This window comes from Vibrio sp. ZF 223 (assembly GCF_003050585.1).
Lineage (GTDB): Bacteria > Pseudomonadota > Gammaproteobacteria > Enterobacterales > Vibrionaceae > Vibrio > Vibrio crassostreae.
Genome location: NZ_PIGB01000010.1, coordinates 57,672 through 115,342 on the forward strand (window position 1 = coordinate 57,672; position 57,671 = coordinate 115,342).

49 protein-coding genes (2 of these 49 cut by a window edge) are annotated in these 57,671 nt (G+C 44.3%); 29 read left to right on the forward strand and 20 right to left on the reverse strand.

Features of this window, described 5'->3' with window-relative positions; all coding sequences use genetic code 11:
• Both CWO13_RS17880 and serC read left to right on the forward strand, forming a co-directional pair.
• On the forward strand, positions 1–439 hold the 3' portion of the coding sequence (locus CWO13_RS17880) for a DUF945 family protein (protein WP_048658405.1). The gene continues 824 nt to the left of window position 1, outside the view; 439 of the gene's 1,263 nt are visible here — the last part of the coding sequence; the start codon falls outside the window, past its left edge; its stop codon occupies positions 437–439.
• A 163-nt stretch (positions 440–602) separates the two neighbouring features.
• Positions 603–1,697: a 3-phosphoserine/phosphohydroxythreonine transaminase gene (gene serC, locus CWO13_RS17885; protein WP_108083312.1), complete on the forward strand. Its 1,095-nt coding sequence runs from the start codon at positions 603–605 to the stop codon at positions 1,695–1,697.
• An 86-nt stretch (positions 1,698–1,783) separates the two neighbouring features.
• Here the strand turns inward: serC and CWO13_RS17890 are convergent, their stop codons facing one another.
• Positions 1,784–2,596 carry an AraC family transcriptional regulator gene (locus CWO13_RS17890; protein WP_108083313.1) on the reverse strand — a complete coding sequence of 271 codons (813 nt, stop codon included), beginning with the start codon at positions 2,594–2,596 and terminating at the stop codon, positions 1,784–1,786.
• Between the two features lie 136 nt (positions 2,597–2,732).
• Between CWO13_RS17890 and CWO13_RS17895 the strand changes: the two genes are divergently transcribed.
• Positions 2,733–3,425: an MOSC domain-containing protein gene (locus CWO13_RS17895; RefSeq protein WP_108083314.1), complete on the forward strand. Its 693-nt coding sequence runs from the start codon at positions 2,733–2,735 to the stop codon at positions 3,423–3,425.
• Positions 3,426–3,504: 79 nt separating this feature from the next.
• On the opposite strand, the gene CWO13_RS17900 is transcribed toward CWO13_RS17895, so the two are convergent.
• Together CWO13_RS17900 and CWO13_RS17905 are read right to left on the reverse strand one after the other, a co-directional pair.
• Positions 3,505–4,221, reverse strand: a complete 717-nt coding sequence (locus tag CWO13_RS17900) for a 3'-5' exonuclease (RefSeq protein WP_048658409.1) — start codon at positions 4,219–4,221, stop codon at positions 3,505–3,507.
• Between the two features lie 5 nt (positions 4,222–4,226).
• The gene (locus CWO13_RS17905) at positions 4,227–6,116 is read right to left on the reverse strand and encodes a DUF294 nucleotidyltransferase-like domain-containing protein (RefSeq protein WP_048658410.1); all 1,890 of its coding nucleotides are present in this window, start codon (positions 6,114–6,116) and stop codon (positions 4,227–4,229) included.
• Between the two features lie 150 nt (positions 6,117–6,266).
• Here CWO13_RS17905 and CWO13_RS17910 point away from each other — a divergent pair, with 150 nt between their 5' ends.
• On the forward strand, positions 6,267–6,908 hold the full coding sequence (locus tag CWO13_RS17910; RefSeq protein WP_048664801.1) for an outer membrane beta-barrel protein: 642 nt from the start codon (positions 6,267–6,269) through the stop codon (positions 6,906–6,908).
• A gap of 102 nt (positions 6,909–7,010) precedes the next feature.
• On the opposite strand, the gene CWO13_RS17915 is transcribed toward CWO13_RS17910, so the two are convergent.
• The 3 genes from CWO13_RS17915 to CWO13_RS17925 form a co-directional block, all read right to left on the reverse strand.
• Positions 7,011–8,201, reverse strand: a complete 1,191-nt coding sequence (locus CWO13_RS17915; RefSeq protein ID WP_108083315.1) for an amino acid aminotransferase — start codon at positions 8,199–8,201, stop codon at positions 7,011–7,013.
• Between the two features lie 202 nt (positions 8,202–8,403).
• The gene (locus CWO13_RS17920; RefSeq protein WP_108083316.1) at positions 8,404–9,906 is read right to left on the reverse strand and encodes an HD-GYP domain-containing protein; all 1,503 of its coding nucleotides are present in this window, start codon (positions 9,904–9,906) and stop codon (positions 8,404–8,406) included.
• A 275-nt stretch (positions 9,907–10,181) separates the two neighbouring features.
• Positions 10,182–10,481, reverse strand: a complete 300-nt coding sequence (locus tag CWO13_RS17925; protein WP_017060414.1) for a hypothetical protein — start codon at positions 10,479–10,481, stop codon at positions 10,182–10,184.
• Between the two features lie 218 nt (positions 10,482–10,699).
• Between CWO13_RS17925 and CWO13_RS17930 the strand changes: the two genes are divergently transcribed.
• On the forward strand, positions 10,700–12,103 hold the full coding sequence (locus CWO13_RS17930; RefSeq protein WP_107899253.1) for an aminotransferase-like domain-containing protein: 1,404 nt from the start codon (positions 10,700–10,702) through the stop codon (positions 12,101–12,103).
• Positions 12,104–12,230: 127 nt separating this feature from the next.
• Complete coding sequence (locus CWO13_RS17935) at positions 12,231–12,437, forward strand: hypothetical protein (RefSeq protein WP_004734707.1); 207 nt, start codon at positions 12,231–12,233, stop codon at positions 12,435–12,437.
• A 138-nt stretch (positions 12,438–12,575) separates the two neighbouring features.
• Here CWO13_RS17935 and asnS read toward each other — a convergent pair whose 3' ends face one another.
• Positions 12,576–13,976: an asparagine--tRNA ligase gene (asnS, locus tag CWO13_RS17940; protein WP_017060416.1), complete on the reverse strand. Its 1,401-nt coding sequence runs from the start codon at positions 13,974–13,976 to the stop codon at positions 12,576–12,578.
• A 558-nt stretch (positions 13,977–14,534) separates the two neighbouring features.
• On the opposite strand from asnS, the gene CWO13_RS17945 reads away from it, so the two are divergent.
• Positions 14,535–16,025, forward strand: coding sequence for a SulP family inorganic anion transporter (locus CWO13_RS17945; protein WP_108020842.1), 1,491 nt, complete (start codon positions 14,535–14,537; stop codon positions 16,023–16,025).
• An 88-nt stretch (positions 16,026–16,113) separates the two neighbouring features.
• Here CWO13_RS17945 and CWO13_RS17950 read toward each other — a convergent pair whose 3' ends face one another.
• Positions 16,114–17,736: a methyl-accepting chemotaxis protein gene (locus tag CWO13_RS17950; protein ID WP_048668647.1), complete on the reverse strand. Its 1,623-nt coding sequence runs from the start codon at positions 17,734–17,736 to the stop codon at positions 16,114–16,116.
• A gap of 446 nt (positions 17,737–18,182) precedes the next feature.
• Between CWO13_RS17950 and CWO13_RS23355 the strand changes: the two genes are divergently transcribed.
• Both CWO13_RS23355 and CWO13_RS17955 read left to right on the forward strand, forming a co-directional pair.
• Positions 18,183–18,380 (forward strand): hypothetical protein, encoded by a 198-nt coding sequence (locus tag CWO13_RS23355; protein WP_123923953.1) that lies wholly within the window; start codon positions 18,183–18,185, stop codon positions 18,378–18,380.
• A gap of 81 nt (positions 18,381–18,461) precedes the next feature.
• Entirely contained in the window at positions 18,462–19,604 is a 1,143-nt protein-coding gene (locus CWO13_RS17955; protein WP_108083317.1) for an amino acid permease, read from the forward strand.
• A 105-nt stretch (positions 19,605–19,709) separates the two neighbouring features.
• Here the strand turns inward: CWO13_RS17955 and CWO13_RS17960 are convergent, their stop codons facing one another.
• The 3 genes from CWO13_RS17960 to CWO13_RS17970 form a co-directional block, all read right to left on the reverse strand.
• Complete coding sequence (locus tag CWO13_RS17960; RefSeq protein ID WP_048609201.1) at positions 19,710–21,071, reverse strand: L-serine ammonia-lyase; 1,362 nt, start codon at positions 21,069–21,071, stop codon at positions 19,710–19,712.
• 120 nt (positions 21,072–21,191) lie between these two features.
• Positions 21,192–22,445, reverse strand: a complete 1,254-nt coding sequence (locus CWO13_RS17965) for an aromatic amino acid transport family protein (RefSeq protein ID WP_048658418.1) — start codon at positions 22,443–22,445, stop codon at positions 21,192–21,194.
• Between the two features lie 309 nt (positions 22,446–22,754).
• A complete protein-coding gene (locus CWO13_RS17970; RefSeq protein ID WP_081228700.1) occupies positions 22,755–23,354 on the reverse strand; it encodes a CoA pyrophosphatase in 600 nt (199 codons plus the stop codon).
• A 304-nt stretch (positions 23,355–23,658) separates the two neighbouring features.
• Between CWO13_RS17970 and CWO13_RS17975 the strand changes: the two genes are divergently transcribed.
• Both CWO13_RS17975 and CWO13_RS17980 read left to right on the forward strand, forming a co-directional pair.
• A complete protein-coding gene (locus CWO13_RS17975; protein ID WP_102432744.1) occupies positions 23,659–24,201 on the forward strand; it encodes a heme NO-binding domain-containing protein in 543 nt (180 codons plus the stop codon).
• A gap of 1 nt (position 24,202) precedes the next feature.
• Positions 24,203–25,921 carry an ATP-binding protein gene (locus tag CWO13_RS17980; protein ID WP_102432743.1) on the forward strand — a complete coding sequence of 573 codons (1,719 nt, stop codon included), beginning with the start codon at positions 24,203–24,205 and terminating at the stop codon, positions 25,919–25,921.
• 162 nt (positions 25,922–26,083) lie between these two features.
• On the opposite strand, the gene pabB is transcribed toward CWO13_RS17980, so the two are convergent.
• Positions 26,084–27,463 (reverse strand): aminodeoxychorismate synthase component I, encoded by a 1,380-nt coding sequence (gene pabB / locus CWO13_RS17985; RefSeq protein ID WP_108083318.1) that lies wholly within the window; start codon positions 27,461–27,463, stop codon positions 26,084–26,086.
• A gap of 254 nt (positions 27,464–27,717) precedes the next feature.
• Between pabB and CWO13_RS17990 the strand changes: the two genes are divergently transcribed.
• From CWO13_RS17990 to CWO13_RS18025, 8 genes are all read left to right on the forward strand, one after another.
• Complete coding sequence (locus CWO13_RS17990; RefSeq protein WP_108083319.1) at positions 27,718–29,235, forward strand: fumarate hydratase; 1,518 nt, start codon at positions 27,718–27,720, stop codon at positions 29,233–29,235.
• Positions 29,236–29,399: 164 nt separating this feature from the next.
• Positions 29,400–29,585 carry a hypothetical protein gene (locus CWO13_RS17995; RefSeq protein WP_004734731.1) on the forward strand — a complete coding sequence of 62 codons (186 nt, stop codon included), beginning with the start codon at positions 29,400–29,402 and terminating at the stop codon, positions 29,583–29,585.
• 211 nt (positions 29,586–29,796) lie between these two features.
• Positions 29,797–31,170: a YcjX family protein gene (locus CWO13_RS18000; protein WP_102432741.1), complete on the forward strand. Its 1,374-nt coding sequence runs from the start codon at positions 29,797–29,799 to the stop codon at positions 31,168–31,170.
• 14 nt (positions 31,171–31,184) lie between these two features.
• A complete protein-coding gene (locus CWO13_RS18005; RefSeq protein WP_108083320.1) occupies positions 31,185–32,237 on the forward strand; it encodes a YcjF family protein in 1,053 nt (350 codons plus the stop codon).
• A gap of 123 nt (positions 32,238–32,360) precedes the next feature.
• The gene (tyrR, locus tag CWO13_RS18010) at positions 32,361–33,905 is read left to right on the forward strand and encodes a transcriptional regulator TyrR (protein WP_102478495.1); all 1,545 of its coding nucleotides are present in this window, start codon (positions 32,361–32,363) and stop codon (positions 33,903–33,905) included.
• 18 nt (positions 33,906–33,923) lie between these two features.
• A complete protein-coding gene (gene rimJ / locus CWO13_RS18015) occupies positions 33,924–34,511 on the forward strand; it encodes a ribosomal protein S5-alanine N-acetyltransferase (protein ID WP_048658426.1) in 588 nt (195 codons plus the stop codon).
• A 138-nt stretch (positions 34,512–34,649) separates the two neighbouring features.
• A complete protein-coding gene (locus CWO13_RS18020; protein ID WP_102432738.1) occupies positions 34,650–35,123 on the forward strand; it encodes a DUF2947 domain-containing protein in 474 nt (157 codons plus the stop codon).
• 237 nt (positions 35,124–35,360) lie between these two features.
• Positions 35,361–35,576 carry a hypothetical protein gene (locus CWO13_RS18025; RefSeq protein WP_017108192.1) on the forward strand — a complete coding sequence of 72 codons (216 nt, stop codon included), beginning with the start codon at positions 35,361–35,363 and terminating at the stop codon, positions 35,574–35,576.
• Between the two features lie 172 nt (positions 35,577–35,748).
• On the opposite strand, the gene CWO13_RS18030 is transcribed toward CWO13_RS18025, so the two are convergent.
• From CWO13_RS18030 to CWO13_RS18040, 3 genes are all read right to left on the reverse strand, one after another.
• Entirely contained in the window at positions 35,749–38,601 is a 2,853-nt protein-coding gene (locus CWO13_RS18030; protein ID WP_108083321.1) for an Hsp70 family protein, read from the reverse strand.
• Positions 38,602–38,754: 153 nt separating this feature from the next.
• Entirely contained in the window at positions 38,755–40,716 is a 1,962-nt protein-coding gene (locus CWO13_RS18035) for an Hsp70 family protein (RefSeq protein WP_102432736.1), read from the reverse strand.
• On the reverse strand, positions 40,716–41,348 hold the full coding sequence (locus CWO13_RS18040; protein WP_048658430.1) for a DUF2760 domain-containing protein: 633 nt from the start codon (positions 41,346–41,348) through the stop codon (positions 40,716–40,718). Before CWO13_RS18040 ends, CWO13_RS18035 begins: the two co-directional genes overlap by 1 nt.
• Before the next feature lie 348 nt (positions 41,349–41,696).
• Between CWO13_RS18040 and CWO13_RS18045 the strand changes: the two genes are divergently transcribed.
• Positions 41,697–43,235 (forward strand): sensor domain-containing diguanylate cyclase, encoded by a 1,539-nt coding sequence (locus CWO13_RS18045; RefSeq protein ID WP_108083322.1) that lies wholly within the window; start codon positions 41,697–41,699, stop codon positions 43,233–43,235.
• Between the two features lie 87 nt (positions 43,236–43,322).
• Positions 43,323–43,853 (forward strand): 3'-5' exonuclease, encoded by a 531-nt coding sequence (locus tag CWO13_RS18050; RefSeq protein WP_102432734.1) that lies wholly within the window; start codon positions 43,323–43,325, stop codon positions 43,851–43,853.
• A 145-nt stretch (positions 43,854–43,998) separates the two neighbouring features.
• On the opposite strand, the gene CWO13_RS18055 is transcribed toward CWO13_RS18050, so the two are convergent.
• Together CWO13_RS18055 and CWO13_RS18060 are read right to left on the reverse strand one after the other, a co-directional pair.
• Entirely contained in the window at positions 43,999–45,690 is a 1,692-nt protein-coding gene (locus tag CWO13_RS18055; protein ID WP_108083323.1) for an LruC domain-containing protein, read from the reverse strand.
• 10 nt (positions 45,691–45,700) lie between these two features.
• Entirely contained in the window at positions 45,701–46,234 is a 534-nt protein-coding gene (locus CWO13_RS18060; RefSeq protein WP_108083324.1) for a hypothetical protein, read from the reverse strand.
• A 471-nt stretch (positions 46,235–46,705) separates the two neighbouring features.
• On the opposite strand from CWO13_RS18060, the gene CWO13_RS18065 reads away from it, so the two are divergent.
• The 4 genes from CWO13_RS18065 (at position 46,706) to CWO13_RS18080 (ending at position 49,319) form a co-directional block, all read left to right on the forward strand.
• Positions 46,706–47,062, forward strand: coding sequence for an antibiotic biosynthesis monooxygenase family protein (locus CWO13_RS18065; protein ID WP_057623348.1), 357 nt, complete (start codon positions 46,706–46,708; stop codon positions 47,060–47,062).
• 15 nt (positions 47,063–47,077) lie between these two features.
• A complete protein-coding gene (locus CWO13_RS18070; protein ID WP_108083325.1) occupies positions 47,078–47,773 on the forward strand; it encodes a hypothetical protein in 696 nt (231 codons plus the stop codon).
• Positions 47,774–48,204: 431 nt separating this feature from the next.
• On the forward strand, positions 48,205–48,876 hold the full coding sequence (locus tag CWO13_RS18075; RefSeq protein ID WP_375111994.1) for a winged helix-turn-helix domain-containing protein: 672 nt from the start codon (positions 48,205–48,207) through the stop codon (positions 48,874–48,876).
• A gap of 5 nt (positions 48,877–48,881) precedes the next feature.
• Complete coding sequence (locus CWO13_RS18080) at positions 48,882–49,319, forward strand: hypothetical protein (RefSeq protein ID WP_108083326.1); 438 nt, start codon at positions 48,882–48,884, stop codon at positions 49,317–49,319.
• A 33-nt stretch (positions 49,320–49,352) separates the two neighbouring features.
• On the opposite strand, the gene CWO13_RS18085 is transcribed toward CWO13_RS18080, so the two are convergent.
• The 3 genes from CWO13_RS18085 to CWO13_RS18095 form a co-directional block, all read right to left on the reverse strand.
• On the reverse strand, positions 49,353–49,802 hold the full coding sequence (locus tag CWO13_RS18085; RefSeq protein WP_048609171.1) for a TerB family tellurite resistance protein: 450 nt from the start codon (positions 49,800–49,802) through the stop codon (positions 49,353–49,355).
• Between the two features lie 151 nt (positions 49,803–49,953).
• The gene (locus tag CWO13_RS18090; protein ID WP_108083327.1) at positions 49,954–51,981 is read right to left on the reverse strand and encodes a hypothetical protein; all 2,028 of its coding nucleotides are present in this window, start codon (positions 51,979–51,981) and stop codon (positions 49,954–49,956) included.
• Positions 51,982–52,005: 24 nt separating this feature from the next.
• Positions 52,006–52,461, reverse strand: a complete 456-nt coding sequence (locus CWO13_RS18095; protein WP_102432727.1) for a hypothetical protein — start codon at positions 52,459–52,461, stop codon at positions 52,006–52,008.
• Positions 52,462–52,542: 81 nt separating this feature from the next.
• Between CWO13_RS18095 and CWO13_RS18100 the strand changes: the two genes are divergently transcribed.
• The 4 genes from CWO13_RS18100 to hrpA form a co-directional block, all read left to right on the forward strand.
• Entirely contained in the window at positions 52,543–53,856 is a 1,314-nt protein-coding gene (locus CWO13_RS18100) for a MipA/OmpV family protein (RefSeq protein ID WP_048664816.1), read from the forward strand.
• Positions 53,857–54,254: 398 nt separating this feature from the next.
• On the forward strand, positions 54,255–55,301 hold the full coding sequence (locus CWO13_RS18105) for an alcohol dehydrogenase catalytic domain-containing protein (protein WP_008222112.1): 1,047 nt from the start codon (positions 54,255–54,257) through the stop codon (positions 55,299–55,301).
• A gap of 22 nt (positions 55,302–55,323) precedes the next feature.
• Positions 55,324–56,535, forward strand: coding sequence for an L-lactate MFS transporter (locus CWO13_RS18110; protein WP_102432457.1), 1,212 nt, complete (start codon positions 55,324–55,326; stop codon positions 56,533–56,535).
• A gap of 285 nt (positions 56,536–56,820) precedes the next feature.
• Positions 56,821–57,671, forward strand: the beginning of a protein-coding gene (gene hrpA / locus CWO13_RS18115; protein WP_102432456.1) for an ATP-dependent RNA helicase HrpA. 3,193 nt of this gene lie beyond the right edge of the window; only the first 851 of its 4,044 coding nucleotides appear in the window; the start codon lies at positions 56,821–56,823; its stop codon lies off the right edge, out of view.

Here is a 57,671-nt window from a genome sequence, read left to right on the forward strand (position 1 = left end):
CGAGAAAGTCTTTGAGATTTACCAAACTAATCCAGTGTTGACGCAAGAAGACGTCGCAGAGATCATTCCATTTATCGATATCCTGTTTGCTAAAGGCTTTGATCTTTCAATGAACAACATGTCGCTAGAACTGGGTAAGGGCCAATTCGAATCTAAGTGGTTGGTGAGCGTACCGGAAGGGACAGAAAATATCAGCAGCAACCCTTCGATGATCATGCCTGCATTAACGGGCAACGTTCACTCTAGCTTTTCAAATGAGCTTGTTGAAGAGTACCCATTCATCCGTGAAGGAATCGATGAATTGCTTGTGATGGAAATGATCAAGGAAACAGAAAGTGGTTATGAAATCAGCGCTGACTTAGAAAATGGAAACCTAGTGTTCGAAAATGGACAAGAAATTCCATTAATCGCTCTACTTATGCCGGTTTTTGTTCAATAAACAGAGCAAGCTTGAATACTGATAGGGTGATTTAGCAGGTTAAGCTTAAACATTTTATACGGTACAAAACAAAAGAGGTCTTAAGACCTCTTTTGTTGTTTTTATGTTGGGTAAAACATGGTATTACTTGCATAGTTATTATTTAGCAGGAGCAATCATCCCCATGGAACTTACATTAGATAACGTATTCAACTTCAGTGCAGGCCCAGCTGCGCTGCCTAAACCAGTAATGAAACAAGCTCAAGCGGACTTCATTGATTGGAATGGTTTAGGGACTTCCGTGATGGAAATCAGCCATCGCAGTAAGGAATTTATTCAAGTTGCTGACGAGTCCGAACAGGACTTACGTGATCTTCTGAACATCCCAGACAACTACAAAGTTCTTTTTTGTCAGGGGGGCGCTCGTGCTCAATTCGCAGCTGTTCCTCTAAACCTTTTAGGTGACGCAGCAAAAGCGACTTACATCGATGCGGGTTACTGGGCAGAAAGCGCAGTGACTGAAGCGAGCAAATATTGCGAAATTGATGTATTCAACGCGAAGACGTCAGTTGATGGCAAAGCGGCTGTTGTTCCGGCTAAAGATTGGAAAATTGACCCAGAAGCAGCGTATGTACATTTCTGTCCAAACGAAACCATCGATGGCATTGAAATCAGCGAGCTTCCTCAAACAGATAAGCCAATCGTAGCGGATATGTCATCTAACATTCTGTCTCGTAAGATTGATGTGTCTCAGTACGGTGTTATCTATGCGGGTGCGCAAAAGAATATCGGCCCGGCTGGTATCTGTATTGCCATCGTGCGCGATGACCTACTTGAACTCGCAAACGATGTGTTGCCGAGTATTCTCAACTACAAAGTACTTGCTGAAAAAGACTCAATGTTCAACACACCGCCAACGTACGCTTGGTACCTATCAGGCCTTGTGTTCAAGTGGCTGAAAGCTCAAGGTGGCGTTGAAGCGATGGAATTGGTGAATAAAGAGAAAGCAGCGTTGCTTTACGGCGCCATCGATAGTTCAGCTTTCTACAAAAACGATGTTCACACTGCAAACCGTTCTAGAATGAACGTGCCGTTCCAACTGGTGAAACCTGAGTTAGATGGTAAGTTTTTAGAGTTGGCTGATGCTGCAGGTCTGAAATCACTAAAAGGCCATAGAGCAGTAGGTGGAATGAGAGCTTCACTTTACAACGCAATGTCTTTGGAAGGCGTTCAAGCACTGGTTAGCTTCATGAAAGACTTCGAAGAGAAATACGCTTAATAAGCGAGTTCGATGTTTACCAATGAAAAGAGGAGCTTAGGCTCCTCTTTTTGTTTCCCATAGAAGGTGAAAATATAGAGACCTAATTACCTTCTTCGGCCATTAAAACGAAACTGTTGTGGCGTTACATCAAAAGACGCCTTGAAGGCTTTAATGTAAGACGAGTCGTTTTGATAACCGACTTGGTCAGCAATACTTTGGATTGAGAACTCTTCATCCAACAAAGACAACGAGTAAATCAGGCGGATTTGTTGTCGCCATAACTGAAATGACGTGTTGAACTCTTTTGAGAATAAGCGCGATAAGGTTCGCTCTGATGCACCGACTTTCTCTCCCCATTCCTTCAACGAAAAGTCCAACGTTGGTGCCTCTGTCAGCGCTTCAAATATAAGCTTCAAACGTCGGTCTTCGGGTAGCAACAATTGATAGGTCTGAACGTTGTCTTTCATGATCTGATCGTGCAATACCGAGAGCAATCGCGATACCTCTTCATCACTCACTAATCCTTCGCATTGTCTGCGAATTTCCTGCAATAACTCATTCAAAAACGGCGTCAGGGTAATGGTTCGCACATGAGGCTCATACTTAATACCAAAGGCTGGATTAAGGTAAATACCGACAAACGTCGTATGGCTCAATGCGATAGATTCATGTTGAATCCCTGCAGGCACAAACAAAGCAGAAGTATGGGGCACAAGATGCTGGTAGTGCTCGGTTTTCGTTTGCAATAGGCCTTTGAGTGGGAAGATCACTTGATGCCACGTATGTTTGTGCATTGTATCGACGTAGCCCTTGGGCATATCGATGGTCTTCACTAACGCTGGTGAATTAGGATTAGCGACCATCATCTCATTGGAGGTCATGACATCGGAGTGAGAATCTATTTGGCGGGTTGGCATTGTTAATTGTCCTTACATCTCTACTCTGACATTGGCTTGTTAGGCTATCATGCTTGGCATAGTGAATGAAGTCGAGTGCGATGTCGTTTTATCTCACGCAGCTCAGTAAGAAAGTGTCCAATAAGAAGGAAGGGATATGAAGAAGTTAGGCGTAGTAAACAGTGTCTTGGCAGGTAAGACAGTAACTTTTGCACATGGAGCAAAAAGTGCCATTGATAAGCAGGTTTTCTCAGAGCGTCAGCACGCCACAGAGCTAGGTTTCACAAATGATGAACAAGGCGACCCTCGCTTTCATGGTGGCATTCAAAAAGCGCTTCATATCTATCCAAGTGAGCACTACCCAATTTGGAAACAAGAACTGGGCGACAAAGCGATCTTCCAATCTGCAGGCGCCTTTGGTGAGAACATTAGCTCAATGGGCATAACCGAAGAATCGATTTGCTTGAAAGATAAGATTCGTATCGGCTCAACATTGTTGGAAGTCTCACAGGGACGCATGCCTTGTTGGAAGCTTAACGTACGATTCGACCAAAATGACATGGCGAGAAGGTTGCAAGACACGCTTCGAACGGGTTGGTACTTCCGTGTATTAGAGGAAGGTGACATTGGTGAAGGCGACGATATTACTCTGTGTGAAAGACCATACCCAAACTGGTCGCTCGCGCGCATTATGAGTGCCGTTTTTACGGGAAGCCTGGATCGAGAAGAACTGAGCCAGATGGCTGAACTGCCACTCGTAGAATCTTGGGGCAAGTTGGTTGAACGACGCCTAGAAACGGGTGAAGTTGAAGATTGGGAAATGCGATTGGTTGGGCCAACAGCAGCATAAACTTAGATGATAAAAAATAACAAAGCCCACTAATGGAAGTTAGTGGGCTTTGTGTTTATGTTTAGCTTACGAAACTCAATTAGAGCCAGAAATTCTTCAAAGGCATCTCTGCGTCAAAGTGATGAGCAATCTGCGCTTGGAGAAGCTCAGCGGTCGCGATCGCGTCAGTTAATGCATGATGCGGCGTGTAGTCGGGTAGGTGGTATCGACGACGGCTCTGCCCAAGCCTCACTGATGCTGGTTTTTTGCCTTTTAGCTTATTCCATAGGCCACCGGCCAGTTTGTTCTGGATCTGGGATTCAATCTCGAGCGTATCGAGAACTGGGAACTCAATGCCTTCTCCGAGTCGCACCTTCAATGCATTGTCCAAGAAGTCACGCTCGATTCGACGATAGTGAACCACCGGGATATGTCCCGCCATTGATTCTAAGATCTCGCCCAATACTTCGCTAAGGTCTGGCGCATCAATGATGTCATTGTGAGTGATACCATGAATAACGACAGATTCTTCTTCTAACTTTTGTTTTGGTCTCAGCGTCCAGTGTTTGGCTTGTCGCAAGTAGATGCGATTGAGCGTAAATGGCACTAAACCAATAGTAATAATGCCGTCTTTGTTTGGGTTTAATCCCGTTGTCTCAAAGTCGACAGCCAAGAACATCACTTCTGAAAGTGGCGTATCAGGCGCTGGAAGAGGCTGGCTATAAAAGTGCTTTAAGCGCTCGTCTTTCGCTCGTTCTAGCTTCTGAGCAAACTTAAATGGCCAATCGACCGCAGGTGATCTGAATAGTTTGTTCATAGGCCCTACTTAAACTTGTTGCTGGCTTGATAACGGAACTTAAGGAAGTTTTGCGCATTACTTAATATTTGGAATGCATCCTTTAGGTTACGTCGCTCGAAGTCAGACAGGTTCTCAGGCTCGATGTTGTTATCAGGCTCGATGTTGTTGTCGACATCGTGTGCTTGGTGGCGAATACGAACTAGAGAGATAAACTCCATCGCATCTTTCAAATCTTGAGCTCGGCCTTTTGGCAGAATACCTGCGTCGATAATGTCATCCAAACGTTCGAATGAGTTCTTAGAGCGAGAGCCAACCGCCAACGAGTGAACACGAATCAAATCGGCGAGAGGCGCAGTACCACGACGCTTAAGGTTGATTGAGTTGTTGTGACGGCCATCTTTCTCCATCACGAAATCTTTGAAGAAACCGAGCGGCGGTGTGCGGTTGAGTGCGTTACGTGCAAGACACGCCAAGAAGCGGTTGTTCTTGCGTGCGCGTCGAACAATAAAGCTGTTCAATTGCTCAGCCCATTTCAGACGACCATAAACGCCATCTAAGTCGAAGAAGATTGAAGCATTCAACAGTGCTTTCGGGTTTGGATCATCAATCCAATCGGCAAAGCACTCTTCCCACTGGCGACGAGTCATACGCCACGTTGGGTTAGTCGCCATGATGTCGCCAGTACAGTACACATAGCCACATTGGTCTAAGCCATCACAAATGAAGGTCGATAGCTCTTCAAAGTATTTACCGTGTTTTTTCTCGTCGTAAGTATCATCAAGAATAATGGCGTTATCTTGGTCAGTAACGAGCAGCTGCTCATCACGCCCCATCGAGCCAAGTGCGAGGAAACAGTAAGGAATAGGCGCCTTACCCAATTTCTCTTCACCCAGTTCGATAATACGTTGCTTAAAGCTACGGCCAATTACCGACATTGCAGTACCCACCATGTGGGCGTTGGCGTCTTCGTTAACTAAGCGTACAAAGCTGTCTTTTACTTGCTCAGAAAGCACCTTTAGATCTTCAATGCTTTGTTGCTGGAAGATACTACTTACAAGCAACAGCGAGTTTTGAGATTCGTAACGGACAATATCAGTCGCTTCGATAATACCGATAGGCTTCTTATCTTTAAGCACAGGTAAGTGGTGCACGTTGTAGCGAAGCATGGTCATCATGGCTTCATATACATAGGCGTTGTGATCGAGTGAGATAACCTCGGGTGTCATCACGCTGGACACTTCATCCGATGGATCGAGACCTTCGGCGAGAACACGCGTACATAAATCTCGGTCGGTGATGATGCCGATCACGGGTGTTGAGTCATCTTCATCATCTTCAACGATATCTGGATCGATAATCAGTAGGGACGAGACGTTGTCTTCTGCCATCATGGTCGCGGCTTGTTGAATGGTGCGCGTTTTTTCGATCATTGGCGCTTCGCTGGTGAGCAGCGTTTTTACCTTTGATGTGGTCAGGTCGTTAGCGTCGTTGCTGTCTGAATTGGCTTGGCGCAGTCGCGCATTATCTTCTACTTCGACAAAGTCGGCGAATGAATCGTAGTTGTCGTAAAGCTCTTGGAAGATAGGTTCAGGAATGCAGTAGAGCAGGGTGTCTTCAGTCGCTTTGACTGGGAAACGCACCTTGTTGTTGGTCAGTAGGCCCATTTGACCAAAGAGATGGCCTTCATCAAGGCGGTTATATAGCTCACCTTTACGACGATAGACTTCGACTTCGCCGCTTCGAACCATATAAAGATCATGAATTTGGTCACCAAAGTGAATGATAGGGGTATCTTGGCGGTAATAAGAAATTTCCACGCTACTGGTCACTTTCGCCAACATCTCTTCAGGGAGTTCTGTGAAAGGGGGGTATTGTGCCAGAAAGTTTTGAATCTCTAATAACTCAGCATCCATAATGATCATCCATTGGTTTGTATGATTTCATGGTACAACATTTGATAATATTTTGCCGTCACAAATCAATCTGTGAGCTAAAACCTTTTTAAAGTCTTATGGATAGACTAACCTTTCAATTAATGGAGTGACAGTTTAAGGATGATAGGAATGTCGAAGTGGAAGCTTAGTTTTGTCTCTGCGGTTTTAGCGTTTTCTCCAAGTTTGTGGGCGGACACTAACGCGGTGGATATTCTTGATTATGACCACGTTTATGCCACGGCGCATTCGGGCAGTTTAAATGAAGATGCAGGCAGTAATAACAATGCCTCGTCGTATGGATTAGGCGTCAGTTACGCGATGACGGATGATTGGTTGTTGCTGGGCGACTACAGTGCACGCTTCATTCACCCTGACGACACCACGACTCGAATTGATACACTTATGCCGGGTGTTGGTTACCGTTACAGCATCAAGAAAGATTTAGATATAGTGGCTTACTACCTGCTTGGTATCACTAAAGGTAAGGTTGAAGATAATGACACCAACCGAACTGAATCTTCAGATACTGAGTTCATCCAAGGGGTAAAAGCTGAGCTTAACTATGGTTTTGCGAAACGTTGGATTGCCAACGGTAGTGTGCAAGTGAATCGAAGTGATCTGTTTGATGAAGAGATTTATCACTTAGGTTTACGTTATCTCGTGACCAACAAGTTTGCGATTGGTGGCTCGTACCAACATCGAGATGGAGAAGGTAAGATTCGTAGCGAACGAACCAATGAGCTGGGCGTGGAGTTTTTCTTAGAGTATTAACTTACAAAGTATCTAAAACTGAAAGTCGAGACACAAAAAAGCCAGCTTAATCGCTGGCTTTTGCATACTTATCGGTCTGTAAGTGCAGGTTTCACTTTACGATTAAAGAACCGCAGCGATGCCTTTACATAGAGGGCCCATGTTTGACTTAGTCATACCAGCAACGCTGATACGTCCAGAACCAACAATGTAGATTGCGAATTCGTCTTTTAGGCGAGTTACTTGCTCTTTGCTTAGACCAGAGAAAGAGAACATGCCGTTTTGACGTTCGATGAATGTGAAGTCTGCATCAACACCTTCTGATTTCAGTGTTGTTACGAATAGCTCACGCATCTCTTGGATACGGTCACGCATTTCTGCTACTTCTGCTTCCCATTCAGCACGTAGATCAGCATTACCAAGGATGTGAGTAACGACAGCACTGCCGTGCGCTGGTGGGTTAGAGTAGATAGAGCGGATAATGCTTTTAACTTGAGAGAATGCTGTTGTTGCTACGTCTGCAGATTCCGCAACCAGTGTGAATGCACCAACACGCTCGTTGTACAAGCCGAAGTTCTTAGAGAATGAGCTAGCAACAAGGATTTCTTTGTTGTATTTAGCAAAAACACGTAGGCCAGCAGCATCTTCTTCAACGCCTTTCGCAAAACCTTGGTAAGCAAAGTCGAATAGAGGAAGTAGTTTCTTTTCAGCAACCAGCTTAGCCAGTACTTCCCACTCTTCAGCTGTTGGGTCGATACCTGTTGGGTTATGACAGCAGCCGTGAAGAAGAACGATATCGCCTTCAGAAGCTTTCTCTAGGTCAGCAACCATGCCAGCGAAGTCTTTGTCTTTAGTTTCAGCGTTGTAGTAGCTGTATTGAGCCGTTTCGATACCCGCAGCAGCGAAAACACCGTTGTGGTTAGCCCAAGTTGGGTTACTGATCCAGATTTTTACATCACCTAGTTGGCGCTTAATGAATTCACCCGCTACGCGAAGTGCACCTGTACCACCTGGCGCTTGTGCTGTTTTAGCTCGTTGAGACGTTACGATCTCTGCATCTGAACCGAAAAGCAGTTTCTGAACCGCTAGACCGTATTCAGCGGTACCTTCAATCGTTAGGTAAGATTTGGTTTTTTCGTTTTCAAGAAGTGCAGCTTCTGCTTTCTTTACTGTTTTAAGTACAGGCGTTTGACCATCTTCATTTTTGTAGATGCCAACACCAAGGTTGATTTTCTCTGCACGAGAGTCTTTTTTAAACTCTTCAGTAAGGCCGAGGATAGGATCGGCGGGAGCAGCTAACACTTTTTCAAACATAATCTTCATCCATGTCAATTGAGAGGGGATAGTATCTATGGGTAGTTATACCTGTATGGAATTTTTAAGACAATACGAAGTGAACAGAAAGGCTAAAAAAAATCCATTTCAATCAGATTTATTGACTAAAGAGGGTATTTGATAACAAAACACCCTACGGATTAACCTATAGGGTGCAAGAAGTTAGTGGTTTTTGAATAGATTATGCGGGCTGAGCAACAAGGCTTTCGCGTTCGAGTTCACTAGCGATATTTTTGCCATCTTTGTAGGTTGCAGCGATCGAAACAAACGCTTGTTCAACCGCTAGAAATGCGTCAACAACTTGCGGATCAAAATGCGTCCCATTGCCTTCTAAAATGATCTGTTTAGCTTGCTCATGAGTAAAGGCTGGTTTATAGACTCGCTTCGAAATGAGAGCATCATAAACATCGGCCAATGCCATTAAACGGCCAGATAACGGGATATCTTCACCAGACAACTGATTGGGATAACCACTGCCATTCCATTTCTCGTGGTGAGTCAGAGATATCTCCTTTGCGACTCTTAAGAAAGAGCTACTTCCCAACTGCTTTTCTGCAATAGATAACGCTTCGGCGCCAATAGCAGGGTGACCTTTCATTATCTCAAACTCTTCGTCCGTCAATTTACCCGGTTTCAATAACACGCTATCAGGCACACCCACTTTGCCTACGTCGTGCAAAGGCGCAGATTTGTAGAGTAACTCGATGTAGTTTGGTGTTAACAAGCTTGAGTGGATTTCTGATTCGCTGAGTTCTTGTGCGAGCACCTTAACGTATTCTTGAGTTCTAAGGATGTGTGCGCCCGTTTCATTGTCTCTCGATTCGGCCAGCGCAGATAGGCTAACAATCGCAACGTCACGTGTGGTTTTAACTTCGTTTTGCGCGGTTTCGAGGCTATCAAGCATAGTGTTGGTCATTGAGGCCATTGAACCAAGCTCGTTGTAGCCGAAAATAGGTAAGCGAACGCCTTGCTCGCCATTGGTCACCTTGTTCAAGGCACACTCTTGGCTTAGGAGAATGCGCTTAATTAGTTTGCTCCAAAGCGTCATGATGGCTATCGCATATCCACCCAGCACCACCGCCAAATAAATAAACTCTTTGATCACGCTGATCTTCCCTGTGCCATCCAATAAGCGATCTGGGTTATGTTCTAGCCAAAAGATGTCCTTGACGGCAATCATAGTTAGCATGGTGGTTAGTGTTACCAGAAGCACGATAACTAAACCAATCATTTGCTTGACCAGCGAACTCCTTTCACCAACCAGTTGGAAGTCAAATTGTCCAGTCGTCTCCATTTTATTCATTTGGCTGAGCTTAGCGTTCAATTGGAGAATGCTTCCGGTAAAGAAGCCGAATAGACTCATGCCAAACAACACCTTCAAATTGCTATCTATAGTGAATTCGTAGCTTAAGTTGTAGTAGAGCGCGAACGGGATACTTGCGGCAAAAAATAGAAGGGTATCAAGCTGCGCGAATCGACCTTGTTTAACTAATGTATGTTGCGCTAATAAATAACGACGCGCGATCCATAATAAGGCAAACACAATACTGACTTGTGTGAAAATCTCTAACGTCGTTAAGCTCTCGAGCATAGGGCATACCCGGCTGCCGTAGGTGCCAAACAGTACGCCAGCAATGACGTATAACTTAGTCGTTAGCGATTGATTGTAATTTGAAGTATCCATCGAAAAGCCTTTGTTCTCATTCTTATTAGATTCACGACTTTAGAATTACGAATGATTAGTATAACTGACGTGAATAAGACCGGAAATTCTATCGATAGCTTTCGTGGATTGATACAAGAAACTGGTTTGTGTTAGAGATTTGTTAGCTAGGTGAGGGTTATTACCGCATTTTTATGAAGATACTTGAATAGCCTCGGTCGAGGTTCGAGGCTATTCAGTCGGTATATTTGACTCAAGTCGCGAGTGATTGAGTTCGCGACCTACTTTAAATCAAATTACTTTTTCAGATTGATTTCAGCTTCAATAGAGCCTGTTTCAATCTCAGGGTGAGACGCTAGTTTGTCTGCAGCCCATTGGTTGATGTGTTTCAGAATAGCAGACACTGCGTGTTTTTCTGTTGGTGCTTGGTCTTGTTCTACATCGATCTTTTGCTTTGGATGTGAGCCTGTCGCATCTTCAGCAATATGGAGCCAATCTGGGTGCCAGTAATATGGCTGGCCGCTCGGTGTTGTCCAACTGTGAACACCGTTTGACTCTCCTTTATAACTTAATTGGTCTGCTTCTATTTTTTTCATTGTTATCTCGCATGTTTTTGGGTTACATCAAATTATTGAGGTAGAAAGTCAACTTAGCTCCTACCTTGGGTACAAACTTAGCAAAGCTTACAAAGTTATCTGTGAACTAATTCACACTATTGTGGAAATTAGGTGCGATCATATGGATAGCAGCAATAGTTGTTGGCGTAAGTGATAAAATCACCGGCTCACAGAATTTCTCTAGGTAGTACAATTAGATGGCGCGTTATGAAGAGCTTGCAAAGGATATTCGGACTCAGATAGCCAATAATACGTGGCGCTCCGGAGAGAAGATCCCTTCGGTACGCATGAGTTGTCGCAATTACAACGTCAGCAATAGTACTGTCTTACAAGCCTACCAGTTGCTAGAAAGCGAAGGGTGGATCATCGCTAAACCTCAGTCGGGCTACTTTGTCGCGCCGAGACTGGACGGCGTTGATTACGTAGAGCCATTCGTTCGTGAAAAGAAAGCCATTAATGACCGCTTATTTGATTTTTTGAAGTCGAGTTCAGCCGAGGGTGTGATTCCTTTCGGTTCTGCATTTCCAGATCCCGATCTTTTCCCATTACCTACCTTGACTCGAAATCTAGCCAGTGCCGGCAGGAAGATGACGGGTGCCAGTGTGATTAACAATCTGCCTCCTGGAAGTGAGTCTTTAAGAAGGCAAATCGCACAGCGTTATCTGCAGCAAGGCATTACAGTTAATCATCAAGACATCGTGATTACGTCAGGTGCAATGGAAGCGCTTAACTTGAGCCTGCAAACGGTCACTAAGTCGGGTGATAACGTAGTGATAGAATCTCCCGCATTCTATGGTGCTCTACAGGCTGTCGAAAGGCTAGGGCTTAACCCTATCGAAGTGGATGTTTGCCCAATTAATGGGTTGAATATAGAGCAGTTTGAAAACGCACTACAAAACCAAGATGTCAAAGCGTGTTGGCTGATGACGACTTTTCAGAACCCGACGGGAACCAGTTTGTCGGAACAGGCGAAGCGCCGTGTGGTAGATATTGCAGAACAACATGAAACCTACATTATTGAAGATGACGTGTATGGCGACCTTTATTACGAAGGGCATAAACCGAAACCACTAAAGGCTTTCGATAAGACCGATTCTGTTTTGTTGTGTGGGTCGTATTCAAAAAGCTTATGTCCGGGCTATCGAATAGGTTGGGTTGTGAACAAGCGTTTTAACGATGCGATTCAAAAGTTGCAGCTTCTTTCTACGTTATCGAGTAGTGCTCCCGTTCAACTTGGCGTCACCCATTTTTTAACGCATGAAAGCTACGACAATCACCTTCGTAAACTACGTAAAAACCTGCTAGTCAGGAAAGAGCGATTTATAGACGTCATTAAGCAGTACTTCCCGCATTCAATCGAGATTGAAGAACCAGCTGGTGGCTACTTTATATGGATTCGTTTCTCTGAAAAATTCGACAGCCAACAATTTCATCAACTGGCTATTGAGCAAGGTATTAGCGTCGCATCTGGCGATCTGTTCAGTGAGCAGGGCAGAGTGGATAACGCGATACGATTGAACTTCTCTTATGAATTGACAGAAGAGAAAGGACAAGCGCTTATCTTGCTTGGTAAACTTGCACATCAACTCACGAACTCGTAAAACCTTAAGTCCCTCATAAAAAAGACAATCATTCCAACTGTACGGGTTGTTTGTGGCGTAACTGTACGCCTAATTGACCAGAGAGTTATGGTTCAATAACGGTAGAGCAAATATTGGAGATACCGTTATGTTGAAAATGACTATGGGAAATGAAGTTAAGTTGATTATCGTCGCGATTGTGTGTGCGCTTCTGCTTATTCTCGGCCACGTACTGCTAGCAAAAGCGTTCGCTGATATGGCATGGGCGGAATACACCACTGCGGCTATCCCGTTCGTTATGATGGCAATCTGCGGTCTCGCAATAAAATACGCTATAGACCAAGATGTTGATTAGTTTTTGAATAACTAGTCTCTGATGGTGATAAGCAGAAGCAGAAGCAGCCGTCGTTTTGTTTTATTCAGAACATAAAAAACCTCCGCGATTGCGGAGGTTTTATTTGTTCTTAACTTATAAATCGAATAGGTTTTCGAATTAGAAGTTTGCAGAGCGTGGCGTACGTGGGAATGGAATCACGTCACGAACGTTGCCCATACCTGTTACGTAAGATACTAGACGCTCGAAACCAAGACCAAAGCCAGCGTGCGGCACTGTGCCGTATTTACGTAGGTCGCGGTACCAGCTCATGTGCTCAGGGTCGATACCCATAGCAATCATACGCTCGTCTAGAATGTCTAGACGCTCTTCACGTTGTGCACCACCGATGATTTCACCGATGCCTGGTGCAAGTACGTCCATTGCTGCAACTGTTTTGCCGTCGTCGTTTAAGCGCATGTAGAAAGCTTTGATGTCTTTCGGGTAGTTCTTAACGATAACAGGCGCTTTGAAGTGCTCTTCAGCTAGGTAACGCTCATGCTCAGAAGACATGTCGATGCCCCACTCAACGTCGAATTCAAATTTCTTACCAGAATCTAGTAGGATTTGGATTGCGTCAGTGTAGTCAACTTGTGCGAAGTCAGCGTCAACGAATTGCTCTAGACGAGTAATTGCTTGCTTGTCGATGCGAGAAGCAAAGAACTCAAGGTCGTCGCGGCGCTCTTCAAGAACAGCAGCGAAAACGTACTTAAGCATGTCTTCAGCCAGTTTCGCTACGTCGTTAAGGTCTGCAAACGCAACTTCAGGCTCAACCATCCAGAACTCAGCTAGGTGGCGGCTTGTGTTTGAGTTTTCAGCACGGAACGTAGGACCGAACGTGTAAACCTTGCTTAGTGCACAAGCATAAGCTTCAGCATTAAGTTGGCCAGATACTGTTAGGAACGTCTCTTTACCGAAGAAATCTTCGTTGAAGTCTACGTCGCCTTTTTCAGTACGTGGTAGGTTTTCCATGTCTAGCGTAGAAACGCGGAACATTTCACCAGCGCCTTCTGCATCAGATGCAGTGATAAGCGGAGCAGAAGTCCAGAAGAAGCCTTGCTCGTGGTAGAAACGGTGAATCGCTTGAGATAGACAGTTACGTACACGTGCTACTGCGCCAATCACGTTTGTACGTGGACGTAGGTGAGCAACTTCACGAAGGTATTCGATAGAGTGACGTGTCTTAGCCATTGGGTAAGTGTCAGCATCTTCAACCCAACCCACAACTTTAACGTCAGTTGCTGCTAGTTCGAAGTCTTGACCTTTCGCAGGAGACTCAACAATCTTACCTGTTACTTCAACAGAGCAGCCAGTTGTTAGCTTTAATACTTCGTTTTCGTAATTATTAAGATTATTAGGAACCACGGCCTGAATCGGGTCGAAACAAGAGCCGTCATAAATGGCAAGGAAAGAGATTCCAGCTTTGGAATCACGACGTGAACGGATCCAGCCGCGAACAGTTACTTCACTGTCTACCGCTAGCTTGCCGCCAAGTACGTCTGTTACAGGCGCGTAAGTCATGTTGATTTCATTCTCCATTGAGGGACAAATTCAACTCAAAGTCTCTGGCATTGCTGCAAATAAACATACATTTGCACAATAATTAGCCGAAACATTAAGTTGTATAAACTTTTTAAATCGATTGAACATATTACCTGTCATACCGACAGCTTCAACCTTTATTCTTGCTTGGTGAAAGAAATATTGTGTCTACTGACCATAAATACGTTTGAGGGTGTGTTTTTTGTTCGATCTTAGCGTGCGCCTTACGTTCCGCCTAATGTGAATCGTCGAATGAACAAGGCGTAATCGAAACCTTTGTTTTCAATAATTGGAGTGTGATTGTGTTGAAACTCGCTCTATATTGGCGCGGATTCAGTCATATCGGACTTGATCACCTTCTTAATTTCCCACTAAAGCAACAAGAGGAGTTTAATATCTACGTGTTAATTACGCCGCCTTAACCCCTGCATTCTCTCTACACCCGCACTTTTCGAGCGCTCGCTCATTCAAGAAAAACAGTCGATCAGATTATGTCTCAACAAGGCAGGACTGGCTGTACAAGTAAAAGAGAATTACATGCTTAATTATTTAAAAAAACACTGGTTATCAAACGTTAAAGGAGATTCATTATCTGGGGTTGTGGTTGCACTCGCATTGATCCCTGAAGCCATCGCATTTTCAATTATTGCAGGCGTTGACCCTAAAGTAGGGCTATATGCTTCGTTCTGTATTTGTTTCGTAACCGCTTTGGTTGGCAGCCGCCCAGGAATGATTTCCGGAGCAACAGGCGCAATGGCGCTGTTAATGGTCACCTTAGTGAGAGAGCACGGATTGGAGTACTTGCTTGCTGCTTCATTTCTTGCAGGCGTTATTCAAATCGCGGCGGGATATCTCAAGCTCGGTAACCTGATGAACTTTGTTTCCAAATCGGTGATTACTGGATTTGTTAACGCGCTCGCCATCCTAATCTTCATGGCCCAGCTCCCTGAATTGGTCAACGTCCCTTCGAGCGTTTATGTATTAGTCGCTTTGGGTTTGGCGATCATTTATCTGCTTCCTTATTTCCCCAAGTTTGGTCGTGCAATACCTTCTCCATTAGTCGCGATTGTTGCCCTGACAGTCATTAGTTTGTTGTTCGGATTAGATGTGAGAACGATTGGCGATATGGGTAAGCTTCCTGATTCACTGCCTGTGTTTTTAATTCCCAATATTCCATTCACGTTCGATACGCTTGCAACCATCCTTCCATATTCGATTGCTCTATCTTTGGTTGGCTTATTGGAATCCTTGATGACAGCGACCATCGTCGATGACCTGACAGATACTGAAAGTAATAAAAACAATGAGTGTAAAGGGCAGGGGGTTGCCAATATAGTGGCCTCCCTTTTTGGTGGTATGGCGGGTTGTGCGATGATTGGCCAGTCAATCATTAACATCAAATCAGGCGGCTTAACCCGATTGTCCAGCATGATCGCCGGGGTTGTTTTGTTATTAATGGTGGTGTTTGTTTCTGATTGGTTGAAGCTGATACCGATGGCAGCTTTAGTGTCTGTGATGATCATGGTTTCTATCGGCACATTCTCGTGGCGTTCTATTGTTGAGCTTAAAGACCACACACTTCCAACTAATGTAACCATGTTAGTGACCGTGGCGGTGGTGGTGTTTACTCATAACTTAGCGATTGGGGTGGCGGTTGGCGTGGTGTTATCGGCTCTGTTTTATGCACATGCTAGCAAGTCGATGGTCTTTATATCTGATGAAGTGGTGACCAACGAAATGCACACCATCCACCGAGTAAAAGGGCATGTATTTTTTGCTTCTTCAGATGCGTTTGTCGATCTATTTGATTATGACAACGCGACCTCTTTAGTGACGATCGATATATCGGATGCTTCGTTCCTAGATAACACTTCGGTTGAGGCGCTTGATAAGGTTGTGTTCAAGTTCCGTAAAAAGGGGGCTTATGTGGAGGTTTCTGGAATGGATACCGTGAGTGCGAATCTGATATTCAAACACGCGATGTACCACAAGCATAAAGACTTAACCGCGGTTTCCATTACGCACTAATCGTTGTCTAAGGTTATTTGAAAGCCTGAACTAGACATTGTTAGGAAGATAAAGCGCTCATTGTGAGCGCTTTTTTGTTGTAGACGACCTATGGGTTCTTCTTTGTACTCGACAAAGTAAACTGATTAATCAGTGACTCAAGGTGATCAGACAGCTCTTCTAAGTCATTGCTGATGTCGCGGGTTTCAGCCGCAGATTGCGATGTGTTGTCGGCGTGAGAAGTGATGGTTTCAACCTTTTGTTGAACATCTTGAGTCGCTTGTGTGGTGGATTGCGTTTGCTGCTGAATGTTCTGTGCGTGGGCTAGCACCTGTTTCATCTCTTCAACCACCCCATTCATTTCTATTGAAAGTGCGTCGATGTCGGTGGAGCTTTGATGGGCTTGTTCGCAAACGCGATCGGTCGAAGTCAGAGACTCTTCACTGCCTTGCTGGAATTGATGAATGATTGACTCAATGCTGCCTGTTGCTTCGGCGGTTCTTGATGCTAGGTGACGAACTTCATCAGCAACTACTGCAAATCCTCGACCTTGTTCTCCGGCGCGAGCCGCTTCAATCGCTGCATTTAATGCAAGAAGGTTGGTTTGGTCGGCAATGCCACGAATAACACTCAATATTGAAGAGACCTCACCGGTTTGCTCATTGAGTGTCAGTATCTTGTGCTTCACTTCTTCTATACTGCTGACTAGGTTCTTTATCTCACTGCTTGCGTCGTGTGCTTGGTTGGCACTCTTACACGCTACATCGGCGGTGTGATTGATGAGTTCTGAAGCGGTTAAAGTGGCTTGTTCTACATTGACTTGTTGCGCCTGTATCCCTTCGACATTGTGTTGCACTTCTGCGGTTTCGCTTTGCTGGTCGCTGGCGGCTTGCTCGGTAATTTGCGCGACGCTAGTCAGTTGGTTGGCAGACGCATTCAGTTTATGCGAAGTATTCTGTACCTTTTCTAAGCTGTCAGATACGGTGCCCATGAACGAGTTGATGGAGTTAGCCAGCGTGCCAATCTCATCCTTACTTTGTTCAGGCAGGCGAGTGGACAGGTTTTTATCGCTGCTGACTTGGGTCATGAAGCGAGAAGTCTGTTGAAGAGGGCGCACGATAATCTTGCGAATTAATCCCATCGTAAGAACAAATCCGGCAAACGAGATCACCGTCATAATGCCAATAGCGGTCATGGTTTGAGTGTTGATCAGCGAGTTGACATGACTAAGGTTGTATTCAAGGCGAATTGCCCCCAATACTTCGCCTTCTGGTGCCATATGACAGGCGACGCAATTGGTACCCCGGTAATCTTCACTCGACTTCATGGGTAGAGCAATAACCAAGCCTTTACCCCAATCGGCAGAAAAGGGTTCGATAACCGTTTCACCTGCTAGCGCTCGCTTGTCGATATCATCAACAGGTATTTGATTGTCATTACCGGGACCGTATAACTTGCTTACAGCGTCAGCGCGCAAAACACGAACGTCTTCAATGCCTTCTTGTGCTAACGCTTTTTGACGCAGGGTCTCTTTTTGCGCCATTGTGCCAGTCAGCATCATCATATTAAGGCTATCGAAATAGTTACTTGCCTTATCATGAAGCTGTTCACTCAATACAGAGTTAACAAGTTGTTTTTGCTGCGAATATTGAAAGTAGGTCGATATTGCTAGCAAAAAAGTGAACACAATAGCGAGGGCCACTAGAATTTTGAAGGTTATAGTTGAGCGCATAAGGTATTAATTTTTTATTTTTTAATGACGCGCATACTGTACGTGTAAGAGTCACTACCACCTATGGGGTATGGCGAATTGTGTGACCATACTCCGGTTGTGGTTATGTTTCTGTGATGTAGCAAGTTTGTGTTATGTCTTATGTCAAAATATAACGTTGAGTTGTGAATTTGATTCTAGTTAGAGGAGAGAGTCTCGGGTTCCATGGGCTAGATGTATTTATCAGCTTGTCTTTTATCAATGAAAATTATTGTATTAGAAGGTTTGGTGGTCAATTTATATCCAGATAGCTATTTTGTTCAATTTAATAGCAAAAAGTGTGGTTATAGCGTTGTGTTTCGAGTCTCATTCGATAAGATGAGAAGATCTCTAATGCTAGAGGTAGGGCAGCAACGGATACGCTGCTTCAAATACTATGGAATGTGACTCAATTATTGGACACATACATGAAATTCAAGATTACATCGCCGATTATTGAACCTACGGAAGGTTCACCACATCAGTTAACGCTTACTCACGCTTCTCGTTTTACCTCTCTTAAGACAAGCTCCCCTTTGAACGCCCTGTTCGACAACGTCTCTGCACGCTTCTTTACCGCTTATCGCTCCTATTGTTATTCGTTTTATAACTTTATTTCTATCTGAATTCCTTTGTCATCCACTTGATGCACGAAGATTCACACCTATAAAAACTAAACAAATAAGTTAAAAATAATGAATATTAAAATGATGGGTAGCTCCCTAATTATCGCTGGTACCGCTCTCGGTGCTGGTATGCTCGCGATCCCAATGGTATTAGCTCAATTTGGATTGCTTTATGGCACACTGCTGATGGTACTGATCTGCTTCGGTACTACTTACGCAGCATTATTACTTCTAGAAGCGACCATCAAAGCGGGTGGCGGTCTAGGATTAAACTCTATTGCCCGAAAAACCTTGGGTAAACAAGGTCAGTTGCTTACCAACGGTTTGCTATACGCGTTATTGATTTGTCTATTAATGGCTTACATTCTGGGCGCAGGTGACTTGCTGAGTAAGTTACTGTCTAACTTTGGCGTCGAAATTACCGCTACTAGCAGCCAAATCGTGTTTACCTTGCTTGCTGGCGCTGTAGTCGCAAGTGGTACTGGTGTGATTGATAAACTCAACCGCGCATTGTTCTTCGTGATGCTTGCAAGTTTATTTGCAACCATGGCGTTCTTGGCACCGAGCATGACTCAAGAAAACTTGATGCAGGTAACCAGCCATGACCACGTTGATTTAATCAAAACCAGTGCAATCCTGTTTACAAGCTTTGGCTTTATGGTTGTGATTCCAACGTTAGTTTCTTACAACCACGAAGCGACAGACAAACAGCTGCGTAACATGGTGATCGTCGGTTCTCTGATCCCATTAGTGTGTTACTTGTGCTGGTTGTTTGCGGTAGTGGGTAACTTGAGTGAAGAGCAATTCAGAAGCTTTAAGAACGTATCCGATTTGATGGCGGCGTTTGAGGCTCAATCTCCTTGGGTGGGTAATGTTCTGTCTACCTTCACTGGGTTGGCGTTGTTGACCTCTTTCTTTGGCGTGGCGATGGCGTTGTTCAACCAGAACAAAGACATGTTCAACCAAAATACGGCAGTAACGTACTGTATTAGCTTTATCTTACCGTTGGCAGGTTCACTGCTTGCTGCAGACAAGTTCCTACAAGTGTTGAACTACGCAGGTATCATCTTAGTGTTCTTAGCTGTGTTCGTTCCTCTGGTGATGGTTCACAAGCAACGCTTCATGAAAGTAGCAGAAGATAGATACAGCGCGGAAGGTGGCAAGCCAATGATGCTTTTTTCATTGTTGTTTGGTTGCTTCCTGCTTATCTCGCAAGTGATTTAATAAAACAATTTGGTTGGGTGAATAAATCAGTCAACCAATTTCAGTTACAAAAAAAGGAACGCATCGGCGTTCCTTTTTTATTATCGGTTTATTAATTCAGAGTGATTAACAAACAACCTTAACAGCCAAACCACCTTGAGAAGTCTCACGGTATTTAGCGTTCATGTCTTTGCCTGTTTCTAGCATTGTTTCGATAACTTTATCTAGAGAAACAGTAGGAGCAGAAGAACGACGAAGTGCCATACGAGTCGAGTTGATTGCTTTAACTGCAGCAATACCGTTACGCTCGATACATGGTACTTGTACTTGGCCGGCTACTGGGTCACACGTTAGACCTAGGTTGTGCTCCATGCCGATTTCTGCAGCCATACATACTTGCTCAGGGCTACCACCCATAAGCTCAGCAAGACCAGCAGCAGCCATAGAACATGCCACACCAACTTCACCCTGACAGCCAACTTCGGCACCAGAGATAGAAGCGTTACGCTTGTAAAGACCACCGATCGCGCCAGAAGCTGCAAAGTAACGGATGTAGTCTTTCTCTGTCACTGTTTGGATGAACTTATCGTAGTAAGCCAATACCGCAGGGATGATGCCACATGCGCCGTTTGTTGGTGCAGTTACTACACGACCGCCCGCTGCGTTTTCTTCGTTTACTGCGAAAGCAAACATGTTCACCCAGTCAACAACCGTCATTGGATCGTTAGTTGTTTTTTCTGAAGTGATCAGCTGTTGGCGAAGTGCTGCTGCACGACGAGGTACACGCAGTGGACCTGGCAGGATACCTTCAGTATTCATACCGCGATCCATACACTCACGCATCGTTTTCCAGATGTTAGCGAAGTAAGTGCGAGACTCTTCGTCTGAGTGGAATGCTGCTTGGTTTTTCATAACCAGTGTACTGATAGAAAGACCGCTTTCTTTACACTGATTAACCAGCTCTTCAGCTGTAGTGAATTCGTAAGGTGCTTTGATTGGGTTTTCTTCTTCTTTGCCGAAGTTTTCTTCGTCAACGATGAAACCGCCACCAATTGAGTAGTACGTTTTTGAGTATGCAACTTCGTCACCAACCCATGCATGGATGCTCATGCCGTTCTCGTGTAGAGAAAGGTTGCTAGTGTGGAAGTTCATACCGCCATCGCGTGGGAACGATACTGTATGACAGTGCATGCCAACAGGAAGGCGCTCAGTTTCTTCTACGCGAGCAATGAAGCCTGCAATAGAATCGATATCAACACGCTCAGGAGTATTGCCAGCAAGACCCATGATGATTGCGATATCTGTGTGGTGACCTTTCCCTGTCAGTGATAGTGATCCATATACGTCCACGGTGATTTTAGTGATGTCGCGCAATTTTCCCATTGAACGTAGGTCATCAATAAACTCTTTACCCGCTTTCATTGGTCCAACTGTGTGTGAGCTCGATGGACCAACACCGATTTTATAGATATCAAATACACTAATCATAGCGATTACCTCAAAAAGAGAGCCTCCCAAGGGGAGTAGGGAGGCTCATTTATTATCATTATATTTTTTGTTTAATCTCGCGATATAAGATGGATGCCATCTTATAAAAAGGGCTTGAGATTAAAGAGCGCCGTAGATTACAGAACTAATAGCCGCTAGACCACATAAAGCTGTAAAGATTTGTACAGGTGCTGAAGTTTTGTACTTAGCCATTGCTGGTACTTTGTTCATTGCGAATACAGGCATTAGGAACAGGATAGCTGCAATCATTGGAGCACCCATTGTTTCAATCATACCTAGGATGCTTGGGTTAACTACCGCAACAATCCAAGTTGTAACAACGATGAACGCTAGAGAAGCTTTCTCAATCTTAGAGATTGAAGAACCAGAGCGAGACTTGATTAGACCAACAAGACCTTCGTGAGCACCTAGGAAGTGACCGAAGTAGCTTGAAGTAATCGCTGCGAACGCTACTAGAGGACCCATGTAAGAGATAAGTGGAGACTCATGTACGTTAGCTAGGTAAGAAAGAACAGAGATGTTCTGTGCTTGTGCTGTTGCTAGTTGCTCTGGAGATAGAGAAAGTACTACAGAGAATACGAAGAACATTACAAAGCCCATCAGCATCATTGCTGCGCCGCCAGTGATTTGGTCAGTTTTCTTAACTGCGTCTTCACCGTATACACGACGTTGCTCTTTAGAGAACTGTGAAATGATTGGGCTGTGGTTGAAAGAGAACACGATGATTGGAATAGCAAGCCAGATAATAGAAGGCATTGTTGACCATTCTGGGCTTACGTCCATCATTGAAGTGTTCCAATCAGGAACTAGGTAGAAAGATAGTGCTAGTAGGATGAATACTAGTGGGTAAACCATCGCTGACGTTGCTTTAAGCATCAGCTCTTTACCGAATACAACACCTGCTGTCATAGCAAGGATAAGTGCACCAGAAAGAAGAGGACGTGGAATAGATTCCATACCCATTTGGTTTACTAGGAAAGAATCAACCGTGTTTGTGATACCAACACCGTAGATAAGAACGATTGGGTAGATAGCGAAGAAGTAAGCAAAAGTAATAATGTTTGCGCCAGTCTTACCGAAGTGCTCTTCAACTGTGTCTGTAATATCTGCTTCAGGGTTTTTAGCTGACAGTACGAAGCGAGCTAGAGATTTGTGTGCGAACCAAGTCATCGGTGCCGCGATTAGAGCTAGGATAACTAATGGCCAAAAACCACCCGCACCAGCTTTGATTGGAAGAAATAGTACGCCAGCACCAACTGCTGTACCGAATAGTGATAAACACCAGGTAAAATCTTTATAGTTAAACTTGCTTGAATCTTTAACGGCATTTGCCGAAGAAGTTGTTGTGTTCATGTTAAATTACTCATTTTTTGGGAACAGGAAATAAGTCGGGGCTAATTCTGCAGAATTTTCTTCTACAAAAAATAGATCTAAATCATGTAATGAAACGGCGTGTCACATGATATGCGAAAAACGGATTTTTGATCACGAAATTGGCGTGCTACAGGTGATTTATGCTCATGCTAGGTATTAGTTTTTATTATGCGAAAGGCGGGGTTGTTCAGATTTATACCAGGGAAACGTTTGCGTAAAATTGCATTAATAATTCTGTTCCATACAAAGCTTGCGATTTGTTAACAGAGATTAAACAAAACGTAGTTGCTATGTGATTTGTTGCACTACATGCTGCTGCAGAGATTGGATAATTTGCGCCGTAACGCCCCAAATTAGGTGCTCTTGGAAGGGCATCGCAAAAACACGATGCTTGATTTGTTTGAAGTTAACAGTGTGGCTGTGTAACTTGGCTTGGTCTAAAACATAGGTGGCAGGCACCTCAAAAATAGAGGCAACTTCATTCTCATCGATGATGGCTTCATAGTCAGGATCGACCAGAGCAACAATCGGTGTCACAGAAAATTTACTAATAGTACTCAAAGCGGGTAATTGCCCAACAATTTTAACTTGATCCGATCGAATTCCTACCTCTTCATGGAGCTCTCTAAGTGCAGTAAATTGCATAGAAGGGTCAGAGAGTTCATGTTTACCGCCAGGAAAACTGACTTGGCCAGGATGATGCTTTAAATGAGCGGCTCTTTTAGTAAAAATGACATGTAAACCATCTTCTCTTTCAACTAAACCTACCACCACTGCCGCTTTACGTAATTGATCGCCACTGATATGCGAAACACGCTCTACTGACTCTGGGTGATAGCCAACGGTAGGGTTTAGTTGGAATTGTTGAAGGAAGTTTTCTTTATTCATATCAAGCCAATATATTGATTATTATGATTTTAAGTATAGACATAACAGTGGGCTGATTACCAATTTTGAGTGTGTCTTCATTTACTTACCTTTAGTTTAGCTATTAACTAGGCGTAATTAAGGGCCACGTAGTTACTGACATCCTTAAAATGCCGGTTTTTGCTATATTCAATATGTACGCATCTGCGAGTAAGCGTTACCCATGTCATAAAATTGGGTTACGGAGCGTAGATTTTGTGTTTAAGAATTTGATAACAATGACTTAGTGAACCATTCTAAAAAGAAATAGAAGAAAAGGTATGAGATGAAAGGAATCATATTCACCGAATTTTTAGAGCTTGTTGAAGACAAGTTTGGGTTAGAGCTTTTGGAAGAAGTTCTAGAGACGTCAGAAGATGAAGGGATCTACACATCTGTCGGAAGTTACGACCACAAAGATCTGGTTAAACTCATCATTAATCTGAGCAAAAAAACCGATATAGATGCAGCAAGCTTGCAACGCGTTTTCGGGCAGTCCGTATTTAAGAACTTATTAGCCTCATTGCCGAATAAAGCTAGCATTGCTCACAGCAATACCACCTTTCAATTTATTCAGCACGTAGAGCGCTACATTCACGTTGAAGTGAAGAAGCTCTATCCAGATGCTGAGCCACCTGAATTCAGTTTTATCACCACGACCGAAGCACAACTTGTTTTTGACTACAAAAGCGCAAGATGTATGTCTCATGTTTGTTTAGGGCTTATCGAAGGGTGCGCTGAATACCACGGTGAATCTATTGCGGTGGAGATGACGCCACAAAATGATGACCAGAGCGTGGTTAGGTTTAATCTCAAAGTAGAAAAGTGATATGGATCTGGCCTCAGCCCTAGAGAAAAAACTTAAACGCCAAATTGCTGCGCGAAAAGCAGCAGAAGCCTTGTTGGAACAAAAGAGCCTTGAACTTTTTGAGGCCAACCACCAACTCGAGCTTGCACTGCGTCAGTTAGAGAAGCGTTCCAATGCAAACATACGTCGCATTGAATTCCAAGAACAAATCGACAACCTGTTGATTGATTTCGGACGCGCTTTTCTGAGTAATGATCTTGATGACGTCATGTTGTCACAATTGACGACAAGTGTGACCAACAGTTATCTGATTGAAGCCAGTCGTTTGATTTTGCCTCCCAAGCTGCTCCCTCAATTACACACTTATGACTATGGTGACGAAACCGTCGAGGTGATAGAGCAAGATATTCAAGAGCCTCATTGGCAAGGCAACCACCTTACCGTACCATTAGAGGTTGAAAAGGTCATAGTCGGCGCGTTAATTGTGAAGGTCAGGGTATTAGACCAAGATTTCGAATTCATCCAAAGCCAACTGTTGTTAGTTACCGACCTTATTTGTAGTGCCTTAACCCACCAGCTTGCTATCAATCGAAACATTGAATCACGTAAACGAGCAGAAGAATCTGAAAGAGCAACGCGTGACTTTGTCGCAATGATCAACCATGAATTAAGAACCCCGCTTAATGGCCTACTAGGTAGTGCCGAATTGATTAGCGATACCGAACTGAATAGTTCTCAACGTGAAATAGTGAACAACTTAAGTCAATCTGGAGAGTTTCTCAGAACCATCATTAATGACCTATTGGATTACAGTAAAATCAACGCGGGAATGTTGGAGTTAATACCGAAGAAGTTCGCGCTTCATGATTTGAGAAATACTATCGATAGTATCTTTACCAATCGAGCACTTGAAAAGCAGCTTAAGTTTGATGTTGATGTAGACAAAGGTGTACCGAGCCATTTCTATGGTGACTTAGAGCGTATTACTCAACTGTTCGTAAACTTGATTGGAAACGCCATCAAGTTCACGGATAAAGGACATGTGAGCGTTGAGATTAAATGGTTGAGAGACCAATTTATTTTTTCCGTAGAGGACACTGGAGTTGGGATCGCTCAATCCTCTCATAAGACGCTGTTTGAACCTTTTACTCAAGCGGATAATTCAAGTAGCCGAAACTACGAAGGGACTGGGCTTGGTCTCGCCATCTGTCGTAAGCTAGTAGGTTTGATGCACGGTGATATTAGCGTGACCAGTGTTGTTGGCTCAGGCACGACTTTTACCATCTCGATTCCTCTTCAAGTTGTCGATGTTCCGGCTGAGAGTGATAGTGTTACCAAGGGCTTTGAGTCTGAGGCGGAATTGTCACTACTTAAAGTGTTGGTGGTTGATGATATTAAGATGAACCAGATCATCATCCAGCAAATGCTTCGTAAACATGAGATTGAACCGGCTATCGCAAGTAATGGTGTCGAAGGGTTTGAGCTCGCGTCAGACAATGAATACGACATTGTATTCATGGATTGCAGAATGCCCGTTATGGACGGCTTTGAAGCGACAGAGAAACTAAGAGAGAAGGGTTACGTTAAATCTATTGTGGCACTGACCGCCGGAACGACACTTGAAGAGCGGGAACGTTGTATTCAGTGTGGAATGGATGACATTTTGAGTAAACCTTACACCGCCAATGATCTTAAAGAGATGCTTAAGAAGTGGGGTGTCTCTGCGGTGAAGGTCGCTTAAACACGCTAATAATGCGTTGTGAGCAATGCACTCTAGTTCAAAGACTAAAAAACCGAAGTGATCTTGCGATCCTTCGGTTTCTTTTTATATCGAGTTTTTGCTGAGCGTTAAGCCGCAGAACTCGTCATTAAATCGCGGAACTCGCAGTTAATGACGCTAGGTTTAGCAATCTTCAAGTACCGGTAGAATTCGACTCAGCTTATCCAGAGTTTCTTGGTATTCAGAAGCACAATCACTATCAAATACCACACCACCGCCAGCCCATGCATAAAGCGTATTGTTCTCGGCGACTAATGTACGAATGGTAATACTGGTATCCATTCTTCCATTTCGGCTGATGTAGCCAATACTGCCGCAGTACGCTGAACGTCGATGCGGTTCTAACTCTTCAATGATCTGCATCGCGCGAACTTTTGGTGCGCCAGTAATCGAACCGCCAGGGAAACACGCTCTCAGAAGGTCAGTCGCAGAATATTGTTCATCAAGGTCTGCTCGTATCGTGCTTACCAAGTGGTGCACGGCAGGGAAGCTCTCAATATCGAACAACTTTGGTACATGCACTGTGCCCGATTTTGCCACTCGGCCAATGTCATTACGAAGTAGGTCGACGATCATCAAGTTTTCCGCCTGATCTTTATCGGCGCTTGCCAGATCTTGCGCGTTAGCATCATCAATCATCGGGTTCTCAGAACGAGGTCGTGTGCCTTTAATTGGCTTGGTTTCAATGACGTTGTCTTTGAGTTCTAAGAAACGCTCTGGCGAAACACTGATGATTGCGCAGTCGGCCAAACGGATGAAACCCGAAAAGGGTGCTGAGTTGTACTGCTCTAACTTGTCATAAGCCAGCCATTCACTGCCTTGGTATTGAGCATTGAAGCGCTGAGCTAAGTTGATCTGATAGCAGTCCCCGGATAACAGGTATTCTTGAACGCTATCGAACTTGGTGGCGTAGCTCTCTTCGCTCATATTGGATTTCCACGGTGTGGTTAATCCAAAGGGCGCATGTGTTAGGTGTGATTGACCCATTTTCTGCATCAGCCAATCATGATGTTCATCGATATTGTTACCGACAGTACACGCCGTTTTCAGTTGGTGATCAACGATAACAGCCCATTCATACAAGCCAACCGCCATGTCAGGTGCTTCAATATCACGCGTTGCGAGTGATGGAAGTGTCTCGACTCTGCGCCCTAAATCATAACTAAAATAGCCTAAAGCGCCGCCAACGAATGGCAACTCAGTGTGCTCTTTAGTCGCAGGCAATAATTGCTGCTGATATTGGTCGAGTAGTTCGAAAGGATCGGAGTCTGAAACCTCGCACGTCTCATTAACATTAACGGTGGTTTTTGCACCGATTGTTTCGAAGGTGGCGATGGGTTGAGCAACTAAAATATCGTATCGACTATCAACGTGGCTTTCTGAAGCGGAGCGTAATAGCATTGCCCACGGCAGGTTTTCAATATGGGAAAACAGCTGTTTAGCTAAAGTTGATTGATATTCAAGCGGCTTGATTTGGATAGAGCGAAATTCGTTGTTATTCATTTGTTTAATTTGTGACAAAGAGTTCGATCACTGCATGGCGTGTGAGAGGAAGCAAGAGTATCATAAATTGAAAATAAAATGGGTTCTTGATTAGAACGGAGTAATCCAAGTGGTTTAGTTTAAAGCTATGCAAGCGATTGCTAAAGCAACTAAATACAGCTCAACACAATAAAAAGCTAAACCACCTAATTCGATTTGGCATAGATAGCCAAACTGTGAACCCACATGGAACCAGAACAATAAAGAGGCATGCAATGACGGTTATTCGTAAGCAAGATGTGATCAGCAGTGTCGCTGACGCACTTCAGTACATTTCTTATTATCACCCCTTAGACTTTGTCCAAGCCCTAGAAAAAGCGTACGAGAAAGAAGAGAGCCAAGCAGCTAAAGATGCAATTGCTCAGATTCTTATCAACTCGCGTATGTCTGCGGAAGGTCATCGTCCAATTTGTCAGGATACGGGTATTGTTACTTGTTTCGTGAACATCGGTATGGATGTTAGGTGGGAAACGGATCAAACAGTACAACAGATGGTTGATGAAGGCGTTCGTCAAGCTTACAACAACCCAGATAACCCATTGCGTGCATCTGTCCTAATGGACCCTGCAGGTAAGCGTATTAATACTAAAGACAACACGCCAGCGGTTGTTCACATTAATATGGTTCCGGGCAACAAAGTTGAAATCCAAATCGCAGCGAAAGGCGGTGGTTCTGAGAACAAAACTAAGATGGTTATGCTGAACCCTTCTGACGATATTGCAGAGTGGGTAGAGAAGACCTTACCAACCATGGGTGCGGGCTGGTGTCCACCGGGCATGCTAGGCATAGGTATTGGCGGTACGGCAGAGAAAGCAGCAGTACTAGCAAAAGAATCTCTGATGGAGCACATCGATATTCAAGAGCTTATCGACAAAGGTCCAGAGAACGCTGAAGAAGAGCTTCGTTTAGATATCTTCAACCGTGTAAACAAACTGGGTATTGGCGCACAAGGTCTTGGCGGTCTAACAACTGTGGTTGACGTGAAAATCAAAACAGCGCCAACGCACGCAGCCTCTAAGCCTGTCTGCTTGATCCCGAACTGTGCAGCAACACGTCACGTACATTTCACATTAGACGGCAGCGTCCCTGCAGAGCTAACACCACCTAAGTTAGAAGAGTGGCCAGATATTACTTGGGAAGCAGGTGCAAATACTCGCCGTGTTAACCTTGATGAAATTACTAAAGAAGACGTTCAAGAGTGGAAGACCGGCGAAACGGTTCTTCTATCAGGTAAGATCTTAACCGGTCGTGATGCAGCGCATAAGCGTATTCAAGGTATGCTTGAAAGTGGTGAAGGTTTACCAGAAGGTGTCGACCTGAAAGGTAAGTTCATTTACTACGTAGGCCCTGTTGATGCAGTAGGCGATGAAGCGGTAGGTCCTGCTGGCCCAACAACGTCTACTCGTATGGATAAATTCACCGACATGATGCTAGAAGAAACCGGCATTATGGGCATGATTGGTAAAGCAGAGCGCGGCCCTGCAACGGTTGAGTCAATCAAACAACATAAATCGGTTTACCTGATGGCGGTTGGCGGTGCAGCTTATTTAGTCGCAAAAGCAATTAAAAAAGCACGCGTTGTTGCGTTTGAAGATCTCGGTATGGAAGCGATTTACGAGTTTGAAGTTGAAGACATGCCAGTAACGGTAGCGGTTGACTCTAACGGCGTGAACGCACACCAGATCGGCCCTGACACGTGGAAAGTGAAAATTGCTGAAGCTGAAAAAGCGTAATTAACCGAAACCAAAAAATCGTAATTGTCGCTAACTTCAGCGTTTGAATTGCAATTTTTGACAGAAAGTTAAAGACAAAAGTGCAGCATTATCTGCACTTTTGTCATATTATCAATGATATAGTGATAAACACATAGTTTGATATAAGAATATAGGAGAGAGGAATGCCTCGTTTTATTCAGATCCTACAGATTATCTTGGCAGTGGTGATTGGTGCTTTTGTTGGCTACGACCTGATCTTGAAAGGAATCAGTATCTTTGATAATAAATACGTGACGATTACTTGTGCGCTTTGGCTAATCGCAGAGATTGCACTGTTTGTTATCTACAAGTTGATTGAAGACGATTAAACGTCGGATATCGCAGAAAAATCCTAAAGCCCCTGATTATGAATGTAGTCAGGGGCTTTTATTCATCTAGCATTAAGAATGTGTATTGCATACTCATTACTATTAGTAAAAGAACAAGCAAAAGCATACATATTATCCCAACAGGGAAAGAACATAGGCTTGCCTCTCTATTATCATAATCAGCTAGCCTAACTATCACGGAGTCGTTCAAATGAAACACCTAACTCAAGAAATGAGTGACTTTATAAGCAGAGGAACGGATTCTCACATTCGAGTAGCGGTCACCGGGCTTTCTCGTGCGGGTAAGACAGCCTTCATTACTTCGCTGGTTAATCAGCTTCTTCATACGTCTACCCACAAAAATCTGCCTCTACTTGCATCAGCGAGAGATGGAAGAATTATTGGCGCAAAGCGCATCCCGCAACACAACATGATGATCCCACGCTTCTCTTATGATGAGGCGATGGAATCTTTGAATGCGCAGCCACCAGAATGGCCAGTGCCGACGCGCGATGTCAGTGAGATTCGTCTAGCCATCAAATATAAGCCAGCTAAAGGCGCAAAGAAGCTGCTGAGCAAAAACAGCACCCTTTATCTCGATATTGTCGATTATCCAGGTGAGTGGCTACTTGATTTACCTTTGCTGGATATGGACTTTGATACTTGGAGCCAATCCCAATTCGCCGCACTCAAAGGCGATAGAGAAACCTACTCGCAACAGTGGAACGCAATGCGTTGTGATATCGATTTGCTAGCAGAAGCGGACGAAAAGAAACTGGTCGCGATTGCCGATAGCTATACCCAGTACCTTCATACTTGTAAAAGTAACGGACTGCATTGGGTACAGCCGGGTCGATTCGTATTGCCGGGTGAGCTTGAAGGTGCGCCTGTGCTGCAATTCTTCCCGTGTGCTGCGCCCGAGGGTAAATTCTCGAAAACCAGCAACTATGCGGTTTTAAAAGCGCGTTATGAAGAGTATCAACAGAAGGTCGTAAAGGCGTTCTATAAGAATCACTTTGCCACGTTCGACAGACAAATCGTGCTGGTGGATTGCTTACAACCACTTAACGCAGGCTATGACTCTTTCATGGACATGCGTGGTGCGTTAGAACAGTTATTGAAGAGCTTTAAGTACGGGCGAAGCAATATGCTAAGACGCTTGTTTGCGCCGAAGATCGACAAGATTTTGTTCGCCGCAACCAAGGCCGATCACGTGACACCGGATCAACATCCGAACTTAGTATCACTGTTACAGCAGATGGTACACCCTGCTTGGCAACAGGCGGCGTTTGAACATATCGACATGAGTTGTATGAGCATCGCGTCTATTCAAGCGACCAGTGCGGGATATATTTCGTCGGGTTCAGACAATGTTCCAGCACTGCAAGGTGTCACTTTAAATAACGAGCCTCAAACCATGTATCCGGGTGAGGTGCCGCGCAAACTGCCGAACAAACAGTATTGGGAAACCAACCAATTTGATTTCACGAGCTTTAGGCCAATGGAGCAACACTCCGATGAGCCTTGTCAGCATCTGAGAGTCGACAAGGTTTTAGAGTATCTCATTGGCGACAAGTTGAAGTAATTGAGGCAATCAAAATGAGTGAATTAAAAACAAAGCAGGTCTTTGATGAACCGTTGAAGACCTCGTTCGACGAGCCTGATAAGAGTGAAGTTACCCCTGATTTGGGTGCTCAAAAGCTATTTACGGTACAAGAGAAGTTTGTCCCTGTCGCACCGCAAGTGGAAGCCGATCTTGCTGGTGAAGCTGAACAGCAATTGGAACAAGTGATTCGACCGAGTAAAAAGAAGAAGTGGTTTGGAACGGGTCTATTGGTCGCTTTTTCTGGCCTCGTAGGATGGCAAGCAATTGATTCGGTCATTACCGCGATTCAAACTGCTGACTGGCTTGCATTAGGTTGGGCTGGCTTTATTGCTGCCATTGCTTCATTAGGTTTAGGCGCAATAGGCAAAGAGTTGTGGAAGCTGCGTTCGCTGAAAGACCATTTCAGTGTGCAAGAGCAGAGTGAAGAGCTGTTACAAAGCCAGAGTGTTGGTAAAGGCAAAGCGTTCTGTGAAAACATTGCCAAGCAGGGCGGTATTATTGCTGAGTCACCTTCGTACGATAAGTGGCGAAACAGCATTAACCCAGCACACAGTGATGCAGAAGTGTTGGATATGTACGATGCGTTGGTTGTTGCTCAGCAAGATAAAGTGGCTACTCAAATCGTCACTAAGTTCTCGACCGAATCGGCGGCTTTGGTTGCAGTGAGTCCATTGGCTGCTGCTGATATGTTGCTGGTGGCGTGGCGTAATTTCACCATGATAGACAAGCTTGCTGATGTGTATGGCATCGAGCTTGGCTACTGGTCTCGTATTAAGCTATTTAAACTGGTGTTAATCAACATGGCCGCTGCAGGAGCCAGTGAACTCGCGATTGATGCGAGCATGGATCTCGTCTCGATGGACCTTGCAGGCAAAGTCTCAGCTCGAGCAGGGCAGGGGCTAGGTGTCGGTATCCTTACGGCGAGACTGGGCTTAAAAGCCATGACATTGCTGCGTCCTATGCCTTGGCATAACGAAAGAAAAGTAAAACTGGCAGACCTCCGCAAAGCCGTCCTTTCAGAAATAAAGCGTATTACTCTCAAATAAAGCATTGAAAGGTCAATAGTTTGAGAAGAAGAGTAAACATATGTTTACTCTTCTTCTTGACTGAACTTAGAGCTTAATCCACACTACTGTCAACTTATCCTGACACCTATAATAGGACTATTTGTGCGTCTTGAAGTATTGTGTGAAGACAGACTCGGCTTAACGCGTGAGTTGCTCGATATCTTGGCCTCAAAAAGCATTGATTTAAGAGGAATCGAAATTGATGTTAAAGGCATTATCTACCTAAACTGCCCTGATATCGATTTTGATGCTTTTAGTGAGCTTATGGCTGAAATTCGCCGAATTTCAGGTGTGAAGGATGTACGTAAAATCCAATTTATGCCAAGCGAAAGGCATAACACAGAGCTGATTGCTCTGCTGGCAAACCTGCCTGACCCTGTGATTGCGATTGACCTTAAAGGCTCAGTCGACATGGCTAACCACGCTGCACTGAACCTCTTCAACAAGCAAGAAGACGAAGTCATCGGTGAACCGTTAGCGACGTTCGTTCCTAGCTTTAACTTTGTTCGTTGGATTGAAGGCGATGTAACGCGCCATCGTGAAGTTGTCGTGTTGGATGGTTTAGATTTCTCGATTGAAATCCTACCAATTTACCTTGGTGGTGATGTCAACGAAGCGGTACTGGCAAGTGCAGTAATGACGATTCGTTCTTGTAATCAAGAGATGAACTCGCCAGATTCAATTCCAGAACAGAACAACCTAGGTTTCGAACACTTTGTTGGTGTCTCTAATCGCCATAAAGCTTTGATCAGCCAAGCTAAGAAATTGGCTATGCTGGATCAGCCTCTATTAATTGAAGGCGATACGGGTACGGGTAAAGAGATGCTAGCAAAAGCGTGTCATAACCGTTCAAATCGTTCTTCTTTCCCATTCTTGATTCTAAGCTGTGCATCAATGCCTGATGACGTAGCGGAAACCGAATTGTTTGGTCATGCACCGGGTTCGTTTAACCATGAACAAGGGCATAAAGGCATTTTCGAGCAAGCGAATGGCGGCACGGTATTTTTAGATGAAATTGGCGAAATGAGCCCACATCTACAAATCAAACTGCTGCGTTTCCTACAAGATGGTTCATTCCGTCGTGTGGGTGAAGAAGAAGAGATGCACGCGGATGTTCGTATTATTGCATCAACGCGCCATCGTCTTTCTGAATTAGCAGACTCCGGCTCGTTCCGTGAAGACTTGTTCTACCGCTTGAATGTACTGACTCTGTCTATCCCTGCATTGCGTGAACGCTCAAACGACGTAGCGCCACTGTTGGAACTGTTCGTTGCAAAGTACGCGCAGCAATTAGGTATGTTAAAACCAAAACTGACTCAAGAACTAATCGACCAGCTTGGTAATTACCAATGGCCGGGCAACATTCGTCAGTTAGACAACATGGTTCTACGCGCATTAACAGAGTTGGATTCAGACACGCTAACGGTTGAGCAATTCCACTTGCCAAAGCTTGAAACCATGACAGCAGGAATGGCGAACTTAAGCTTAGATGGTTCTCTGGATGAGATCATGAAAGACTATGAATCTCAGATTCTAGAGAAGCTTTATCAGTCTTTCCCATCAAGCCGTAAGCTTGCAAAGCGTTTGAATGTATCTCACACCTCAATTGCGAATAAGCTTCGTGATTACGGTATCAGAAAGAACTGATCGAATAAGAATAAGATTATGGAAGATTTGAGTACACCAGAGCGCATTTATAAGCATGATGGTAATCTGATTCTACGCACGGCTGAAATTGATGACGCTGGCATGATCAGCGAGTACTTTCAGGTTAACAGAGAGTACCTGAAACCTTGGGAACCGATTCGCGAAGATGCGTTCTTTGATAGAGCGAGTTGGGCGCAGCGACTGATCAAGTTAAACGAGCTTCATAAAATGGGGCTAGGCTATTACTGTTTACTGATTAACGCTGACTCTAATGAAATGTTAGGCACCATATCGTTCAGTAATTTGTCTCGTTTTCCGTTCTACGCTTGTAATGTCGGTTACTCATTGGCTCAAAGTGCACAGGGGCACGGTTACATGCGCAGAGGCTTGAGCATGGCGAAGGACTACATGTTTGATGTGCAGAACATGCACCGCTTAATGGCGGGCTACATGCCTCACAACGAACGCAGTGCGGGTGTATTAGAACATCTTGGTTTTGTTCGAGAAGGCTTTGCCAAAGACTACCTACAGATTAACGGTAAATGGGAAGACCATGTGCTGACCGCGTTGGTTAACCCAAACTGGGAAGACAGACGCACTGTTTAAATAAATAGTATTTAAGCGCACAAGCTAACAACGAATTTAAAGGCAGCGAATATCAAGCGATCTCTAATCGCCGCTGTATCAAAAAGAACAGATAGGCATGGTAATCCATCAGCCTGAGAAGATATTTGAGGAATTTTGATGTCATACACAACTTTGGACGAATACCAAAGAAAATGGATTTTCACCCACCAGTCAATGCCGCTTCCAGCAGAGGACTTGGAAAAGATTAAGCCAATGACACAGGCAAGAGCATCTCAGTTCTGGAAAGAGAACGTGAGCCCTCAAAGCCCAGACGCAGAACGACTAAGCTCGCAAGACTGGCCAAGCAAAGCATCGAACTGGAATGAAGAGATCAGCTGGATGGCGCATTGGGAAGCGGATGAGCCTGATATGCCAGAAGAGATTCTTAATTTTATCGATTGGCAAGATGACGTAACTGTTTATTTTTGTTACGAAAAATATAATGTTCTTGAAACAAAGTGGGCGATTTTCAAGAAGCATTGGAAGAACTTTTTGTTCTACGATGACGGTCCAATTCTACTCGGTCGTCGTCGTTCAGAAGCACTTTGGTTTGCTACAAATGGCACGGTGAAAATCGGTAACCGAGCTTAAGCTTTAGAACGTATGTATAGCTGTATAAAAGCGAGCCTAGTGCTCGCTTTTTTTGTGTCGGTGGATCTTTGAAGATCGTTGCGAAACACCCACTGTTTGAACCTGAAAATTGAATCGAATTCCTACTCGTTTAAAAACGGAAATTCACGAAATTGAGATCGCTATCTCATTGGCTTAGTTGAAGTTTTATGGTGTTGGGCTATCTTTATAGTACTGCCTTAGTGGAGGTGAAGTATTATGATTTGGGATACTCTCGAACGTGTAAATAAACTTCGCAAGGAAGCAATGGAGGATCCGGATTTTCTGGATTCGGCAAAAATGCATGAGCAATGGCTTTTAAGCGAAACTCATAATCAATCTAAGAATGGAGAGAAAGAGAAGAAACCGAAAAAGTTATCAGACATCTATGAAAACACCGAATTTCCTATTAACCCAACCGGAACGAAACATTAATAATGATTAACTGCAACACGGCTAAGGCTCTTAACCAAAAAGCTATAAGTCGATTAAACATACCAGCCTTAAGCCACCAATAAAAAAGCCACTTTCAACGAACCGAAAGTGGCTTTTTCTTTTCTCGTTAGCTTCTTTACTCATTAACAACTAAAGCTAATCGTTTTGAATGCTAGCTATTGATCAGGCTTAAGCCGCTTGGTAATGCATCACCAAACACGCGCTTAGACTCGCTCTCAGAAAGCTCAGTAACTTCACTTACTAGCGTTAGCCAAGACTCTGGCACCTTGCTTTGCTTTAATTTTTCAAGAACTTGAGCACGGTAGTCATCAGAGATATCGAACTGACGGTCACCCGTCTTACGACAAATCATCACAGCCGCAAAGGCAATCATCTGCTCTTTCTGCCAATTCTGGTCAAGCAGCTTTGGTAACCACTGTTCTGCTTGTTCTCTTGGGATTACACTGTGTTGGCTTCCGTATAACGGTGTGCGAGACGCTAAGCGACCCAGAGCCCACCAGTGAGCCTGTTCGAACTGATTATGGTTAATCGCTTTGCTTAAGAACCAAGTCGCTAATAGAACCTTGTCTTCCACTTCAAGTTGCTCAAGTGATGCTGCCAATCTCACCATGGCTTCATAACCATTGTCTTGTGCATCTTTAGCCGTTTTAGGGTTCTTCATTGCACCTGGGTGAAGGTACTTCGCGATATCAGCCAAGATGGTCTCTTGCTGCTCTTGATTCAGACCACCCGCAACACGGCGCCAGAATACCCACCAATCTGTCCAACCTTGATGGTTCTGGAATTGGATGTTTTGTTGGTATAGCCCCCAAATTTGTTCAATACGCCATGAGTCGGTTGGATCACCAAAGCCAGGTCGCATAGAGTAACCCGCCAAACGGAGCCAGTTCTTCTCATGAGCTTCAGAACGACGACGGCGCTTACGACCTAATGAGAACGAATCAAACAGGTGACGGAGAGTCGTAAAGTCCCACTCTTCGCGCTTACCAAGTCGTTTCTCAAGATCTTTGGCCAGCGTTTTGATCTCTTTAGATTCCGCACTTTTCTTGTTGCCGCTATACAGGCGAGAAATCAACTCCTTACATTCGTCCAGTCTTGGATGAAGTTTAGAGTTGTCGGATTCATCGCCTTGCTTGTTTCTGACTTCGAACTCAAGCAACCAACGCTTGGTGTCATCTTCTGTACTCACACACTCCATTTTCAATGTGCCGACTTCGGTTAATTGACAAGCGAGCAATACTTCAACACGCTCCTTTTGGTTAGCTTGAAGCTCTGCAGTACCAGACCCTTCCAGCGTAGAAATATAAGGTGGAAGAGGGGAGAACAAGTCAGCATCGACATTGACCATCACACCATTTTGAATGGCGGTGTCATGAGCAATTTGATCGTGCGTTGAAGTCAGTAGATTGAAACGTACCGGCTCACCCAAAGTCAGTGAGAAACGACGGCTGTTCAAACGTATTTCTTGGCCTTCTTCAGTCCCTTTGGCAAGCAGACAAAGCGCTTTACCCATTTTGTTCTTTTCTTGTAGATGTAAGAAGTAAGAACGAGCCGCACCGCCACCGATTTTCAGTTGCGCGCCACGACGTGCTTTACCAAAGGCAACTGCGCCTAGCGCGACAGACCAGTCTGGGTGAGGGTTATCTAATACTGTGATTGGAGCGCCGTTCCAGTTACCTAGTAGCTGAGTAATACGCTCTGTGACAAGTTCACTGTTGAACACACCGCCGTTAAGCAGCACACCAACAGGGATAGCAGGCTTAGTGTCATCGAACTCAATCGAGTCTGAGTTTTCCAACGCAGCTTTTGACACTTGTTGATGTGTCGTTAGGAACTCTGCAACATGTTTACTGACCGCAGGATCGGCAACGTAAGGCAGGCCGAATTCAACCACGGCACTGCGGCGTTTGTCTGGTGTTTCAGTAAACTCAGAAAGCGGGAAGAAACCTTCCAATGCGATTTGATGAACTTCTTGTTTGGTTAAACCAATACTCTTGGTACCGCCAAGTAGCTTTGAACCGCTGCCCAGCATAGTGATTTTCACATCATCGGGTGCATTAGCAGAAAGTAAGCTTTCTTTTGCAGCGCGAGTTTGTTGAATCAGTTTGGTTAGGCTAGAGGCGTTCAGCTTCTTGTTTTGACTGAAGCGCTGCTCTGCAAGGTGAGCGAGGGCTAAATCTAGGTTATCACCACCCAGCATTAAGTGTTCGCCAACACCGATACGGTCGAGTGCTAGCTCGTTATGACCAGCATTATCTACATCGCTATTCTCATTGAAGCTGGCTTCAATTAAGCTCAAGTCGGTAGTACCACCGCCGACATCACACACTAAGATCAATGGGATCTGTTGAAGCTCTTTCGCAGCCGTTTGTTGATGACGAGCGTACCAGTCGTAACATACCGCTTGAGGCTCTTCGAGTAATAGAATCTTGCCTAAGCCTGCGAGTTCTGCGGCTTCAAGTGTCAGCTTACGTGCTGTCTCATCGAATGAAGCCGGAACCGTCACTACAACATCTTGGTCTTCAAGTTTGTTGCTTGGGTTGCGGTAGTTCCATGCTTGGCGAATGTGATTCAGGTAGCTTGCACTTGCGACAACTGGCGAGACTTTATCAACATCAGCTGCGCCTGCCCAAGGCAGAATGTCGGAGTTACGATCCACCGCTTGGTGTGATAACCAGCTTTTAGCACTCGACACTTGGCGGCCTTCAACCTTAGCACCCAATTCACGGGCCCATTCTCCAACGATAACGTTCTTAATATCGCCTTCAACTGGGCTTGGTTCCCAGGGCATAGTCAGGTCAGAAGGGGAGATTTGACCTTGTGCAGGGTGGTAACGAAATGATGGTAGTAGAGGCTTGCGAACCACTTCACCGGGGCCGATGAGTTGGTCAATATCGAAAAGAGAAACGGGAGCATGTTGTAGGTCGTCGTTGATTTCACAGTAAGCGACAACCGTATTCGTTGTGCCTAAGTCAATGCCGACTAAAAAACGAGGAGTTGCCATACAAAACCTTATTCTTCCAGAGTGATGACCAGTTTTTTGATAGCTTTGGTCTTATTGTTGTTATTCGTAAACGCCATTCCTGAAAAACAGGTAGGACTAGGTTGAGAACTGCATTGATAAAGTAACGGCACCCGCTAAGGTGCCGTTGATTCATTATGCTTGTTCGTTTGAGTCGCTATTCGTATCTTCACGAACGTCAAACTCAACGTGCCATTTCTGACCATTGTCAGTGGCAATCGCTTCTAGGTATAAAGTACCTAGCTCAGTAACGCGAGAAGCCAAAGTAACCGGAACCACTTCACCTTCGCGACGGCCTTCAGAAACAGGCAGTGTCACTTGGATTTCAGGAAGCTCATCGAGCTCTTCTGGTGCCCAGTGATCAAGGTGAGTACCAGCTTGATCTTCACGGCGAGTTGTTGAACCGAAGAACTGGAAGTGAACTGGCTGGCCAATCACTAGACCAAATTCTTGGCTAGGAACTTGAACGCTTGAGCCTTCTTCCATACCAAATGGTGCAACACACAGTGCCTCCATTGGAGGAGCCATACCTGGGATTGCAGGCATCGCGCTTTCAATACCTACGTAGTAAGCAGAAGCGATACCGCCACGGATACGAACGCCTTGACCACGACGTACCGCGCCGTAGTACGAAGCACCACTTGCAACGGCTAGATCTAGGTCTAGGCCTGAAAGTTGTTTCGCAAATTCTGCATCAGCATTAATCAACCACTCGTTGATTGTGTCTGAAAGACGATCAGCAAGTAGGTTAGATTTTAGAACACCACCGTTGAACAGGATTGCTGTTGGCTTGATGAAGTCAGCTGCAGGCGCTTCTGCACCTGGCATACCGGGCATGTTTGCAAACGGGTTGAAATCTTGCTGAGCGGCTTCGCTATTTCCAGAAAGCGCGTTCGCTTGCTTAGAAAGGAATGCAGCAATGTGACGAGTAATACCTGCATCTTGAGCGTAAGGCAGACCCATTTGAGTCAGTGCGCCACGCGTCTTTTGTACTGGGTGCTCAGTCACAGCAACTTTAGGGAAGAAGCCATCAACCAATGTTTGTTGTACTTCTTGCTGAGTCAGTTCTGTTTTCAGTGTTGCGCCAAGTAGCTTAGAACCACGGCTTGGTACTACGATTGGCACAGATTGCAGTTCAGCATCGTTTAGCAGTGCTTCTTTCGCATCACGACATGCGTGAGTCATGGCTTGAACCTGCCAAGGAGCCAGCTCTTTGCCTTCTTGCGCCAGTTTCATTTTCAGGCGGTAAGCTAATGCTAAGTCCATGTTGTCGCCGCCAAGTAGGATGTGTTCACCTACAGCGATACGATTCAGGCTTAAGTTACCGTCGTCTTGTGTTACTTCAACTAGCGAAAGGTCGGTTGTACCACCACCAATATCGACAACAAGAACGATGTCACCAACGTTTACTTCATCACGCCATGTGTCGTTGCTGTTATCAATCCAGCTGTAAAGAGCCGCTTGTGGCTCTTCAAGAAGCGTTAGGTGAGTGAAACCAACATTACGTGCAGCTTCTGCTGTTAGGTCACGAGCCGCAGGATCAAACGAAGCAGGAACCGTGATCGTTACGTCTTGGTCTGCCAATTTGTGTTCTGGGTTAGCGTGGTTCCATGCGTCTTTAAGGTGCTCAAGGTACAGTTCAGTTGTCTTAAGCGGAGATACTTTTTCTACTTCTTCAGGGCTGCCTGCAGGAAGGAAAGCATCGCGACGGTTTACACCACCGTGGCATAGCCAAGATTTTGCACTTGCTACCAAACGGATAGGGGTTTTCGAACCAAGGTTACGAGCAATCGCACCCACTAGCGCTTTCGGCTCTGAAGACCAAGGAAGAACGCGAGAGCCCGCATTCATTTCATGTTCGTGCGGTTGGTATAGGAACGAGCCAAGTTGGCTGCGAGTTTCTACTGTACCAGGAGCCGTAAGCTGAGGGATTGGCATCACCTCAACGCGTGCATCTTCATTGGTTGTATCGATGAAAGACAAAACGCAGTGTGTGGTACCTAAATCGATACCAACACTGAACTTAGGTGCCTGATGGTGCTCTTGAGAAGATAGTTCTTGTGAATGCTCTTGAGCTGAATGACTTTGGTGTTCCATTATAGCTCCACCTCTGCCGGTGCAATTACAGATGCATCGTAGTTTTCAGCAAGCTTAGGCAGATTCATGTCAGTTGCTTTCCAGCCTTTGTGAACCAGTGTGCCGTTGAATGGCGCATTGCCTGTTACGTTGCCTGTTAGGCGAATTTCTTGAGGGTTGAAACCTTCAGCGATAGTGATACGTGTTTCTTCATCTTCGCTGCGGATATGAGAAAGCGTTACGTAGTCTGCTAATACTTTTTGACCGCCAGTGTGAATAACACGAGCTGCTGCGCCAACTTCTTCATCAGAGAATGACGTTAGGTCTTCTTTTAGGAAGTCAATTAAACGCGCTTCTTGCTGCATGATAGACAGTAGCTGCATCGCTGAATCAGTTGGGGCTGTTGCCAGCTTAGATTCAACTTCTACTACTTTTTCGATAACACGTTCAACTTCAACAACTTTTTCTACTTCGACAATTTTTTCAACTGGCTTTTCAACTTCAACGATCTTCTCTACTGGTTTTTCTACGACTTTCTCAACCACTTTGGTTTTACGAGAAACGGCAATTAGCAGTAGTAAAACGCTTGATGCAGTTAGGCCTGCGTGAAGCATATCAAACGTTTGTGGGATTAGGTTCAAATCAACGATCATAGTGATTTCTCTTTAAAATTGATTTAACGGTATATTCGTCGGTTCAAAGGAATATACAGGTTGGAAAGAAACTCAGTGGCGTGAAGCCGAATTGGTCACTTTCAAGCTATAAATATGGGTGGATACTAGCATATTCAAGGCTTAAGAGTGGTATTTAATGCTTTCAATCAAGTGGGTTTTTAGTGTGTTAGCTTGAAATTTAGTCGAGATTTGCCTGAATATTGGCCTCTGATGTGAGGGGCAGGTAAACAAAGCCTGTTTTATGTTAGTTTTTAGACCAAACATAAATGGAGCATGATCCCCTTCCGTTATATACTTTTAACTCATTAGAGCCTATTTGGAAGCCACATGCCCCACACAACCGACCCACTAACAGGGTTGAAGAGACGAACCCTCCCATTGGTCGTATTTTCGGTCAGTTTTTTGATTACTGTGTTGTGTTTTATATTAGTCGCGCTCAATCAAAACCGCGCATTAAATATGAATCTGGATAGCTTTGCTACTCACCAGACATTGAGCTTGGAAGCGTTTATCGCTAATGATGTGGCTTATATTGGTTCCGGTGCTAATTTTTTCTATTCTAACGACCCTGAAAACTGGGATAAATTTGATCGTTTTGCCCAGCAAACCATTAATGACTCAAAAAGCTTAATCGGCTTGCAGTGGATGCAAAAAGTGCTGGCAGACGAGATTGCCGAGCATACCGATAAGATGAAAGCAAAATACCCATCTTACGAGCTGTATACAATCCCAAAACATGAAGCCAAAACCTATGGTTACGTCTTAGATGGTGAACCCATCTTTGTAGCTAGCGATATGTATCCCAATACCGAAGCAAACAACAGTGTTCTTGGTTTTTACTCTTCTCGCGAGCGATTCAAGCTGGTTTTAGACAATATTAAACACACGCGCAAAGCGAATATTTCAGACAAAGTTCGCTTGCTTCAAGACGGCTTAGACCAAGACATACAAAAGACAGGTATGCTGGTCTATCATCCTGTATTTGAGGGTGAAAGCGACAACCTACTCGGCGTTGTAATTGGTGTGGTTCGTACGACGTATTACTTTGAAAACTTACTGGCTTCGGCAGTGGGCGACATGGATGTTTATATTCGTGTTACCGATACGGGTTTCGAAGCAGAAGATTCCCCAATCTTGTTCGAAACCGAGGGTTATGAAGCTGTTTCTGGCCACCACATAACAAAGACGATTGAATTGACTAACCGTGATTGGAAGGTTGATTACAAAATAGATTCATGCATCTCTTTTTATGGCTATTTGGTATTAACTGGAATTGTCTTAGTGGGGACAACCATCTCTTTGTTGTTGGCGTATATCGTTAACATGCAAATCCGAGAGAAAGAACGTTTGTATCAAATGCTTGATAAAAGAACAGAAGAACTTCGCTTTTTAGCCAACCATGACAGTCTTACGGAAGTTTATAACCGACGTGCTTTCAATAAGATGTTAGATAAAGCGATACAGCGAAATGAACCCTTTAGTCTTATCGGATTTGATGTCGATATGTTCAAAGGCATTAACGACGAATTCGGTCACCCAGCAGGTGATGCGTTACTCATTCATGTCATCAAATTGATTGCAGTGAGTCTGAAAGAGGGGGATAACCTATTTCGTATAGGTGGAGACGAGTTCTGTATCATTTCTAGCATTACAAACCATGAAGCGCTAGACCGATATTTACAATGCATTCTAAGCACAGTGAGTCACTCTCATTGTGAGCACAAAGGTCGACAGCTAAGTTGTACTTTGAGTATTGGTGCTGCCATTCGTGCCAACGAAAACACGGAAGAGATTCTGCAAAAAACAGACAGTATGCTCTATCAAAGTAAGTCGAATGGCCGAAATCGAGTGACAATTGCAGGCTAAATGAGCACTTGATACAACTAGGGTCGAGTTCTGTATTGGGCTCATGTACAATTTCACGAAATTTTTGACGAGAGAATTAGGCGACGTATGAATCACAATCGAGTGGTGTGTTTCGATTTGGAAATGTGCTGTTGGAGCGAAGACGGTGTGGGAACAACAGGGGAGATCATTGAAGTTGGTCTTGCTGAGATTGATCTGGCATCCGGAACTATCGTGAAACGAGCGCAATACTACGTTAAGCCAGAGAAAGACGAAGTCTCTCTATTCTGTGCCGAGTTAACGGGCATTACACCTCGTAAAATCGAAAAGCAGGGTCGCCCATTAGAGTCTGTTATCAAGTCGATGATTAAGAACTTCGGTGGTCCCAAAAAAATCTATGCAGCGTGGGGGCGTGACGACCTTATCTTACACAAAGAGTGTATTGAAAAAGGCATCGAACCGCCGTTCAGCGAGTTCTTGAATATCGCAACGCTTTATCGAGTTCAGAATCGATTGAAAGACAAACGCATTGGTCACCGCGCCGCTCAAGAAGCGAAAAATATTGAGTGGGAAGGTCGTCAACACTCGGGTTATGTTGATGCTTATAACTTGGCAAAGCTTGTGCTGACGATGCTTTAGTAACTGCCTTTTATATTGTAGGTTGAACTGCGATCAAGTAGAACATCTGAAGAATAAGCGACAAAAACCTCTATTTATCCGTTGGGTAAATAGAGGTTTTTTTATTTATTACTATAAGGTTAGTTGTTCTTTACTTAAATTGTAACTACCACACTTTATTGACTTCAGGGGATGAGAACCAGTTGTTGTGTTGCTCGCCTCCAGATTGCGCCCAGTTCACGATGTTAGGGTAAGCAGCACACGCATCTTTTCGCTCTAAAGGGTGGGACCAAGATGCAGGTATGTCTAACGCCCAAGGTAAACCGTTACTTGTCTGGTAGTACTCATTGTTATCAACACTTGAATCATCATCACCTTGACCGAACACGCTCGTATTGGCGAGGTCTGTGTGTGGATAGTTCATTAAATGGACTTCTTTATCGCGATTGTTTGCTTTGAATATGAAAGGGTTAAAGCTTTTGCCCGCGAGACTTTCAATCGAACCATCAATGACCAGAGACACACTGTATTCAACGAGATCTCTATTGTCTCCGGATTCAGTATTGTAGAACTCATACCCTGTCGTGTTGGGTAGCATTTCATTAATGCTTTCAATGACCACAAAAACTAACTCTCCAGAGTGTCCATTTTCGGGTGTTAAATTCTCAGTCGAACCATCATAGGTTTTTGTCAATGTGCCTATATTGGATGCCTCTAACCCTGATAATGAAATGGCAAAACTGTTATCTTGCGCAGCTCCTCTAGCAATAGCTTGACCATAGTAGTCGAAGCGTGTGATCTGATTGTTCGCATCAGTGTAAGTACCATAAGCGTAGTGTGTAACGAAGTCATTTAGGTCATAGTCGCCTTCATAAGGCCATAGGTCTTCAAACCCCAAAGTATACCAACCAGAAGTTGGCGTTCGGCTGTAAAACGCGATAGTTGGATCGCTCGGCGCATAATCATGTATATCTGCAATGCCATCTCCATCCGTATCACCGATTTCCGGCCATTCTATTTCTGCAATATCACTGATTAACCCATTTGAGTCGATAGCGGTAACTTGAACCTTCCACAGCTCACCAGCAACAGTTTGGCTAGCGGGCAACGTTGCGTCACTATTGTTGTTTTTACCAACAAATTCATCATCAACATAGAAGCCTTGCCCGACATCGACAAACCAGCGGTAGCTGTAGGTGACAGAATCTGAATCTGGGTCGCTGGGCGTTGGACCTGTAACGCTAACAACAAGATCATGAGTAGCGCCTAGCCCCGAGCTTCTTTCTAAGGTCGGTGTATACGGCGGGTTGTTAGCTATTTCCGTGTAGGTGACGCTGATTAGGCTATAGGAGAGGGTGGTATACCAGCCATCTTTGTTGACATCAATATCTAGGTCGACGTCGACAAGCCCGTCATCAAGGGAAGAGCTAGGCAAATCAAACACCGTCGTTGACCAATTTTCATTCGTCCCTTGCAAAAAGCCTGGCGTTAGCATTGCTCCGTCGACCGATACACTATCATACTCACCGCTTTCTCCGTGGTGAGCTTCTGAATCGACATCATAAGCGTAAATGGTGAGGGTTGCTGCGGTGATCTGAGAACCACTAGGCACAGCAATATCGTGCTGCCATGAGTAATCTTGATTGTGACGACTGTACTTGCCAAACCCATATTTGTTGTTATTCGGAGCACTGTAGTGTGGAGATGTACTATTGTCGTCGATCTTTTGAGTGACGGTAATCGAGCCGTCGCCATTTATAGTAGAAGAGTTTTCGGAAGCGGCAGAAAAAACGAGTTGAGAAAAAGAGCTGACCGAGAATGTACCAACTAAGATGAGTGACTTTGTTATATTATTCATATCTCTACCCTTAATCTTCATCCAAATAGATGTCACATGAAATCAACAGATTTGATGAAAGTTCATCTAAATCGTATGTTGACGTGCATTCTAAGTCTCTAACAAGGGCAATTATTGTGATGCTTTGCCAATGACTCGGGATTGAGAACTTATTGGAAAGTTGACCGTCCTTGTTTGAGATGCCTGTGTAGAAAGGGCTAGAGTCAGTCAATGAGTTCGAAGTACTAAATAGTTTAATAATGTGAGAGCCGCGAATGTTTTGTGGTTCGCCGTTGGTCGTGGAAAAACTACTAACGACATCAATCGCCATTTCAAGAGTTTCGACACCACTCCAATCAAAGTTACTCGGTACCACTATATCGCTGAATGAATCAACTGTAGCTATAGGTTCACTTACCGTTGCAATTTCCGGTTCTGGTTCCTCACTTGATGAAGAGCTCCCACCACTGGTGCTTCCACCGCCGCCACCGCCACCGCCGCCACCACAACCAGTTATCACAGCACTTAATGACATCGTTAATATCAAAGGAGTTAATGCTTTCATTTTCAATATCCTTATTTAATGAGTTGCATATTGAGTTAGCAAGTCACGTACCATGTTTAAGTGACTGATTTAAAGTGTTTTTTTTTTGGATGCTAGATGTGTCTAGTCAGAAAGCTACCTCATTTTTAAAAAGAGAATCAATTTGACCGAATAGCACCATATAGCGAAAGGGTTAGGCAAGGGAGCTGCCCATTTTGAGAATTGGCTTCGAAAATTACTTTAAATGTCGGGTAGTTAGCTCTGGGACTGACTTGAATTGCGTCTTATGTGTCGAAAGGTAGAGAATGGTTATCCAAAAAAACTAATTTCAGCGAGTGGCTTATCAATAGTGAATGGCTACATCGCTTATTTAATGAGTGAATAATATTGGTTTGAAATTTAGCTTTTTAATTAATATTAAATCGCAGGTTGCAGCCTTGATTGGGTAGGGCTAGATGATAGCGTTAGCTCACCCAAAACAAGGAGAATAGGATGAAGCACATTATTAAGTATGGATTGGCACTGGGGACGCTAAGCGTCAGTGCGCTAGTTTCGGCAACCCCCGTTGTATTGATAAACACTTTTTCAGTCGAGCCAGCCCATGAAGCCGCAACGTTAGCGTATTGGGAAAGCGCAAGAGACGTATTAGAGCAGCAACCTGGGTACTTATCGACCAAGTTACACCGTTCTTTAAGCTCGGACGCAACTTACCGCTTCATCAATGTCGCTGAATGGGAAAGTAAGAAGCAATTCCATGATGCGATACAGGCGATGAGAAAAGAGTTACCACCTTTAAAAATCGAAGGGGTTTCTGCTGACCCTAACTTGTATGAAATTGTTCGCGACTAATTAGGAAACCACATAATGAAAACAACGCTAGGAACCTTTTTAGCTATTTTTAGCTTTCTATTTTCAGCCCTTCTATTTTCTAGTTATAGCCATGCTGCGGCATACGGTGTGTCAGTAGCTTGGAAAACCGATGACGCTCAAGCGGTATTTGAGGCAATGCCGCATCAGAAAAAAGCATTTGCTAACTTAATTGATGCGGGCTTAGTCCACGACATGTTCGTAGCTGAAAGCTTTATCGGAGATAAGAAATTTCCGATCATCAAGTTTGTGATTGAAGCGGATAGCGAACAGCACGTTCGAGAGTTGATTGGTAACTTACCATTCCAATTTAAAGATCTTGTAGAGGTGACTGAAATTAGAGACATCGGTAATAAGTGGTTAAACACTGAAGTCGCTTTCAAAAACTACGCAGTTGAACTCGCTTGGAAAGAGCCAGAGAATCAATTCATTGTCGACGAGATTATTAGCCAAGATTTACAAATGGTTGTCGATTGGAGCGCTCAAGGCGTGATTACTTCTGCTTATTTAAAACATCAAGAAATAGCACAAGAGAAACCAAACCAAAAAGCGATGATTAGGCCAATCTACTCAATGGCAATATTGGCTAAAAACGAAGCACAAGCACGCGAAGTTGCCAATCAGTTGAATGCGGTAAAGCTAGGCTTTGCTGAAGTCATGGTCAGTGAACTGGGCTTTAAACTAGATCTATAGAAAATAAGAATTATAAAAAATGAGAGACGTAGAAACGAGCGTTATAGATATCATTCGATGTAACTTCGTTTCCATAGGCCTGGTTAGTTGAACTAAGAGTTAGGCCTCGTACTAAGGTGAGTGAGTCTGCATGACTGACTCACCTTATCGTTGTTTTTCTTGTTACTTGCTGAACTTATATTTGGCTGAATTATTGGCTAAACTTATCACCATTCTTTTCTATGTATGGTTTGGCATTAGCTCGACCAAACCAACACTTTTTTGATGACCTTTTTATTTATGAACACCTCGCCGAAATGAACGCCAGTAGCCCTGAAAAAATCATCTTAGACGCTTCGGGTATCGAGTTGGTTAACAACACACTCATTGATTCGAACTTGGACGAGCGGGTGACTTTGTCTCCCTCAGAAGCCTTGATTCTTGAGTTCTTAGTGAAGAACAGCCCCAAAGCTGTGGGTCGCGACTTCTTGCTTGAGCATTGTTGGCCGGGCAGGGTGGTGACAGGCAGTTCGCTTAATGTTGCAGTTAAGAACATTCGTACAGCATTAGGTTCACTTAAGTGTGATTGCAAAATCTTAACGGTGCAAAAGGAAGGGTACAGTTTTAGTAGACCTCAACAGCTCGGTGGTTACCTAACACCCACTTCAGCTATTCAAGTTGAAGTGATTGACGAAACCTCAGCATCAAAGAGCTCGAGTACTGAAAGCGGCAACAATGAACATGAGCCGGCCTTAACGAAGCAACCAGACTCGTATAAACAGCGTCAGGTGCAGCATTTTATCGCGCGTCATAGATCTCGTATCGCAGGAATATTAGTCAGCGGATTTCTTCTCATGTTGTTTTATCAGTTTGCTTTTTTTATGGATAAGACGAGTTATCACGGCATGGATGTTTATCACGACAGTTTGAATTTTGATCAAGAGCTTTTAACTGAGTTGAATACCGTGTCAGAACTCGGTGTTGAGTCACTCTACCTGCATCGCATTGGCGTTGGGTGTCAGAACATTCAAGCCGTTGCTTTGATAAACGGGCGCTGGAAAGAGATGAGCCATCAGTTTAAATCGCTCTCTTGTGATGACGACAATGACGATGAGCGAGGATAGCCGATATGAATCGTAAGTTTTGGATGCCTATTTTGTTGACGCTTTTTGTGATTTTAAATGTCGGTTTAATTTCTGGGCTCGCAACCAAAAGTACTTATAAATTTACCGCAGAATACCCGATGATAGGCTGGGAGAAAATCTCACTTCGATTGGAAAATGGTCGAGTTAAAATGCAGTACATTGGTTACGACATCGATGGGAATGTTGTTCAAACCAAGCAGATGTTTGGTGTGTTCTTACGCTGGGGGAATCACTACTACCTTTACCAATTGGACCAAGACCAAGCCCAAGATAAACAGGTTTTCAATATCAAGCACTTATATATTCAACAAACACAAGGCAAGCGTAGCGTGTTGGTATCAAATCAGCGCGGCCTTTATGTGACTAAAAAGGGCACGCCGTTAGAGCTCAAAGGCATCATGTATGGCGATCGATTACGCTAATACAGAGGCTTAACGTGAGTAGAGAACGCTTGATTAGCTTTTACCGAGGACGTTCAACTTAGTCTTGATAAAGTCACTGTGGTCAACGTAGAGCAGTTCTGCTGTTTTACGGATCACAGAGTCTTCGATAGGGTCAATTTCCCCGTCGGCGTGCGCCACTTCCCACATCGCTTTGATTAAATCGATTCTCACTGGTTGAGAAAGATCTCTAAGTTGAGATGTAAAGTCATACAGCGATACTGATTGCTCTACTTTCGGCTCTGCTTGCGCTAGCAGCACCTTCGCTTGTTCTTCATCTAAATCCAGCAAGCGTTGAAGAAGCTGTAGCTTAGCGACTCTTTCTGATTCATTGATCTGATGGTCGGCTCCCGCGACTTCACACAACAAACTCGCGATGGCGATGTTAGGTGATGTGCCTTGGTTTTTGCTTAGGTCCTGGCCTTCAATCAATTGTTTAAACATTGATGTGAGAGAATTGAACATAACGAGCTCCAGTTAAAATTTGTATCGGGTTCCGTAACGCTGATAGCTATAACTACAAGTATAACTATAACTATTGGGTCTACAGAGTGTGATCGCAAGCGTCTTTACTAAAAACTGACATTACGGATACGCGAGCGATAAGGAGCACTTCCTAGTCCGGTTTTGGAAAGCGGGTGACCTTGCCATCGCCACTGAGTGTCGTGATCGATTGCGGTTTCCCATCGGTATCTAGCCTCAATTCACCAATCGCACTGCGGTTTGAAAGGCGATAGAAGGTCTGATTGTCAGGGCTTCGCTTTTCGATCTTCAAGCGTTTACGCTTAGTGAAGTAGTTCAAAATTGAGCGAGGGCTGTACAACAGACGGTCCCATACATCGCAGAATTTAAGCAGCGGAGCAGGGAACTGGTTTTTAATGCCACTACAGGTAATCTGATAGATGTTCGGGCTGTTACGACGATACCTAAGCTTGATGTCATAAGCAAAGGAGTAGTGAACATCGCCAGAAAGCACCACGAAGTTGGTCGGTGTTTTGGTATGGGTAAAGATGCTGATCAGCGTATTCGCACTGCCCGGGTGTGCCATCCAGTTTTCAGCGTCAATCACTAATGGCTTGCCGATTGTGGTCGCCATCTTTTGCAGTGTTTCAATAAACTTCACGCCAAACATCGGTGCAGCAGAAACGATCACCACTTTATCTTGATTCATTAACTGATGCTGAAACTCAATCAAGGCTTCCCAGTCCATTAAACCTGAAGGCTTATTCATGCGTGACTCTGAACGCCAACGGCGGGTTCGAGTATCTAACACAATGACTTTGGGTGAGGTATCTATTGTGTAATGCCACTCTTCAAAGCGATTCAGCATCTCAATGAAGGCTTGATGCTTGTCTGGCTCGATGTTGCTAACAAAGTGAGTAGTCGCAGGATTACCGGCTTCATTATGCGTTTGTTCAGTAATGCGCGGATGATCGACAAAAAGCTGTTTTGCTTGCTCGATGAACGTTTCGTCGAAGCTCTCAGGCTTATTACCCCAACCCTGACACATCCAGTAGGCGGCAAGGCCATTACCAATCACTTGAGTGGCGAACTGATTTTGGTCGACGGCGTATTCCCAACCCACTGTAAGGTTCCAATCATCAGTAACATCGTGATCGTCGAAGATCATGTATGTTGGGATATGCGCGAACAGACGTTGTACTTGCGGTAAGCCAGCAATGAAATCATCGATGATGACGCTTTCATTGCGCCACTGTTGCTGCTCTGCTGGTGTCAATTGTCGGCCAGCCTGCATGAAATTGTTTTCGATTAATCGTTCGCGGTTAATGCATTGCCATAGTGTCGGAGACCAAACCAACAGATACATCGCGATAAACTCAGACAGTGTGACCAAGTGGTTTTCGCAATCGGTAGAGCTGAAAATCGGCACGCCACGATTCGGGAAGAACCTATCGAGCATGGATTCTGAAGCTGTGTGGTGCGGTAAATAGTGATGACGCTGGTATAAGTGATATTCACTGTTATACAGAGCGTCACTGCTGTGGATTTGTTTAATCTGCGAGTCAGTCGGTAAGCTCTCACCAACAAGACCAAGCAGTTGAATCACTTGTTGAATAGCATCAAGCGTTGGGCCTGCCACATGATCGGCGTAGATCTGATCGCCGCTCATCATCAGCATATCGGGTCTTTCTGCAACGGTTTGCTCGGCAACCTTGTTATCGGCTGCGACTAGGCTGTCTTTGCTTGGATGATGCGGGTTACGGCAAGATCCATGAAGAATGTAATCAGCCGAGGTCGATATCTTAAACTCAACGTGAGATTTGCCATTGTAAACAAGGTGAGGGGCGAGCTCTTTTAGTGAACCTGAGTCTGTGTGAATGTCATACTCAAGAAGCGTATTAGTCGGAAACTGACCTTGTAAGCGGATGAGTGTCACCCACGCATGTGTGCCGACTTGAATCGAATCATGCTCTTCAAGCGAAGAGGTATAAAACGGTTGGTCTTGCTCTACGTTAGACTGGCCGATTTCTTCAACGAGATCTGTTTCGTTAACATACAGCTCAGCCCTGCCTATGAGAGGCGAGCTGGTGGCTAACCAAATTACCACTTCAGTCGCGGTGGTTTTTCTTAAAATGGGTCCGGCGAGTAACAGGGGAAGAGATGATGTCGTAGAGGGTTTCAATACGGTACCTAAAATCGTTAGTGGCTAGTCGTCGTGGTGTTCTATTAATTCGAGCTTATTCGTTTGAGGCTCACTCGTTTCAGACTCTGTTGTTTCAAGTATTTCGATAACTTCTGAACTAGAAAGTTCATGACCCATTAGAAATATTGCCAATAGGGCATCGGCTTTGGTCTTGGTATCGGAAGTGTCGTCTAACACCTGTTCCAGTTTTTCACGAATCATAGCAATCTCGTGTTCAACAAAACCACGGCCTTCTTCATCCCCTTGATTGTCTTCAGGGGCATTATCGAATTCAAGGAATAGCATGTCGCCGTCTAGGTTGGTATTCACCAAACGTTCGGGTAGCCACGCCTCGCCCATAACAATATCTGGATCGGAATATTTGGGTAAGTGATCTATAATATTTTGTAATTCGGAGACTTTCACAATACTTTCATTTAACCGAGAATATCCTACATTGTAACGGTCAATGCCGAGCAAACCTAAAAATAGTTAGCCATCACGGTTAATAAATGTCTATTCAGTAACACAATATTTATTACAAAGAGTAATTACATAAGAATGAAGCTCAAATATTTACCGACTCTCACTTCATCGGGTGCGATTCTACTTGGTAGCGCGTTCCTAAGCACTAATGTGTGGGCCGCTGAAGAGCAAGAGTGGGGCATTGCAGCAATGTTCCGTACTGCTAGTATCCCTTATGACACGTCAGGTGGTGATAAGACCGTCAGCTCGTTTGTCCCAATGTTGTTCTTTAAAAACGACTATGTGTTCATTGACGGTACTGAAATGGGGGCTTACCTCTACCAAACAGATGACGAAAAATGGTCTTTTAATGCTATTTCTCGCATGCGGTTTATTGATATCCCAGCATCTGAGCAGAACGCGATTGAGGGTGATACAGCTGACTTCGGTGGGCAACTTGCGTACCAGTTGGACGAGCAGTGGGCTGTTGAAACAGAAATCATGAGTGACAGTGAGTTTAACCTCCACGGTAACTTGCGTGCTAAAGCGAAGTATGAAACAGGCGATTGGGAGTTCTACCCAAGTGCGACACTGCGTTATAAAAGTGCTGACTTCAACAGTGAGTATTACTCTGCAGCGAGTGAAAGCATTGGGGCTGGTGTTGACTTAAATGTCGGTGTTGAAGCGCGTTACCATGTAGTTTCAAACTTATACTTATTGGGTTCAACCAGTGTCACTCGATTGGACGATAACGCTTACGATTCGTCGATTGTTGAAGATCGTTATCAAGGTGAACTGTACCTTGGCTTTGGTTTCTTTAACGATAAAGAGAAAGCGCCGAAACCTAAGTTGAGCAATGCGCCGTATTTACGTGTCGCACATGGCTGGGCAACACCGTCGAATATCGGCGACATCATGAAGTTCAACACAGAGAAAGACGAATACAACAACCAACTCACATCGTTCTTTTACGGTCACCCTTTAACGGATGAGATCTTTGGTTTCCCGTTGGATATCTATCTAACGCCGGGTATTGCGCATCACTGGAGTTCAGACGTTCAATCCAGTAGCACGGAATACATCATTGCAATTAAAGCGTACTACACCTTCAACTGGCCAACTCAGTGGCGATTCGGTGTCGCAGAGGGTATGTCTTACATAGATTCGATTACTTATATCGAAGGCTCTGAAATGGATCGTAAGGGCTACACGGCAAGCCACCTGTTAAACTACTTGGACTTCTCATTTGATGTGAACGTCGGTGACCTTATCGGTAAGAATGACCTCAACAATTTATGGTTTGGTTACTCATTACATCACCGCTCGGCGATCTTTGAAAATGCGTCCCAGTTTGGACGTATCAAAGGTGGCAGTAACTACAACACGGTTTACTTCCAATACGAGTTCTAAAGTATTACATCTACTAAAAATGCCGCTCCAAATAGAGCGGCATTTTTTTATCACTAAAGAAAAGAGCTAATCACGATTAGTCACTGATAATTAACTATTCGAAGCTACTTCAACTGAAACCTAATATATGAGTTCATTCTGATTATCTAATATTCTCTGTCTCCTTTTCGGATTTTACTACTATTTGATTGTTTAACCTTCTTTCATTGTTTGTTAACTTTTTTATATTATTTACAATGACTTATATTATATTGCCATCCTGAGTCTTCATGGTGTTCTAACTGTGTTTATTGTCTGTTAATCGATTGTTAATCGTCGTGCTGGTCACGTTAATTATTTAATTGCGTCTATATGATGAGCTCGAATTTATATAACAACAACGTCAGCTAGGAAGAATAATGAAAGCATATGTATTTGATGGAAAAGACAGCGCGAAATTGGAAGAACGTCCAATCCCTACAATTGAGAAGCAAAGCGATGTCATCGTAAGAATCGAGAAAACCACAATTTGTGGTACGGATTTACATATATTAAGAAATAACGTTGCGACATTTAAGCCAGGCACAATCATGGGCCATGAAGGGGTTGGTATAGTCGAAGAATGCGGTGAGTTGGTGAGTAAGTTTAAGCCAGGCGATCGCGTGATCGTGTCATGTATTACTTCATGTGGTAGCTGCAAAATGTGTCAAGTGTCTAAATTTGGTCAATGTTTAGATGGTGGCTGGTTACTTGGTAATGAAATTGATGGCTGCCAAGCGGAATACGTTCGAGTTCCTTATGGCGATACAAGTCTGCACCTTGTTCCTGATGACATCGATACAGACTCTCTGGTTCTATTGAGCGATATTTTCCCAACGGGTTACGAAGTGGGTGTATTGGATGGTCAGGTTCAGCCGGGTTGCTCTGTTGCCGTTATTGGTTGTGGTCCCGTTGGCCTTGCAGCTCTGATGACCTCTAAGTTCTTCACTCCAAGCGAAATCTATGCAATTGATACTAACCCTCATCGACTGCAAGTGGCTAAAGAGCTAGGTGCAACTCATGCGATCGATAACTCAGATGGCAGCGCCGTGCAGCAAATTCTCGACATGACAGATGATGTGGGTGTTGATGTGGTGATTGAAGCTATTGGCATTCCTGCTGGGTGGGATATGTCTCAGAAGTTGGTGTGCCCAGGAGGCAACATTGCAGTGCTTGGTGTTCACGGTAAATCTGCAACGATTAACCTAGAAGACATGTGGAAACGAAACTTCACTATGACAGCTGGCATGGTTCATACCAACACAACACCAATGTTAATCAAGCAAATTAGAGCGGGTTATTTGGAACCTCAAAAACTGATTAGTCACCAGTTCAATTTAACAGAGTCAGAAGAAGCTTATTCGACCTTTATCCATGCTTCAGACCACAAGTCGTTGAAAGTCATCATTTCTAACGATTGTTCATAAACAGCGAATTGTTGAGGTTAGCTTGATTAGTAAACCATTTAAAATACTAGTGATAGGTTTAATCGTGAACCTATCGATCGGTATCCTATATGTATGGGGCGTTTTCAGTGAACCTTTGGCTGAGGCGCTAGGTGTTGATCCTAAGGACGTAGATGGGCCTTACCAGACTTCCGTGTTCGCATTTTCGGTAAGTCTGTTTTTGGCTGGGGTATGGCAAGACAAAATAGGGCCAAGGAAGGTCACAATACTTGGTGTGTTTCTTGTCGGGGCGGGGCTTTTAGCGTCCGGTTATGCCTCAACATTAGCGGAATTGCAGGTTACCTTCGGGTGTATGGTTGGTGCTGGGATGGGCTTTGCCTATGCCTGTATTGGCCCATGTACCATGAAGTGGTGGCCAGAGAATAGAAAGGGGCTGGTTAGTGGTTTAACCGCTGGTGGGTTTGCGATGGCGGCACTGTATTTAGCTCCGTTATCGACCGTTCTCATCGAACACTATGGCATCTTAGATACGTTCAAGATCCTCGGTGTCGGTCTACTCTTCATGATCCCGATGGCCTCTCTGCTGGTGAACCCACCCAAAGGATATGTTTCAGAAGTTCCCGGAGGAAAGGCTGCGGAATATGGATCAGACATAAACATCCAGTGGCTGGATATGCTTAAAACACCACAATTTTACCAGATATGGTTAATGTTCATGGTGTCATCAGCAGCAGGTATCATGCTCATCGGTTCCATTGGCAACGTCAGTAAATCAATAGGCTTAACCGCTGAAGAAATTGCGTTAGGTATCATTTTATTAGCGATTTTTAATACCGCAGGGCGAGTCATTGGCGGCGTTGTATTCGACAGGATAGGGCGCGTTCATACACTAGGCTTAATATTCATGTTGCAAGCGGTCAATATGGTGTTTTTTACAACCATTGAAACCACGATTCCTCTAATGATCGGGATCTCCGCAGGCGCCATGTCTTATGGTGCGTTATTCGGTGTTTTCCCTCCAGTAACAGCGGTGGATTATGGTTTGAAGACGTACGGAACCAACTTTGGAATACTCTATTCAGCATGGGGTGTGTCAGGGTTCTTCGGAGGAATACTCGCCTCGGTAGCGGGGACGGCTGAAAACACCTATTTGGCTTACGCTGCGCTATTGGTTTCAATTACTGTAATGAATTACTTAATGAAACCCGTTGATAAGTCTGTTTTATTAAAAGACGAAGTTAATCTGGAATACTAAACACGAGACAAGTGAAGCTCTTATTGCTTTCAGAGTCTCTACCAATAACGTGTTTCTACCTAATGTTGGCTTGGGCAATCTAAGCCAACATTTTTTAATCGAATCACCAACTGCCTACCAATAATGAGCTTCAGTTTTTAGTGTAACAATTGAACACGTTAGTTTGTATTACCCCTGTTTCAGCAGGCGCTTAGGCAGCTAATATTCCTTGCTTTGTGTTAACTCGTTCCTTTCCTTTATGCTACAATCGCGCGAGTTTATATAAGAGAAAGAATAGGACACGCTGTGACTTCGTCTCCGGAAAAAGCAGATAAAAATAACCATGTAGCGAATACCAACGCGACATCGGATTCTGCTGCTGATCAAGCTAATCAAAAAAAGCAAAACAACAAACAACAAGCACCTAAAGCTAGCGCATCTCAAAATAGCCCAGCCTCTCTTCGTAAGGCCTTAAATGAGTGCATGATGCGCGATCGCTTCCGTTTGAGTAAGCGAATTGCTGGTGCGAGTAAAATTAAGAACGAACAAGCTAAGCACGCTGTCTTTGATGAGATTGCGTTAGACATTGCTAAGTCAATGATGACGGCAACTCAGCGTGCTGCGCAAAAACCAACGATTGAATACCCAGAAATTCTCCCTGTTAGCCAAAAACGCGACGACATCGCGAAAGCCATTGCTGAAAACCAAGTGGTTATCGTGGCGGGTGAAACGGGTTCGGGTAAAACCACTCAGCTACCAAAAATCTGTTCTGAGCTTGGCCGTGGTCGCTTTGGCCTAATTGGTCACACTCAGCCTCGTCGTCTTGCTGCGCGTTCGGTTGCGAACCGTATTGCTGAAGAGATGGAAACGCAGCTAGGTGAGTTTGTTGGTTATAAGGTTCGATTCAACGACCAGATTTCTGACAACACACAGATCAAATTGATGACCGACGGTATTCTACTGGCGGAGATTCAACACGACCGTTTTTTAAACCAGTACGACACCATCATCATCGATGAAGCGCACGAACGTAGCCTGAACATCGATTTCATCATGGGTTACCTGAAAGAGTTGCTACCAAAGCGTCCTGATCTGAAAGTGATCATCACGTCGGCAACCATCGATCCAGAGCGTTTCTCTAAACACTTCAATAATGC

Coding starts and splice junctions, on each gene's coding strand:
- serC (WP_108083312.1), top strand. CDS start 603: ATGGAACTTACATTAGATAACGTATTCAACTTCAGTGCAGGCCCAGCT.
- CWO13_RS17890 (WP_108083313.1), bottom strand. CDS start 2,596: ATGCCAACCCGCCAAATAGATTCTCACTCCGATGTCATGACCTCCAAT.
- CWO13_RS17895 (WP_108083314.1), top strand. CDS start 2,733: ATGAAGAAGTTAGGCGTAGTAAACAGTGTCTTGGCAGGTAAGACAGTA.
- CWO13_RS17900 (WP_048658409.1), bottom strand. CDS start 4,221: ATGAACAAACTATTCAGATCACCTGCGGTCGATTGGCCATTTAAGTTT.
- CWO13_RS17905 (WP_048658410.1), bottom strand. CDS start 6,116: ATGGATGCTGAGTTATTAGAGATTCAAAACTTTCTGGCACAATACCCC.
- CWO13_RS17910 (WP_048664801.1), top strand. CDS start 6,267: ATGTCGAAGTGGAAGCTTAGTTTTGTCTCTGCGGTTTTAGCGTTTTCT.
- CWO13_RS17915 (WP_108083315.1), bottom strand. CDS start 8,201: ATGTTTGAAAAAGTGTTAGCTGCTCCCGCCGATCCTATCCTCGGCCTT.
- CWO13_RS17920 (WP_108083316.1), bottom strand. CDS start 9,906: ATGGATACTTCAAATTACAATCAATCGCTAACGACTAAGTTATACGTC.
- CWO13_RS17925 (WP_017060414.1), bottom strand. CDS start 10,481: ATGAAAAAAATAGAAGCAGACCAATTAAGTTATAAAGGAGAGTCAAAC.
- CWO13_RS17930 (WP_107899253.1), top strand. CDS start 10,700: ATGGCGCGTTATGAAGAGCTTGCAAAGGATATTCGGACTCAGATAGCC.
- CWO13_RS17935 (WP_004734707.1), top strand. CDS start 12,231: ATGTTGAAAATGACTATGGGAAATGAAGTTAAGTTGATTATCGTCGCG.
- asnS (WP_017060416.1), bottom strand. CDS start 13,976: ATGACTTACGCGCCTGTAACAGACGTACTTGGCGGCAAGCTAGCGGTA.
- CWO13_RS17945 (WP_108020842.1), top strand. CDS start 14,535: ATGCTTAATTATTTAAAAAAACACTGGTTATCAAACGTTAAAGGAGAT.
- CWO13_RS17950 (WP_048668647.1), bottom strand. CDS start 17,736: ATGCGCTCAACTATAACCTTCAAAATTCTAGTGGCCCTCGCTATTGTG.
- CWO13_RS23355 (WP_123923953.1), top strand. CDS start 18,183: ATGAAATTCAAGATTACATCGCCGATTATTGAACCTACGGAAGGTTCA.
- CWO13_RS17955 (WP_108083317.1), top strand. CDS start 18,462: ATGATGGGTAGCTCCCTAATTATCGCTGGTACCGCTCTCGGTGCTGGT.
- CWO13_RS17960 (WP_048609201.1), bottom strand. CDS start 21,071: ATGATTAGTGTATTTGATATCTATAAAATCGGTGTTGGTCCATCGAGC.
- CWO13_RS17965 (WP_048658418.1), bottom strand. CDS start 22,445: ATGAACACAACAACTTCTTCGGCAAATGCCGTTAAAGATTCAAGCAAG.
- CWO13_RS17970 (WP_081228700.1), bottom strand. CDS start 23,354: ATGAATAAAGAAAACTTCCTTCAACAATTCCAACTAAACCCTACCGTT.
- CWO13_RS17975 (WP_102432744.1), top strand. CDS start 23,659: ATGAAAGGAATCATATTCACCGAATTTTTAGAGCTTGTTGAAGACAAG.
- CWO13_RS17980 (WP_102432743.1), top strand. CDS start 24,203: ATGGATCTGGCCTCAGCCCTAGAGAAAAAACTTAAACGCCAAATTGCT.
- pabB (WP_108083318.1), bottom strand. CDS start 27,463: ATGAATAACAACGAATTTCGCTCTATCCAAATCAAGCCGCTTGAATAT.
- CWO13_RS17990 (WP_108083319.1), top strand. CDS start 27,718: ATGACGGTTATTCGTAAGCAAGATGTGATCAGCAGTGTCGCTGACGCA.
- CWO13_RS17995 (WP_004734731.1), top strand. CDS start 29,400: ATGCCTCGTTTTATTCAGATCCTACAGATTATCTTGGCAGTGGTGATT.
- CWO13_RS18000 (WP_102432741.1), top strand. CDS start 29,797: ATGAAACACCTAACTCAAGAAATGAGTGACTTTATAAGCAGAGGAACG.
- CWO13_RS18005 (WP_108083320.1), top strand. CDS start 31,185: ATGAGTGAATTAAAAACAAAGCAGGTCTTTGATGAACCGTTGAAGACC.
- rimJ (WP_048658426.1), top strand. CDS start 33,924: ATGGAAGATTTGAGTACACCAGAGCGCATTTATAAGCATGATGGTAAT.
- CWO13_RS18020 (WP_102432738.1), top strand. CDS start 34,650: ATGTCATACACAACTTTGGACGAATACCAAAGAAAATGGATTTTCACC.
- CWO13_RS18025 (WP_017108192.1), top strand. CDS start 35,361: ATGATTTGGGATACTCTCGAACGTGTAAATAAACTTCGCAAGGAAGCA.
- CWO13_RS18030 (WP_108083321.1), bottom strand. CDS start 38,601: ATGGCAACTCCTCGTTTTTTAGTCGGCATTGACTTAGGCACAACGAAT.
- CWO13_RS18035 (WP_102432736.1), bottom strand. CDS start 40,716: ATGGAACACCAAAGTCATTCAGCTCAAGAGCATTCACAAGAACTATCT.
- CWO13_RS18040 (WP_048658430.1), bottom strand. CDS start 41,348: ATGATCGTTGATTTGAACCTAATCCCACAAACGTTTGATATGCTTCAC.
- CWO13_RS18045 (WP_108083322.1), top strand. CDS start 41,697: ATGCCCCACACAACCGACCCACTAACAGGGTTGAAGAGACGAACCCTC.
- CWO13_RS18050 (WP_102432734.1), top strand. CDS start 43,323: ATGAATCACAATCGAGTGGTGTGTTTCGATTTGGAAATGTGCTGTTGG.
- CWO13_RS18055 (WP_108083323.1), bottom strand. CDS start 45,690: ATGAATAATATAACAAAGTCACTCATCTTAGTTGGTACATTCTCGGTC.
- CWO13_RS18060 (WP_108083324.1), bottom strand. CDS start 46,234: ATGAAAGCATTAACTCCTTTGATATTAACGATGTCATTAAGTGCTGTG.
- CWO13_RS18065 (WP_057623348.1), top strand. CDS start 46,706: ATGAAGCACATTATTAAGTATGGATTGGCACTGGGGACGCTAAGCGTC.
- CWO13_RS18070 (WP_108083325.1), top strand. CDS start 47,078: ATGAAAACAACGCTAGGAACCTTTTTAGCTATTTTTAGCTTTCTATTT.
- CWO13_RS18080 (WP_108083326.1), top strand. CDS start 48,882: ATGAATCGTAAGTTTTGGATGCCTATTTTGTTGACGCTTTTTGTGATT.
- CWO13_RS18085 (WP_048609171.1), bottom strand. CDS start 49,802: ATGTTCAATTCTCTCACATCAATGTTTAAACAATTGATTGAAGGCCAG.
- CWO13_RS18100 (WP_048664816.1), top strand. CDS start 52,543: ATGAAGCTCAAATATTTACCGACTCTCACTTCATCGGGTGCGATTCTA.
- CWO13_RS18105 (WP_008222112.1), top strand. CDS start 54,255: ATGAAAGCATATGTATTTGATGGAAAAGACAGCGCGAAATTGGAAGAA.